Annotated in this window: 40 protein-coding genes and 1 pseudogene; 22 read left to right on the plus strand and 19 right to left on the minus strand. The window is 69.8% G+C overall.

Features of this window, described 5'->3' with window-relative positions:
* Window positions 1–789, minus strand: a pseudogene (locus tag QR77_RS48965) (hypothetical protein); the annotation flags it as partial.
* Window positions 790–1,055: 266 nt separating this feature from the next.
* Here QR77_RS48965 and QR77_RS22715 point away from each other — a divergent pair.
* A complete protein-coding gene (locus tag QR77_RS22715; RefSeq protein WP_078877028.1) occupies window positions 1,056–3,698 on the plus strand; it encodes a helicase C-terminal domain-containing protein in 2,643 nt (880 codons plus the stop codon).
* On the opposite strand, the gene QR77_RS22720 is transcribed toward QR77_RS22715, so the two are convergent.
* Both QR77_RS22720 and QR77_RS22725 read right to left on the minus strand, forming a co-directional pair.
* The gene (locus QR77_RS22720) at window positions 3,679–5,511 is read right to left on the minus strand and encodes a pectate lyase (protein WP_052488983.1); all 1,833 of its coding nucleotides are present in this window, start codon (window positions 5,509–5,511) and stop codon (window positions 3,679–3,681) included. The two genes, QR77_RS22715 and QR77_RS22720, sit on opposite strands and share 20 nt — an antisense overlap.
* 233 nt (window positions 5,512–5,744) lie before the next feature.
* Window positions 5,745–6,506, minus strand: coding sequence for a VanZ family protein (locus QR77_RS22725; protein WP_078877030.1), 762 nt, complete (start codon window positions 6,504–6,506; stop codon window positions 5,745–5,747).
* Between the two features lie 265 nt (window positions 6,507–6,771).
* Here QR77_RS22725 and QR77_RS22730 point away from each other — a divergent pair, with 265 nt between their 5' ends.
* Window positions 6,772–8,415: a DNA repair helicase XPB gene (locus QR77_RS22730; RefSeq protein WP_040023964.1), complete on the plus strand. Its 1,644-nt coding sequence runs from the start codon at window positions 6,772–6,774 to the stop codon at window positions 8,413–8,415.
* 55 nt (window positions 8,416–8,470) lie between these two features.
* Here the strand turns inward: QR77_RS22730 and QR77_RS22735 are convergent, their stop codons facing one another.
* On the minus strand, window positions 8,471–8,671 hold the full coding sequence (locus QR77_RS22735) for a hypothetical protein (RefSeq protein ID WP_040023965.1): 201 nt from the start codon (window positions 8,669–8,671) through the stop codon (window positions 8,471–8,473).
* A 547-nt stretch (window positions 8,672–9,218) separates the two neighbouring features.
* Between QR77_RS22735 and QR77_RS22740 the strand changes: the two genes are divergently transcribed.
* Both QR77_RS22740 and QR77_RS22745 read left to right on the plus strand, forming a co-directional pair.
* Window positions 9,219–11,291 carry an ATP-binding domain-containing protein gene (locus QR77_RS22740; RefSeq protein ID WP_107069111.1) on the plus strand — a complete coding sequence of 691 codons (2,073 nt, stop codon included), beginning with the start codon at window positions 9,219–9,221 and terminating at the stop codon, window positions 11,289–11,291.
* A 411-nt stretch (window positions 11,292–11,702) separates the two neighbouring features.
* Complete coding sequence (locus QR77_RS22745; protein ID WP_040023966.1) at window positions 11,703–12,914, plus strand: S8 family peptidase; 1,212 nt, start codon at window positions 11,703–11,705, stop codon at window positions 12,912–12,914.
* 142 nt (window positions 12,915–13,056) lie between these two features.
* On the opposite strand, the gene QR77_RS22750 is transcribed toward QR77_RS22745, so the two are convergent.
* From QR77_RS22750 to QR77_RS22760, 3 genes are all read right to left on the minus strand, one after another.
* Window positions 13,057–14,136 carry an NAD-dependent epimerase/dehydratase family protein gene (locus tag QR77_RS22750; protein ID WP_052488984.1) on the minus strand — a complete coding sequence of 360 codons (1,080 nt, stop codon included), beginning with the start codon at window positions 14,134–14,136 and terminating at the stop codon, window positions 13,057–13,059.
* Between the two features lie 13 nt (window positions 14,137–14,149).
* A complete protein-coding gene (locus QR77_RS22755; RefSeq protein ID WP_040023967.1) occupies window positions 14,150–14,605 on the minus strand; it encodes a MerR family transcriptional regulator in 456 nt (151 codons plus the stop codon).
* 106 nt (window positions 14,606–14,711) lie between these two features.
* Window positions 14,712–15,416: a copper homeostasis protein CutC gene (locus QR77_RS22760; RefSeq protein WP_040023968.1), complete on the minus strand. Its 705-nt coding sequence runs from the start codon at window positions 15,414–15,416 to the stop codon at window positions 14,712–14,714.
* Between the two features lie 282 nt (window positions 15,417–15,698).
* On the opposite strand from QR77_RS22760, the gene QR77_RS22765 reads away from it, so the two are divergent.
* Window positions 15,699–18,014, plus strand: coding sequence for a heavy metal translocating P-type ATPase (locus tag QR77_RS22765; protein WP_040023969.1), 2,316 nt, complete (start codon window positions 15,699–15,701; stop codon window positions 18,012–18,014).
* Here QR77_RS22765 and QR77_RS22770 read toward each other — a convergent pair.
* Entirely contained in the window at window positions 18,001–18,552 is a 552-nt protein-coding gene (locus QR77_RS22770) for a hypothetical protein (RefSeq protein ID WP_040023970.1), read from the minus strand. The two genes, QR77_RS22765 and QR77_RS22770, sit on opposite strands and share 14 nt — an antisense overlap.
* A gap of 222 nt (window positions 18,553–18,774) precedes the next feature.
* Between QR77_RS22770 and QR77_RS22775 the strand changes: the two genes are divergently transcribed.
* From QR77_RS22775 to QR77_RS22805, 7 genes are all read left to right on the plus strand, one after another.
* Window positions 18,775–19,128, plus strand: a complete 354-nt coding sequence (locus tag QR77_RS22775) for an antibiotic biosynthesis monooxygenase (protein WP_040028486.1) — start codon at window positions 18,775–18,777, stop codon at window positions 19,126–19,128.
* Between the two features lie 391 nt (window positions 19,129–19,519).
* The gene (locus QR77_RS22780; RefSeq protein WP_040023971.1) at window positions 19,520–20,197 is read left to right on the plus strand and encodes a DUF4232 domain-containing protein; all 678 of its coding nucleotides are present in this window, start codon (window positions 19,520–19,522) and stop codon (window positions 20,195–20,197) included.
* Between the two features lie 272 nt (window positions 20,198–20,469).
* The gene (locus QR77_RS22785; protein ID WP_063798066.1) at window positions 20,470–21,819 is read left to right on the plus strand and encodes a sensor histidine kinase; all 1,350 of its coding nucleotides are present in this window, start codon (window positions 20,470–20,472) and stop codon (window positions 21,817–21,819) included.
* Window positions 21,819–22,451, plus strand: a complete 633-nt coding sequence (locus QR77_RS22790; RefSeq protein ID WP_040023972.1) for a response regulator transcription factor — start codon at window positions 21,819–21,821, stop codon at window positions 22,449–22,451. Before QR77_RS22785 ends, QR77_RS22790 begins: the two co-directional genes overlap by 1 nt.
* Window positions 22,452–22,651: 200 nt before the next feature.
* The gene (locus QR77_RS22795) at window positions 22,652–23,326 is read left to right on the plus strand and encodes a hypothetical protein (RefSeq protein WP_040023973.1); all 675 of its coding nucleotides are present in this window, start codon (window positions 22,652–22,654) and stop codon (window positions 23,324–23,326) included.
* Between the two features lie 403 nt (window positions 23,327–23,729).
* A complete protein-coding gene (locus tag QR77_RS22800; protein WP_040023976.1) occupies window positions 23,730–24,077 on the plus strand; it encodes a hypothetical protein in 348 nt (115 codons plus the stop codon).
* A gap of 432 nt (window positions 24,078–24,509) precedes the next feature.
* The gene (locus tag QR77_RS22805) at window positions 24,510–25,742 is read left to right on the plus strand and encodes a Cmx/CmrA family chloramphenicol efflux MFS transporter (protein WP_040023977.1); all 1,233 of its coding nucleotides are present in this window, start codon (window positions 24,510–24,512) and stop codon (window positions 25,740–25,742) included.
* Between the two features lie 20 nt (window positions 25,743–25,762).
* On the opposite strand, the gene QR77_RS22810 is transcribed toward QR77_RS22805, so the two are convergent.
* Complete coding sequence (locus tag QR77_RS22810) at window positions 25,763–26,011, minus strand: hypothetical protein (RefSeq protein WP_107068969.1); 249 nt, start codon at window positions 26,009–26,011, stop codon at window positions 25,763–25,765.
* Window positions 26,008–26,193 carry a hypothetical protein gene (locus tag QR77_RS22815; RefSeq protein ID WP_040023981.1) on the minus strand — a complete coding sequence of 62 codons (186 nt, stop codon included), beginning with the start codon at window positions 26,191–26,193 and terminating at the stop codon, window positions 26,008–26,010. Before QR77_RS22815 ends, QR77_RS22810 begins: the two co-directional genes overlap by 4 nt.
* 498 nt (window positions 26,194–26,691) lie before the next feature.
* Here QR77_RS22815 and QR77_RS22820 point away from each other — a divergent pair, with 498 nt between their 5' ends.
* The 4 genes from QR77_RS22820 to QR77_RS22830 all read left to right on the plus strand — a co-directional run bounded on the left by QR77_RS22820 (window position 26,692) and on the right by QR77_RS22830 (window position 29,919).
* Window positions 26,692–27,531: a helix-turn-helix transcriptional regulator gene (locus QR77_RS22820; RefSeq protein ID WP_040023982.1), complete on the plus strand. Its 840-nt coding sequence runs from the start codon at window positions 26,692–26,694 to the stop codon at window positions 27,529–27,531.
* A complete protein-coding gene (locus QR77_RS43910; RefSeq protein WP_078877034.1) occupies window positions 27,528–27,746 on the plus strand; it encodes a DUF397 domain-containing protein in 219 nt (72 codons plus the stop codon). Before QR77_RS22820 ends, QR77_RS43910 begins: the two co-directional genes overlap by 4 nt.
* 295 nt (window positions 27,747–28,041) lie before the next feature.
* The gene (locus QR77_RS22825) at window positions 28,042–28,914 is read left to right on the plus strand and encodes a hypothetical protein (RefSeq protein ID WP_040023983.1); all 873 of its coding nucleotides are present in this window, start codon (window positions 28,042–28,044) and stop codon (window positions 28,912–28,914) included.
* A gap of 171 nt (window positions 28,915–29,085) precedes the next feature.
* Complete coding sequence (locus QR77_RS22830; RefSeq protein WP_040023985.1) at window positions 29,086–29,919, plus strand: undecaprenyl-diphosphate phosphatase; 834 nt, start codon at window positions 29,086–29,088, stop codon at window positions 29,917–29,919.
* A gap of 46 nt (window positions 29,920–29,965) precedes the next feature.
* Here the strand turns inward: QR77_RS22830 and ggt are convergent, their stop codons facing one another.
* Window positions 29,966–31,930, minus strand: coding sequence for a gamma-glutamyltransferase (gene ggt, locus QR77_RS22835; protein WP_078877036.1), 1,965 nt, complete (start codon window positions 31,928–31,930; stop codon window positions 29,966–29,968).
* A 212-nt stretch (window positions 31,931–32,142) separates the two neighbouring features.
* Window positions 32,143–33,081, minus strand: coding sequence for an alpha/beta hydrolase (locus QR77_RS22840; protein ID WP_040023986.1), 939 nt, complete (start codon window positions 33,079–33,081; stop codon window positions 32,143–32,145).
* A 155-nt stretch (window positions 33,082–33,236) separates the two neighbouring features.
* On the opposite strand from QR77_RS22840, the gene QR77_RS22845 reads away from it, so the two are divergent.
* On the plus strand, window positions 33,237–33,566 hold the full coding sequence (locus QR77_RS22845) for a helix-turn-helix domain-containing protein (protein WP_040023988.1): 330 nt from the start codon (window positions 33,237–33,239) through the stop codon (window positions 33,564–33,566).
* A 43-nt stretch (window positions 33,567–33,609) separates the two neighbouring features.
* Here QR77_RS22845 and QR77_RS22850 read toward each other — a convergent pair whose 3' ends face one another.
* Window positions 33,610–34,560, minus strand: coding sequence for an oxidoreductase (locus QR77_RS22850; RefSeq protein ID WP_052488985.1), 951 nt, complete (start codon window positions 34,558–34,560; stop codon window positions 33,610–33,612).
* A gap of 96 nt (window positions 34,561–34,656) precedes the next feature.
* Between QR77_RS22850 and QR77_RS22855 the strand changes: the two genes are divergently transcribed.
* Window positions 34,657–35,223: a TetR family transcriptional regulator gene (locus tag QR77_RS22855; RefSeq protein ID WP_040023989.1), complete on the plus strand. Its 567-nt coding sequence runs from the start codon at window positions 34,657–34,659 to the stop codon at window positions 35,221–35,223.
* A 179-nt stretch (window positions 35,224–35,402) separates the two neighbouring features.
* Here the strand turns inward: QR77_RS22855 and QR77_RS48970 are convergent, their stop codons facing one another.
* Window positions 35,403–35,615, minus strand: coding sequence for a hypothetical protein (locus tag QR77_RS48970; protein WP_236710777.1), 213 nt, complete (start codon window positions 35,613–35,615; stop codon window positions 35,403–35,405).
* A gap of 240 nt (window positions 35,616–35,855) precedes the next feature.
* Here QR77_RS48970 and QR77_RS48975 point away from each other — a divergent pair, with 240 nt between their 5' ends.
* Window positions 35,856–36,161, plus strand: a complete 306-nt coding sequence (locus tag QR77_RS48975; RefSeq protein ID WP_236710778.1) for a hypothetical protein — start codon at window positions 35,856–35,858, stop codon at window positions 36,159–36,161.
* 85 nt (window positions 36,162–36,246) lie between these two features.
* On the opposite strand, the gene QR77_RS22865 is transcribed toward QR77_RS48975, so the two are convergent.
* Complete coding sequence (locus QR77_RS22865; RefSeq protein WP_347359790.1) at window positions 36,247–36,723, minus strand: hypothetical protein; 477 nt, start codon at window positions 36,721–36,723, stop codon at window positions 36,247–36,249.
* 278 nt (window positions 36,724–37,001) lie between these two features.
* Here QR77_RS22865 and QR77_RS22870 point away from each other — a divergent pair, with 278 nt between their 5' ends.
* Genes QR77_RS22870 through QR77_RS46030 form a run of 3 tightly spaced genes read left to right on the plus strand, consistent with a single transcriptional unit; the run spans window position 37,002 to window position 38,749 of the window.
* Window positions 37,002–37,310 (plus strand): chaplin family protein, encoded by a 309-nt coding sequence (locus QR77_RS22870; protein WP_040023995.1) that lies wholly within the window; start codon window positions 37,002–37,004, stop codon window positions 37,308–37,310.
* A 39-nt stretch (window positions 37,311–37,349) separates the two neighbouring features.
* On the plus strand, window positions 37,350–38,597 hold the full coding sequence (locus tag QR77_RS22875; protein WP_236710779.1) for a hypothetical protein: 1,248 nt from the start codon (window positions 37,350–37,352) through the stop codon (window positions 38,595–38,597).
* 38 nt (window positions 38,598–38,635) lie between these two features.
* A complete protein-coding gene (locus QR77_RS46030; RefSeq protein WP_150130426.1) occupies window positions 38,636–38,749 on the plus strand; it encodes a DUF397 domain-containing protein in 114 nt (37 codons plus the stop codon).
* Between the two features lie 35 nt (window positions 38,750–38,784).
* Here QR77_RS46030 and QR77_RS22880 read toward each other — a convergent pair whose 3' ends face one another.
* From QR77_RS22880 to QR77_RS22895, 4 genes are all read right to left on the minus strand, one after another.
* Window positions 38,785–39,933, minus strand: a complete 1,149-nt coding sequence (locus tag QR77_RS22880; protein ID WP_052488986.1) for a methyltransferase domain-containing protein — start codon at window positions 39,931–39,933, stop codon at window positions 38,785–38,787.
* A gap of 229 nt (window positions 39,934–40,162) precedes the next feature.
* Window positions 40,163–41,251, minus strand: coding sequence for a mandelate racemase/muconate lactonizing enzyme family protein (locus tag QR77_RS22885; RefSeq protein WP_040028491.1), 1,089 nt, complete (start codon window positions 41,249–41,251; stop codon window positions 40,163–40,165).
* A gap of 8 nt (window positions 41,252–41,259) precedes the next feature.
* The gene (locus QR77_RS22890) at window positions 41,260–41,907 is read right to left on the minus strand and encodes an LUD domain-containing protein (protein ID WP_040023998.1); all 648 of its coding nucleotides are present in this window, start codon (window positions 41,905–41,907) and stop codon (window positions 41,260–41,262) included.
* Window positions 41,904–42,219: lactate utilisation protein LutB domain-containing protein (locus QR77_RS22895; RefSeq protein WP_040023999.1), on the minus strand; the 316-nt coding region annotated here is incomplete at its 5' end. The genes QR77_RS22890 and QR77_RS22895, both read right to left, overlap by 4 nt.

The following is a 42,219-nucleotide window of genomic DNA, read 5'->3' on the forward strand; positions in this document are numbered from 1 at the left end:
CCGCGTATCCGCGTCCGCCACCATCTCGGCCGTGTCCGGGGTCCCGGACACCGCCCACGGCGGTCGCTCGATCAGATCGGGGATCTCCAGACCCCCCACGAACCCGGGCACGTCCACCTCGCCGGCGAAGCCGCCGCCCGGGCCGCCGCTGAAGCCGCCGCCCGGCCTGCCGCCGCTCCTGCGGCCCTGCTTGGTGTCCGTACCCTCCGTGCCGTCCGCACCGTCCGCGCCCTCCGACCCGAGGCGCCACCAGTCCGGCTCCGTGTCGGGCCGGGCCTGGGACGGCCCTCCCAGGCCCGAAAAGCCCAGCAGCCCCGAGATCCCGCCCCCGGTGCCCAGCTTCCCCATCTTCGGCATGCCCTGCCCCCACGGCGGCGCCGGAGCTTCAGCGCCGGCCCCGGACCCCGCGCCCGCCTTACCCGCAGGCTCCCCCTTCGTGGCGCCCTTCGCCTCCCCGGGGTCCACCACCCGCCGCGCCGTCCGCTGCTCCGGTACGGCGGGCGCCGGCGGCTCGGGCTCGGGCTCCGACCAGGTGTCGTCCGTGTCGCCGGGGTAGCCGGGGTAGCCGGAGACCGACCGTACGAGTACCTCCGGGTCGCCCAGCCGCCCCAGGATGCGGCGTACCGTCGCCGGGCTGTCGCTGCCGAACTTCCCGCGCTGTTTGTCGATCTCGTTCCGCAGCGACGAGACCAGCCTCATGCGCGTCCCGGACGGCAACTGGCGCTGCTGCGCCACGTCCCCGACGCGGCTCAGATAGTCGTAGACGAGCTGATCGCTCTCGATCCCCATAGCCTGCACAGCCCTTCCCGACAGCCGTCAACCGCCCGATGATCAGCCTCACGACACCTTCTCGCGATGGTGTCGGAGTCATCCCGCCACGTCCAGTACGAAACCCCCACCACCCGTACCGGGCGCCCGCCCGACAACGGCCCGCCCAATGCCCTCACCCGCCCACCCGAAACACCCTCGGGAAACACCCCCGAGATTCGCCCCGACCACCCCTCAGCCGCGAGCGACGGCCTCCGCGGCCCCCCGCAGGGGCTACCTTGGGGCGGATGGGGACAAGCGAGCCCAGCGAGCCCGAGCAGGAGGCGCACGTGTCACAAGGAACCGGTGGTACGCCACCGCGCACGCTCGCGGAAGCCCTGCGCACCCAGGACGACGAGTCACTCGCCGCCCTGCTGCGCGCCCGCCCTGATCTGCTCTCACCCGTACCGAACGACCTGTCCCAGCTCGCCACCCGGGCCGGCACCCGCGCCTCCGTCGTACGGGCCATCGAGCGGCTCGACCGCTTCACCCTCCAGACCGCCGAGGCGCTCGCCGTCGCACCCGAGCCCGCGCCGTTCGAGACGCTGCGCGCGCTGCTCACCGGCGACGAGGGGGACCCGCGGGTCGAGGCCGCGCTCCCCGTCGCCGTCGCCGCCCTCCGCGACCAGGCGCTGATCTGGGGCGGGAACGACCGGCTGCGGCTCGTGCGTACCGCCCGCGAGCTGCTCGCGCCCTCCCCGAACCACCCCTCGCCCACCGGTCTCGGACCGACCGTCGCCGAGGCCACGACCGGCATGTCGCCGGGCCGTATCCAGGAGATCCTGACCGCCGCGTGGCTGGCGTCCACCCATGACTCGGTCTCCGCCGTCGCCGCGCTCACCGAGCTGTTCACCGACCGCACCCGGATGGCCGCGCTGCTCGACACCGCGCCCATGGAGGCACTGTCCGTCCTGGACCGGCTGGTGTGGGGGCCGCCGTACGGGGAAGTCACGTCCAGCCCCACCCCTCCCGTCCAGTGGCTGCGCGACCGCGGCCTGCTGCTGCCCGCCTCCACCCGTACCGTCGTCCTGCCGCGCGAGGTCGCGCTGCATCTGCGCGCCGGGCGCGCCCACCGGATCGTCGAGCCGGTCGCGCCCCCCGTCGCCTCCCGCGCCGAGTACGGCGCGCAGGTCGTGGACAGTACGGCGGCGGCCCAGGCCTTCACCGCCCTCGGCACCATCGAGGAGCTGGCCAAGGACTGGAACGAGGGCGGCCCGAACGTCCTGCGCGCCGGCGGTCTCTCCGTACGCGACCTCAAGCGCACCGCCACCGCCCTCGACGTCACCGAGACCGTGGCCGCCTTCTGGGTCGAACTCGCCTACGCGGCCGGTCTGATCGCGGCCGACGGCGAGCACGACGAGCGGTACGCGCCGACCCCCGCCTACGACGACTGGCAGGAGCTGCCCGACCCCCGCAAGTGGGCGCGTCTCGCCACCGCCTGGCTGACGGCGACCCGCACCTCGGGCCTCGTGGGCAGCCAGGACAGCAAGGGCCGCACGCTCGCCGTCCTCGGCCCCGACCTCGACCGGGGTCCAGCGCCCGAGGTGCGCCAGCGGGTTCTCGCGCTCCTCGCCACGCTCCCCGAAGGCGCCTCGCCCGAGCCCGACTCGCTGCTCGCCCGGCTGCGCTGGGAACGACCGCTGCGCACCGCCGCCACCGCAGGACGGCCGGAGGACCTGCGTACGCGGCTCGCCGCCTGGACGCTCACCGAGGCCGAGATGCTGGGGCTCACCGGCCGGGGCGCGCTCTCCTCCCAGGGGCGCGCGCTGCTCATGCCCGCGCCGTACGCCCCCGACGGGAACGTCACCACCGCCACCGATCTCGACGCCGCCGCCCAGCGCGCCGCGCAGGCCCTGGCGCCGCTGCTGCCCGAGCCGCTCGACCACGTACTGCTCCAGGCGGACCTGACGGCGGTCGCGCCGGGGCCGCTCCTGCGGCCGCTCGCCGACCTGCTGTCCGTCGCCGCCGAGGTCGAGTCGAAGGGCGGGGCGACGGTCTACCGCTTCACGCCAGGATCCGTACGCCGCGCGCTGGACGCCGGCCAGTCGGCCTCCGATCTGCACGAATTCCTCAAGACGCACAGCCGTACGCCCGTACCGCAGCCGCTCAGCTATCTCATCGACGACGTGGGCCGCAAGCACGGTCATCTGCGGGTGGGCAGCGCTTCCGCCTATGTGCGCTGCGACGACGAGGCACTGCTCGGCGAGATCCTCGCCGACAAGCGGTCCGCCGCGCTGCGGCTGCGCCGTATCGCGCCCAGCGTGCTCGCCGCCCAGGCCGATCCGGGCGCGCTGCTCGACGGGCTGCGCGCGATGGGGCTCGCGCCGGCGGCCGAGTCGGCGGAGGGCGATGTACTGCTCACCCGGGCGCACGCCCACCGCGCTCCGGCGCGCACGGCGCCCGTGCCCGTACCCGACGGGCCGCCCGCGCCCGACGCGACGCTGCTGAGCGCGGCCGTACGGGCGATCAGAGCCGGCGACCTGGCGTCGACGGTCGTCCACAGAACGCTGCCCGCGCCGTCCGGCCCCTCCTCCGCCGGGTCGGCCTCCGGCGGGTCCTCGGACCGATCGGCTTCGGGGGGCGGCGACCTGCCCCGTACCACCCCGGCGGAAACCCTGGCGACGGTGCAGGCCGCGGCCATGACCGGCTCGGCCCTGTGGATCGGTTACGTCAACGCCGACGGCGCCGCCAGCCAGCGGGTGATCGCGCCCGTCCGGGTGGAGGGCGGCTATGTGACGGCGTACGACCACACGGCCGACGAGGTCCGTACGTTCCCGCTGCACCGCATCACCGGAGTCGCCGAACTCGCCGACGAGGGCGACCAGGTCGGCGGCCCGGCGGGCGGCTCAGCGCGCGGTCAGGCCGGCGGGTCTAGCCCACGTACCCGATGAGCTTGGCCATGTTCGCGACGTACGCGGACGAGCTGATCCCCATCGGGTGGTCGGTGGGCTTGTAGGGCGGCTCCAGCGGAGGGTCCTGCGGGTTGTACGGCGAGGTGTCGCGCAGGTCCCCGACGTTCTTGCTCATGTACGCCATGCCGTCGTACGGCTTCGTCGAACCCGGCCCCTGGTAGGGGTTGGTGACCGCGTCGATCGGGGTCAGCCAGTAGTCCTTGTCCCCGAGACCGGTGGGGCCGCTCACCAGCGCCTCGGCCTGCGCGTCCGTCACCTCGGGCAGCGGCAGCGGTGCGTCGCGCAGCAGGTCGGACAGTTGGAGGTCGCGGATCGAGAAGTAGCGCGGCAGCGGGATCTGTTGGCCGTGGGCGGGCCGGGCGAGCGGTGAACGGGCGCGCAGGTCGGCGACTTGGGCGGGAGTCAGCGCGGTGAGTTCCTCGTACGTCTCGCGCAGACCGTCCAGGTCGACCGCGCGTCCCGAGGAGTAGTGGCTCAGGGTGTTCTTGTGGTCGTAGTCGTAGAAGTAGGCGCCGTTGCGGATGTTCGAGCCGAAGCGGTGGGTGAACATCGGGCGGTTCGTGCCCAGTTCGACGAAGGTCGGGTGGGTGCTGCTCGCCAGGAGCGGGTTCTCCGCTTTCTGACGATCCGTCAACTTGCAGCTCTCGAACCACGCGAGGGCTTCGGGGACGCGGGCGAGGTAGGCGTGGTCGCCGGTCAGCCTGAAGTAGTGGAAGAGCTGGAGCACGTTGGTCTGCGTGGTGTGGGTGGCGAGGGCGCGCGGCTCGTACGACCTGGCACCGGCCGGGGCGCCGGCGGGCCGGCCGCCCTTGGCGCGTGAGAGGTGCTGAAGTCCCCAGCCCGCCGCGGGTGCCGGCTGCTGCATACGGCGCAAGCAGCCCATCGCGCGCGTCACCGGGCCGATGAGATCGCGTCGGCCGAGCGCCGATACGCACATCAGCAGGAACTTGATGTTCTCGCCCAACACATCGTCGTTGAAGGTGACTTGCTGGGTGTAATCGCCGTCGGCCATGCCGTGCTGGACGTCCTTCGGCAGCCATGAGGGCCGGTCCTCGGGCCAGGGCATCCGGCTGACGGCGCCGGAGAACGCGGGGTAGCGCTGCGGCCAGCCGCCGTCGACGGTCCCGCCGCTGAACTGGGCGCCGAGAATGAAGGAGATGGCCCGGTCGAGCGGCTTCTTGAAGCGCGGGTCGCGGCGCTCCACGTACAGCCGCAGGATGAGCTGCGCGGCGGCCGAGGTGCCGGCGTCGTCGAAGGTCGCGTTGCCGTAGTAGTGCTGGAACTCCTCCAGCCGCCAGCCGTTGGCGCCGATCGTGTCGTACCAGTCCCGGAGGGATTCCTCTCCGGCGAAGTCATGGATGTAGTTCCAGCCCCCGACGGGGAGTTGGGCTTCGGCAAGGGCGAGACCGGTGCGGACGGCGGCCCGGTGGAAGACCTCGTCGCCGGTGGCGTGGTAGGCGTCGAGCATGCTGTGGCCGACGGACGGGGTTCCGGGCGGCTGGACCCAGCACATGGTGCGCTTGGCCTCCATCTCGCCCCAGGTGACGGAGAGATCGGGGAGGTAGTTCCAGACGTACGCGCCCCTGTACGAGACGGTCCCGTCCATGAACGCGGCGGCGCGGCGCATCGCGGCGACGGTCCGGGCGTGCGTACCCGTACGGGAGTCGGCACCGGTACGGGTGGAGGTCGCCGCGGCGGCGGTACCGGCTCCGAGTGCGGCGGGGGCGGCGGCCAACAGCGGTGCGGTGACGGCGAATTGCTGGAACGTGCGGCGGCTCAGGGGCTTCTTCATGCGACGAAGTGCCTTCCTCAGGTGGATGGCCGAAGCGGTTCAGCGGGCTGAACGCGGGGGCTTCGTTACATCAAGGGAAGGTAGTGACGCGGCCCACAGGGGACAAGTATGTGGACAGAGTTTTCTTATAAGAACGCGATTTTCTTATAAGACGGCGCAACGGGAAGGGGCGGCGGGACAGCTACCTGGCTGTCCCGCCGCCCCTTCCCGTAGGCGGTGTTATCGGCGTCCGGTTACCGGCGTCTGGCGAGCCTCCCGAGCCGATCCGACCACGAGGCGTCACCTTTTGCGGCGCCGGACTTGGTCATGCTCGGCCTGCGCGTACCGGAACCCGTACCCGTACGTGTCTTCGTACCGGCCTTCGTACCGGCCTTCGTACTGGCCTTGGGGGCGGCCTTCGGGCGCGACGGCGAACCGGCGCCCCTCTCATCCCTCTCCACCACCGGAGCCGGAGCCGGAGCCGAAGTCGAAGCCCTCGACGGCACCCGCGGCTCACCCAGCGCGTGATACTTGCGCCCGATCCGCCGCCCCAGCAGCAGATACCCGAGCAGCGCGCCCGTGGTGTTCATGATCACATCGTCCACATCGAACGCACGGCCCTCGATGACCGCGCCCTGCACCAGCTCAATCAGCACCATCACCACGGCCGCCAGCAGCACCACGCGGATCATGCGCAGCTTGCGCGACACCAGCACCGGGAGGATCAGCCCGAAGGGCACTCCCATGAGGATGTTGCCGCCGACCTGCTTGCAGGCGGCGAGGAACGTGTAGTCCTCCGCGTACTGTCGCAGCGAGTGACCGGGGCGCAGGTTCGACCCGGCGATGTCGGCGGAGGCGGGGGACGGTGTCAGTGTCAGCTCGGCGAGGGCGACGGCGAAGGCCGCCAGAGCGACAAACGCGACCACAAGGATGAGTATCCGTAATACGGTTCGGCCCCACGAAACTGTAGCCGGGGCGGTATTCCCGGTCTCGGACCCTTCCGTTTCTGCGGTCATAGCACCTTGGTGCCCCGGGACCGGCTCGACATGCACGCGAGGGCGCATGGCTGTGAACGGACCTCGCTGACCTGCGTGCCCTTATGGCGACATGGGCAGATTCGTGGGCCGGTGCGGGTGGCGATGCGGGCGGCCGTGCGGGCGGCGGTGCGGGTGGCGGTCCCGGCAGCGGCACAGCTCCGCCGCCGGGCTCACGGGAGCCCAGGCCCTGGTCACCCCTTTGTGAGGCACACTGGACGTTTGGCATACGGAAAGGGCGCAGGCTGTGAATGGACCTCTCATCGTCCAGAGCGACAAGACATTGCTGCTCGAAGTCGACCACGAGCAGGCTGACGCCTGCCGCCGCTCCATCGCGCCCTTCGCCGAACTCGAACGCGCTCCGGAACACATCCACACCTACCGGCTGACGCCGCTCGGCCTGTGGAACGCCCGCGCGGCCGGGCACGACGCCGAGCAGGTGGTCGACGCACTCGTCGAGTTCTCGCGTTATCCGGTGCCGCACGCCCTCCTCGTCGACGTCGCGGAGACGATGGCCAGGTACGGGCGGCTGACGCTCTCCAAGCACCCCGTCCACGGGCTGGTCCTGACCAGCACCGACCGGCCGGTGCTGGAGGAGATCCTGCGCTCCAAGAAGGTCGCGCCGCTGGTCGGCGCCCGGCTGGACCCGGACACCGTCGCCGTACACCCCTCAGAGCGCGGCCAGATCAAGCAGACCCTGCTCAAGCTGGGCTGGCCGGCCGAGGACCTCGCCGGTTACGTCGACGGCGAGGCGCACGCGATCGAGCTGGACGAGACGGGCTGGGCGCTGCGCCCGTACCAGAAGCAGGCCGTCGAGAACTTCTGGCACGGCGGGTCCGGGGTGGTCGTGCTGCCCTGCGGCGCGGGCAAGACGCTGGTCGGCGCCGGGGCGATGGCGCAGGCGAAGGCGACGACGCTGATCCTCGTCACCAACACCGTCTCGGCCAGGCAGTGGAAGCACGAGCTGGTGAAGCGCACCTCGCTGACGGAGGAGGAGATCGGCGAGTACAGCGGTACGAGGAAGGAGATCCGGCCGGTCACCATCGCCACGTACCAGGTGCTCACGACCCGGCGGAAGGGCGTCTACCAGCACCTGGAGCTGTTCGACTCCCGTGACTGGGGCCTGATCCTGTACGACGAGGTGCACCTGCTGCCCGCGCCCGTCTTCAAGTTCACCGCCGACCTCCAGGCCCGGCGGCGGCTCGGCCTGACCGCGACCCTCGTACGCGAGGACGGCCGCGAGTCGGACGTCTTCTCGCTCATCGGTCCCAAGCGGTTCGACGCGCCGTGGAAGGAGATCGAGGCGCAGGGCTACATCGCGCCCGCGGACTGTGTCGAGGTACGCGTCAATCTCACGGACAGCGAGCGGCTCGCCTACGCGACCGCCGAGACCGAGGAGAAGTACCGATTCTGCGCGACGACGGCGACGAAGCGGAAGGTGACGGAGGCGCTGGTCGCCAAGCACAAGGGCGAACAGACGCTGGTCATCGGGCAGTACATCGACCAGCTCGACGAGCTGGGTGAGCATCTGGACGCGCCGGTCATCAAGGGTGAGACGAGCAACGCGCAGCGCGAGAAGCTCTTCGACGCCTTCAGGCAGGGCGAGATCTCGGTGCTCGTCGTGTCGAAGGTCGCGAACTTCTCGATCGACCTGCCGGAGGCGACGGTCGCGATCCAGGTCTCGGGCACGTTCGGGTCACGGCAGGAGGAGGCGCAGCGCCTCGGGCGGGTGCTGCGTCCGAAGGCGGACGGCCATGAGGCCCGCTTCTACTCGGTCGTCGCACGCGACACGATCGACCAGGACTTCGCCGCGCACCGGCAGCGGTTCCTGGCCGAGCAGGGGTACGCGTACCGGATCGTGGACGCGGACGAGCTGCTCGCGGGGAACTGAGGCCGTAGTACGGGCCGGACGGTGCCGGGCGGTGCGGTGCCGGGCGGTGCGGTGCTCAGCGTTCCTTGGTGCCCGCCTCCTCCGTCTCCGTGAACTCCCCGAGAACGGCCACGCTGAACGCGGCGGTCAGGAAGACCTTGACCGCGCGCAGCGCGCCGCCGACGCGGTGCGTACGTACGTCGGTGGGGTGCTGGCCGGCGCCGGCGGGGGTGGTCGCAGCCGCGCCGTCGGTGGGGGTGAGAGTCGCTGTCGTCATACGTTCATTGTGGTTTTCGGGCAGGGCTGACACATCGCTCCCCGGACGGAACCCTAAGATCGACCATGTACTACTTGAGGCATACCCGACCCCCTACGGGATGGATGATCCGGTAGGTCTCGCATACGTCCCTGAGACGGTCCCCAGGGCCCCCGTCGCTTCTGCCGTCTCCCCCCGGTCGCGGAAAACCATTCGCCTCGCGGTCACCCGCTGGCTACAATCGCCCACCTTGCCCGCGCTCCTCGATGAGCGCCGCCGTCCGGACGGAAACCGGACGGCTGCCATGACGTGATTCCGCGCCGACCGACCGCCGCTGCCCCTTGTTCGCCGGGCCGGCGGCCCGTCGGTGTGCGTACAGCCACAGCCCGGAGGCAACACCGTGCCCGCGCACGCCCCTGAGACCGACCCTGAGTCCGACCCCGAAACCAACCCCGAGACCGCCCCTGAGTCAACCGGGACCATCCCCGGGTCCACTCCCGAGTGGACCGCCGACCCGCTCGCGCGCGAGCGCGCCCATCTCGGCTCCTCGCGCGCCGCCCTCACCGCCATGCGCGAGGACGCCCAGTCCCTCGACATCAAAGATGTCACCGCGAACTGGGTCAACGCCGCCGTCCTCGGATTCCAGATCGAGGAGCGCATCAAGGCCCTCGCCGACCTGTCCCACACCCCGCTCTTCTTCGGCCGCCTCGACTACCTGCACACCGTGGGCGGGGAGTACGCCGAAGGCGCCGAGGGAGACCGCTTCTACATCGGCCGACGCCATGTCCACGACGCCAACGGCGATCCGATGGTGATCGACTGGCGCGCGCCCGTCTCCCAGCCGTTCTACCGCGCGTCCAGGAAGGACCCGCTGGACGTCGCGCTCCGCCGGCGCTTCGGCTACACGGCCGGTGACCTCACCGCGTACGAGGACGAGCACCTCTCCGACCCGACCGAGGCGGCTCAGACCAGCCGGCTGCTCCAGACCGAGATCGAACGTCCCCGCGTCGGCCCCATGCGCGACATCGTCGCGACGATCCAGCCAGAACAGGACGAGATCGTACGGTCGGACCTCAGCGGCAGCGTCTGCGTGCAGGGAGGCCCCGGTACGGGTAAGACGGCCGTCGGACTGCACCGTGTCGCCTACCTGCTGTACGCGCACCGCGAGCGGCTCGCCCGTACCGGCACGCTGGTCATCGGGCCGAACGCGTCCTTCCTCCACTACATCGAGCAGGTGCTGCCCGCGCTGGGCGAGCTGGATGTCAGGCAGTCGACGGTCGACGCGCTGGTCGGCGGCGCCGTGGACGTACGGGGGACGGACGAGGCGGCCGCCGCCGTGATCAAGGGCGACGCGCGCATGGCGGAGGTGCTGCGGCGCGCGCTGCGTTCACACGTGTCGATGCCGACCGAGCCGGTGGTGGTCGTGCGCGGCTCGCGGCGGTGGCGGGTGCCGGCGTACGAAGTCGAGGAGCTGGTCACGCAGTTGCTGGCCAGGGACATGCGCTACGGCGCCGCGCACGACGCGTTGCCGCAGCGCATCGCGCACGCCGTACTCGTACGGATGGAGGAGGCGGGCGAGGCGCCGGACGACCGGGTGCAGGACGCCGTGGCGCGTAACCCCGCGGTGAAGGCGGCGGTCAAGGCGGTCTGGCCGCTGGTCGATCCGGCGAAGCTGGTGCTGCGGCTGCTGTCCGACCCGGAGTTCCTGGCGGCGCACGCCGAGGGGCTGCTGACGGAGGACGAGCAGCGGACGATTCTGTGGGCGAAGCCGGCGCGGAGTCTCCGGTCCGTGAAGTGGTCGCCCGCCGACGCCGTGCTGATCGACGAGGCGGGCGACCTGATCGCCCGTACCCACTCGCTCGGGCATGTGGTGCTCGACGAGGCGCAGGATCTGTCGCCGATGCAGTACAGGGCGGTGGGGCGGCGCTGCTCGACGGGCTCGGCCACGGTCCTGGGCGATCTGGCGCAGGGCACGACACCGTGGGCGACGGGGAGTTGGGCGGAGGCGCTGCGGCACCTCGGCAAGTCGGAGGCGGTGGTGGAGGAGTTGACGGCCGGCTTCCGTGTGCCGCGCGAGGTGATCGCGTACGCGTCGCTGCTGCTGCCCGCGATCTCGCCGGGGCTCGCTGAGGTGGAGTCGGTGCGGGAGTCGCCGGGATCGCTGTCGGTGCGGTCGGTGCGGTCGGTCGGGTCGGTCGGGTCGGTCGGGTCGGTACGGTCGGTAGGAGAGGCCGACGACGGCGGCGGTGCGGCCGGTTCCGGCGCGGGGGACCTGGCCGACCTCGACGCGGCGGTGGTCGTCGCGTGCGTGGAGTCGCTGGAGCACGAGGGCTCGACGGGCCTGATCGCGGCCGACGCGCGGATTCCGGCGCTGGCGGCGGCGCTGGACGCGGCGGGTCTGGCGTACCTCTCGCCCGGAGAGGAGACGACGGCGGAGTCACGGCTGACGCTGGTACCCGCCTCGCTGGCCAAGGGACTTGAGTACGACTACGTGGTGCTGGACGAACCCGCCGCCGTGGTGGCGGGCGAACCGGACGAACGAACGGGCCTGCGGCGGCTCTACGTCGCGCTGACGCGAGCGGTGTCGGGGCTGATCGTGCTGCACGCGGCGCCGGTACCTGAGGCGTTGAGGCCGGTGTAGTGGCCCGCGTGCGGGTGGTGTGCGGTGGCACGCGGTGGCGTGCGGTGGCGCGGTCATCCGGTGCGACCGAGGCAGGAGACCTCGTGGGACTCGCCCTGTGTGTGCCGTCTTCAGCAGGACGGCACACAACAGCGTTGGAAGCGCCCGGAGTTCGCGTGCGCGGGCGGCGGAGTTGACCGCTCACGCGGGTGCGCGTTGTGGTACCTGCCGACTTCGCGGACGTTACCTGCTGTGTCGGGAGTGCTGCACCCGATGTACACGCATGGCTTGTGCATGACATGCGGAAGGAATCCCTTTTCCGGCACTCGGTGTGGGCACGTGGTTGCTCTGTGGCACCGACCCGAGTGCCTCACCTGGTCCGGCACCGGCTCGCACCACGAGCCCGTGCGTGATCGAAAAGGATTCCCTCACATGGCAGTGGCACGCACCATGAAGCGGCGTATCGCCGCGGCGATGGCCACAACGGCCGCCGTGGCGACCGCGGTTGGCACCCTCTCCGCACTCCCCGCCCAGGCCGCACCGGCCCAGGGCACCGTGCTGGGAGCGAACTCCGCGGAAGCCGTTCCCGGCAGCTACATCGTCACCCTCAAGAAGGACGTCGGCTTCAAGGCGACCGCCTCGCGCGGCAAGAGCCTGATCTCCGAGTACGGCGGCACCGTCAAGCGGACCTTCACCTCCGCCCTCAACGGCTATACGGCGAAGCTCACCAGCGCCGAGGCCAGGAGACTCGCGGCTGACCCGGACGTCGCCTCGGTCGAACAGGACCAGAAGGTCCACGCCCTCGGCACCCAGACCAACGCCCCCTGGGGCCTGGACCGGATCGACCAGGCCAACCTTCCGCTGAGCGGCACGTACACCTACCCCGACAGCGGGGGCAGCGGCTCGACCGTGTACGTCCTGGACACCGGTGTGCGCATCACGCACCAGGACATCGCGGGCCGGGCCTCGTACGGGTGGGACTTCGTCGACAACGACGCCACCGCACAAGACGGTTACGGCCACGGCACTTTCGTCGCCACTGTCACGGCGGGCACCACCTACGGCGTGGCCAAGAAGGCGAAGATCGTCGCCGTCCGGGTCCTCGGCAACGACGGTTCCGGCACGACCGCCGGGGTCATCGCGGGCGTGGACTGGATCACCGCCAACCACGTGGCGAACTCCGTCGCCAACGTCTCCCTCGGCGGCGGTGCCAGCACCACATTGGACACAGCGGTGCAGAACTCCATCGCCTCCGGCGTGACGTACTCGATAGCCGCGGGCAACTCGGGCGCCCTGGCGTCTGCTTACTCCCCGGCACGGGTCACGCAGGCGATCACCGTCGGCGCGACCACGAAGACCGACGCGCGGGCCGGCTACTCCAACTACGGCTCCACGGTGGACCTCTTCGCGCCCGGTTCCGGCATCACGGCGGGCTGGAACAGCTCCGACTCCGCCACCTACACCGGCGACGGAACGTCCTTCGCCGCCCCGCACGCCTCCGGCGCGGCAGCCCTCTACCTGACGGCACACCCGGGCGCGTCCCCGGCGACCGTCGGTGCCGCTCTGGTGAACGGCGCGACCAACGGCGTCCTCAGCGGCGTGGGCTCCGGCTCGCCCAACAAGCTGCTGAAGCTCGTTCCGTAAGACCGCACCTCGGCGCCGAACGGCTCAGGTGACAGGCAGGCCCCGCGCGTTCGACCCGCGCGGGGCCTGCCCCTGGACATCATTCCCGCTTCCGGCGCTCGGGAGGCCGACGTCTTGATGCCGGTCATGCTCTTTGTGCCGGTTACGACGGGACGCTGTCACCCTCCGGCAAGGTCAGGCCCTGCCGGAGCTGGCTCTCGGCGGTGGCCACGATCGTCTCGCTGACGTCCCGGGGCTCCCAGCCCAGCGTCGAACGGGCCTTTTCGTTGCTGATGACGGGGATCCGGCCCCGTAGAGCCGCGGCATCGCGCAATGCCGGCTCGGTCTTCGCCGCCTCGCGGACCTGCTCGACGGTCAGTTCGGCGGAGGGCAGCAGACCGGCCGCTGCGGGGAAGTGCTCCCGCAGGATCTGTGCCATGCCGAAGAAGCTGATCGAGGATCCGCTGACGGCGATGAAGCGTTCGCCCGCGGCCTTCGGGTGCACCATGGCCCGCAGATGCAGGTCCACCACGTCGCGCACGTCGACGACACCGAAGTACATGACGGGCACCACCGGCATCTGCCCGGTCAGCATGCCCCTGACCAGGCCGACCGAGCCGGAGGGCCGGTTGCCCAGTTGGGGGCCGAAGATACCGGTGGGGTTGACGACCGTCAGCTCGATGTCCCCGTGGGTGCGGGCGTAGTCCCAGGCGGCACGCTCGGCGAGGACCTTCGACTTGTGGTAGGCGGGCAGGCCCTCGGTGTCCGGGTCGGTCCAGTCCGCCTCCGAGTAGTGGTTGTCGGGTTTCAGGGTGTACCCGACGGCGGCGTACGAGGACGTCATCACGACCCGCCGGACCCCGGCCTCCCGGGCCGCGGAGATGACGCGCAGCGCGCCGTCACGGGCGGGGAGGATGACCTCGTCCTCCGTCACGGGCGGGGCGGACGGGAAGGGCGACGCGTGGTGCAGTACGTGGCTGACGCCGTCCATGGCCTCCGCCCAGCCGCCATCGGCGTCGAGGTGGGCGACGGCGAACTCCAGCCGGTCCGCCGGATCGACCTCGGCCCCACGGAGCGCCGCCAGCACCCCGGCCTCCTGCCCGGGCTCCCGGACCGTCACGCGGGTCCGATACCCCTCGCGCAACAGCCGGGCGACCGAGTGGCCGCCGACGAAGCCGGTACCACCTGTGACCAGTACCGTTCCGCTCTCGGAGGGAGCGGCGGTGCGATCTTCTGTGCTCATCTGGCTCAGTCCCTCAGTGTGTGAATCGCTCCACCACGCGCATGACGTCCTCGACCGCGCGGTTCTCGGAGTCCGCGTCCCCACGGACACGGGCGTCCCACAGATCCGCCTTCCGCCGCAGATACGTCAGGCGCAGTTGAAGCTGCTCGATGTCGGCGGCCAGCTTCTCCGCCTGGGAGGAGAACAGATCCCGCTGCTCGGCAGCCGCGGAGTCCCCTTGGGCGAGCAGGTCCAGATAGCGGCGCATACCGCTGACCGTCATCCCCGCCGAACGCAGGCAGGACAGCGCCTCGACACGGGCCACGGTCGCCGGCTCGTACCGCCGATGACCGCTGGACTCGTCCCGGGCGACCGTTCCCAGCAGGCCGATCTTCTCGTAGTAGCGCAGCGTCGGTTCACTGAAACCCGACCGTCGCGCCATCTCCTGGACGGTCAGACCCGCTGTTCGCTCTCCGGTCGCTGCTGCCATGCGTGAAGCCTCCGATACTTCAAGCGCTTGAAGTCAACTCACACAGGTAGATCTTTCCGGGGAGGGCTCCACACCCCCACCCACGCCCCCCCTCACGCCTCCTGCGCTACGAGTCGATCGCCGCGCGCCAGTCGCGTACCGCCTGTGCCGACACCGGCTGTCCCCAGCCGTGCGGCCGTGCGGCGCCCCCGATGTGGAACGCGTCGATCCCGCCGGCCCGCAGCGTCGGCAGATGCTCCAGGCGCAGGCCGCCGCCGACCAGGATCCGGGGGCCGTACCCCGCGTCGCCGCGCGCCGCTGCTGCCGCCTCCGCCAGGAGTGTCGGCATGCCCTCGTCGACGCCCGCCGGTGATCCGGCGGTGAGGTACGTGTCGAGGCCGGGCATGTCGGCGAGCCGTACCCGCAGCGCCTCGCGGTCGGCGGCCCGGTCGATCGCCCTGTGGAATGTCCACCGGCAGCCGTCCAGCTCGGCGACCAGTCGCTCCACGGTCACCAGGTCGGGCGTCCCGTCCGCGTCGAGGAAACCGAAGACGAACTGGTCGGCCCCCTCCGAACGCAGCCCATGTGCCGCCTCCGTCAACGCGTCCGCCTCGGCAGGCGACCCCGCCGCGAAGCCGTCGGAGAGCCGCAGCATCACGCGCAGCGGGATGTCGACGGCCGCGCGGATCTTCGCGAAGGTCTCGCGGGGCGGGGTCAGGCCGTCCGCCGCCATGTCGGTGACCAGCTCCAGGCGGTCGGCACCGCCGCTCCGGGCCGCGATCGCGTCGTCCGCGTCGAGAGCGATCACCTCCAGGACTGCACGCTCGCTCATGGGACCCCATTCGTAGGTGTGGAGGGTGGCCGGACTCGTCCGACTGACCGGCTGGCCGGCTGATCGGCCGACCAGCCGGACGACCAGCCGGCCGACCGGCCAGTTATAGGTCTAGTCCAATGGGCCAGCCTACGGGGCGCTGCTCGGCCGGGCTTCACCGCACCCGCGCGCCTCCGCCCGTAAGTCCTTGCGATTAATACCCCATAGGGGTATAGGTAGAGGGAGAGCCATACCCCATGGGGGTAGCATGAACCCATCGGTTGATCTCAAGGAGCCTTCCCCATGAGCCTCACCAGGACCACCGGCCCCGACGTCGGTCCCGGCGCCGCCGCCGAAGTCGAATTGGCCATCGGCGGCATGACCTGCGCTTCCTGTGCCGCCCGGATCGAGAAGAAGCTCAACCGGATGGAAGGCGTCGAGGCGACCGTCAACTACGCCACCGAGAAGGCCAAGGTCAGCTACCAGGGCGCCGACCTTTCCGTGCAGGACCTGATCGCCACGGTCGAGGCCACGGGCTACACCGCCGAGGAGCCGGCCCCCATACGAACCGCCGGCGGCGGCCGGGACGCGGACGACGACGCCCGCGCCGATGCCGACGCCGAGGCGCTCAGACCGCTGCGGGAACGTCTGATCACCGCTGTCGTGCTCGCCGTACCGGTGATCGCGATGGCGATGGTGCCGGCCTTGCAGTTCGACAACTGGCAGTGGCTGTCGCTGACCCTCGCCGCCCCGGTTGTCACCTACGCCGCCTGGCCCTTCCACCGGGCCGCCTGGACCAACGCCCGGCACGGCGCGGCCACGATGGACACCCTGATCTCGGTCGGTACGTCGGCCGCGTTCCTCTGGTCGGTCTGGGCGCTGTTCTTCGGTACGGCGGGCATGACCGGGATGACGCACCCCTTCGAGTTGACCATCTCCCGCAGTGACGGCGCGGGGAACATCTACTTCGAGGCCGCCGCCGGCGTCACCGCGTTCATCCTGGCGGGCAGGTACTTCGAAGCCCGCGCCAAGCGCAAGGCGGGGGCCGCGCTGCGTGCGCTGATGGAGCTGGGCGCCCGAGAAGTCACCGTGCTGCGCGAGGGTGGCCGGGAAGTCACCGTACCCACGGGTGAGTTGAAGATCGGCGACCGGTTCGTCGTACGGCCCGGGGAGAAGATCGCCACCGACGGCGTGGTTGTCGAGGGCTCGTCCGCCGTGGACGCCTCCATGCTCACGGGTGAGTCCATGCCGGTCGAGGTCGCGGCGAGCGACTCCGTCACCGGCGCCACCCTCAATGTCGGCGGCCGGCTGGTCGTCGAGGCGACCCGGATCGGCTCCGACACCCAACTCGCCCGTATGGCACGGATGGTGGAGGACGCCCAGAACGGCAAGGCCCAGGCGCAGCGGCTCGCCGACAAGATCTCGGCCGTGTTCGTCCCGGTCGTGATCGGCCTCGCCCTCGCCACTCTCGCCTTCTGGCTCATCAGCGGCGCGGGCATGACCGCCGCGTTCACGGCGGGCGTCGCCGTGCTGATCATCGCCTGCCCCTGCGCCCTGGGGCTCGCCACTCCCACCGCTCTCATGGTCGGCACCGGACGCGGAGCCCAGCTCGGCGTCCTCATCAAGGGCCCCGAAGTCCTGGAGTCCACGCGGCGGGTCGACACGATCGTCCTGGACAAGACCGGCACCGTCACCACCGGCCGTATGACCCTGCTGGGAGTGCACACCGCCGAAGGAACCGACGAGAAGGAACTGCTGCGCCTCGCCGGCGCCCTGGAGCACGCCTCCGAACACCCCATCGCCCGCGCCATCGCCGACGGCGCCGCCGCCCGTGTCGGCACCCTCCCCGTACCGGAGGACTTCGCGAACCTGCCTGGTCTCGGCGTGCAGGGCATGGTCGAGGGCCGCGCCGTCCTCGTAGGGCGGCCGAAGCTTCTCGCCGAGTGGGAGATCCACCTGCCCGGGGAACTGGAAGCGGCCAGGCGCGCGGCGGAGGCCGCCGGCCGTACGGCGATCGCCGTGGCGTGGGACGGCGAGGCACGCGCCGTCCTCGAAGTCGCCGACGCGGTCAAGGACACCAGCCCGGAGGCGATCGCGAGACTGCGCGCCCTGGGACTCACCCCGATCCTCCTCACCGGCGACAACCAGGCAGTCGCCGCCTCGGTGGCCGCCGCTGTGGGCATCACGGGCGTCGGCGTCGGCGTCGGCCAGGTCATCGCGGACGTCATGCCGGAGGACAAGGTCGAGGTGATCAAACGCCTCCAGGCCGAAGGCCGTACGGTCGCCATGGTCGGCGACGGTGTCAATGACGCCGCGGCCCTGGCCCAGGCCGACCTCGGGCTCGCCATGGGCACCGGCACCGACGCCGCCATCGAGGCCGCCGACCTGACCCTCGTCACCGGGGACCTCAACACCACGGCCACCGCGATCCGGCTCGCCCGCCGCACGCTGCGGACGATCCGCGGGAACCTCTTCTGGGCCTTCGCGTACAACGTGGCGGCCATCCCCCTCGCGGCCGCCGGTCTCCTCAGCCCCATGATCGCGGGCGCGGCCATGGCGTTCTCCTCGGTGTTCGTCGTCGGTAACTCACTTCGCCTCCGCGGCTTCAAGGCCGTGTGAGCGGAACCTCCAACAGCCCGTCCCGCACGCCCGCTTGGTCGGTGCGCAGCCTTTGCCTCCTGCTCACCAGGACCGTGGTCCTGGTGAGCACCATGGCGAGCGACATGAAGAGAAGCGCGTTCGCGTAGACGTCCTGGCCGCTGAGCTTGTTGTCGATGCTGAAGCGGATGATGCCTTCGCCGAACCAGTGCTCGGAGCCGTACGCGAAGAGAACGCGGGCGGCGGAGAGGATGATCCAGACGAGCGCGTATCCGACGCCGCCGACCGTACGTATCTCACCGTCCCCGTCCCGACGGGCGGGCAGCAGCGCAGCAGCCACGAGCCCCGCAATGACACCCGCCCCGACTCCGGCGAGCTGAAGTGACACATCATTTCCCGTCGTCGGAAAGGAGTGCACAAAAAGCGGCACGACAATGACGACCACCAGCACGGAACGCAGCATCCGCGCGGTGGTGAGGCGGCGGCGGCCGAGGTCGGTCGCGAGAATGACGGCGAGGATGCTCACACTGGCGATCAGCGCGGTCAGGAATTGGCTCATGAACGTCCCCCGGTCCTAGGTGAATTCGATTCGCGGCACGTCCCGCCGCTGCCACCAACGCTATGGACGCCGCCTTCGACTCGGTACGACCGTTCGTCGGGCCGGCTGTCAACCGATCGGTGGACACCGGTCGGACAGCTTTGGTCAAGAGCTTGATCCGTTATGTATCCCGTTCAGGAAAGACGCTGGATCATGGGCGCGTCGCGCCCTACGGTGGCGGCCATGAGCAGTCACTCGGAAGCGCCTGTCGTGCCCGTCGAGGCCCCTGAACCCCCCTACTACGTAGCTGTCTTCACCACAGTGCGGACCCAGGAGCAGAGCGGCTACAGCGAGACCAACGCACGCATGGAAGAGCTGGTGAAGGACGTCCCCGGGTTCCTGGGGATGGACCACGCGCAGACTCCTGGCGGGCTGTCCATCACGGTCGGGTACTTCCGCGACGCCGACGCCCTCACGGAGTGGCGGACCAACGCCGAGCACCGCGCGGCGCAAAAGCGCGGGCGGGCCGAGTGGTACCAGAACTACACGCCGCATGTGGCGAAAGTGGAGCGGAGCCACGGGTTCACGCGAGGGTAGGCCCCGCGGAGCCCGACAGCGGGCTGACCAAGCGAAGTCACCTCCGGTGCGGCAAGCGTCGTCCCGCCAGGCCCTGTCCGGGTGGCAGAACGAGTACGCGCGCCATCAGCCGGTTTCAAGGACGCCCGAGCTGTGACGGACCGTTACAACCTCTTACGGCAGGCGCGGTTGGGTCTCCTCGGCACCGCCACCGCGGCGACCCTCGGGCGATCCGTCAAGGAGGTCCTGTGTCAGATGCGGGCACCGGGTTCCGGATGTCGCGATCAAGCTACCCGAATGTCACGGGAGTGTCCGGGGTACGGCCCGTCCGCAACCCCTCCAGTCCCGCTTGCCTCCTTCAACCCAGAAGGGCCCGCACCGGGTGGGCCGGCATCGGATCTACGGAGTAGCAATGCGCAGCAACAGGAAGCTTTCGGGTCTCGCCCTCCTCGCCGTGGCCGCCGGGCTGTCCCTGACGGCCTGCAACGCCACCGGCTCCATAGCCGCCGGCCCCGCGTCGTCGAGCGCCACGGCCGGCCAGGACGGCTCCTCCGACAGCGGTGCCGACACGGCGTCGCCGTCCAGCGCGACCTCCGGCCAGAGCGGCTCCTCCGGCAGCGGCAAGAGCGGCGGCTCCGGCTCCTCGGATTCCGGTTCCGGTTCTGGTTCGTCGTCCGGCAGCATGTGCAAGACCTCGAACCTCAGCATGTCCACGCAGCACGGTATTTCGGGAGAGGGGCAGGAGATTGTCCACCTCACGAACACCGGCTCCGGCACCTGCACGATGCATGGCTTCCCGGGCGTCGACCTCAAGAGCGACAGCGGTTCGGACACCGTCAGCGCCGCCCGCAGCAACTCCGACGTACCCACCGTCACGCTGGCCCCCGGTGAGAAGACCGACTTCGTCCTGAACTACGAGTTCAACAACAGCGGCGGCTCCGGCTTCACGTTCACCACCATGATCGTCACGCCGCCCAACGAGACCCACTCCAAGACCCTCGGCACGTCCGTCAACATCCCTGTCGACAACCCTGACCAGGCCTCCGACTCCGCCGGTATCCAGGTCAACGCGGTCGGCGCGGGCAAGTAGCCGGGCCTCACCCGCACGGATCTCCCAGCCACAAGACGGCCACATCGCCGCGCGCCCCGGTCAGAACGGGCCCGCGCGGCGGGTCGCCTCCCCGGCCTCAAGCCTTCGAACTCCCCCTGCCGGTGTGCAGGGTTCACGCCCTGGTCCTGGTCCCGGCCCTGCGGCCGGCGCGTGGTTGTTTGTCCGCGGGCACCTATGGTCAACGGTGACAGCGCCCGTTGACACCGGACACCCGGCGCTCCCCGCACGGCGTTGGTGCTAGGACTTGTGCCGTGCGTACTCAGACCCAAGGCGGCCCGCTGCCTGCCCCGGCGAACTACGGCCCGGAGACCGGCGGCCGGTGGTTCGGCCTCTGGGACACCTACTTCACGATCTCTTACCTGGTCACCGTCGCCTTCCTGTTGGGCTTCGACGGAGGGCTCGACGCCGGCGGTGGCGCGGTCGCCGTCGCGATCGGTGCGATGACCCTGATGGTCATCTGGTACGCGGCGCTGGGCCGGGCGCTGATGATCGACGCGGGGGAGCGGCGCTCAAGCCGCGGGGCCGTTGTTTTTGTCGGCGGGCTGCTCGTGCTGTTCGTCGTGGCCGACGCCTTCGACCTCAGGTCCTCCTTCTCGCTGTTCGCCGTGGTGCCGATGCTGATCATGAGCCTGCCCATCCGGCCGGCCCTCGCGCTCTCCATGGTGGCCAACCTCTGGCCGGTGGCCGCGGTCCTGTTCCAGGGCGGCGACCTCGACTCCGCCGTCCGCGGTGTGCTTCCGATGTCCTTGCTGGGCCTCGCGCTGTCGGTCCTCCTCGGGTTGTGGATCACTCGTGTGGTGGGGCAGAGCAAGGACCGCGGCGAGCTGATCGCCGAACTCCGCCGCACCCGGGAGAGCGTGGCCAGGCTGTCGCACGAGGCCGGGATCTCCGCCGAACGCGAGCGGCTGGCCCGCGAGATCCACGACACCCTGGCGCAGAGCCTGACCAGCGTCATCGGCCTCGTCCAGGCCGCGGAGTCGGAGGTCGAGCCCAGCCCCGACCTCGCACTCCGACATCTGGGCCTCGCCGGCCGGGTGGCCAGGGAAAGCCTGGCGGAGACGCGCGACTTCGTCGCGGCTCTCACCCCTCCGAGCCTGCGGGAGAGTTCGCTGGCTCAGGCCCTGCGCCGACAAGCCGAGACCCTGACCGCCGAGACGGGCCTCGACGTACGGTGCTCGGTCGAGGGCGTGGAGGAGCCGCTGCCGGTGGCGGTCAGCGTCGTACTGCTGCGGTCGGCGCAGGAAGCGATCGCCAACGTACGCAAGCACGCGACCCGGGCCCGGGTGGTGGAGGTGGTCGTGGCATTCGAAGGGAAGACGGATCGGGATGAGGACGTCGTCCGCCTTACGATCCGTGACGACGGCGAGGGCTTCACTCCTTTCGATGAGCAGGATGCGGTGAGCGGGCAGCAGGGTGGGTTCGGACTGCCGGGCATGCGGGCCAGGGCGGAAGAGATTAACGGAACGGCGGTCGTCAGAAGCGTTCCCGGAGAAGGCACCACCGTCGAGGTGACAGTGCCCCTGGGTGCGGGTGCGGGTGCGGGTGTTGTAGGTGTGGGTGCGGAGCCAGTGGACAGCGTGGACAGCCGGGGAGGCCGTTGATGGGTGAGGGACGGACGATCGGGGTCCTGCTGGTCGACGATCACCCGGTGGTGCGGGAAGGCTTGTGCGCGATGCTTGAGTCGGCCGACGGCATCACCGTTGTCGGGCAGGCCGGTTCCGGCGAGGAAGCGGTGACGCAGGCCGCGGCGCTGAGCCCGGACCTCGTCCTTCTCGACCTCCGGATGGGCGATATGGACGGCGTCACAGCGACCGCGCACATCCGCCGCCGTTCACCGCGGACCAAGGTCGTCATCGTCACCACCTACGAGGACGAGGCCGACATCCTCCGCGCTGTGGAGGCGGGCGCCGCGGGTTATCTCCTCAAGGGCAGCTCCCGGATCGAGCTGATCAACGCCGTCCAGGCCGCGGCCCGTGGCGAGACCGTACTCACGCCGTCCCTCGCCACCAAGCTGTTCCGGGCCAGAGGCGCCGGCCCCTCTCCGCTGTCCGAGCGCGAGTGTGAGGTGCTGCGCCTGGTCGGCCGGGGTCTGACCAACGCCGACATAGGCAAACAGCTCTTCATCGGCGAGGCCACGGTGAAGACGCACCTGCTGCGCACCTTCAAGAAGCTCGACGTGTCGGACCGGACGGCCGCCGTGCTGACGGCCATGGAGCGCGGGCTGCTGCCCTGAGGCCGTAGCCGCTGTCGCCGCACGCGGTGGCCTCGCTGGACTCGCTGGGCTCGGTGAAATCGGTGGGCGGGGGAGGACAGGGGCGAGCGGGGCGAGTTCTTTCGCTTCACGTTCATCTGCTGCGTCATGGAGGCAAAATTAGTCGACCTCGCCCATAGATGTACGAAGTTGTCCACAGCCTCGGACCTATTGTCATACCCATGCCCGACCTCGACTTGCGCAGCCGCTTCGCGACCGCCCTCCGCGCCGTCCGCCCTCTCCGCGACGCCCCCGACGCCGCCGCCGACAACGCCGCGCTCCCCGACCCGTACATCTACGCCGACGCGCTGCTCGCCCGCTGGGCCGAGCCGCAACGGCGCTACCACACCACCGATCACCTGCTCGCCGTCCTGGACCACATCGACACCCTCGCCGACCACGCGGACGACCCCGACCTCGTCCGCCTCGGCGCCTGGTTTCACGACGCCGTCTACCGCCCGGACCGTTCCGAGAACGAGGACCGTTCCGCCCGTCTCGCCGAACGCGCCCTGCCCGAAGCCGGGTTGGACCAGGACCAGACGTACGAAGTCGCCCGCCTCGTCCGTCTCACCACCACCCACGCCGCCGAGCCCGGCGACCGGAACGGCGCCGTCCTCTGCGACGCCGACCTCGCGATCCTGGCCGCCGCACCGGCCGCGTACGCCGCGTACACGGCCGCCGTACGGGAGGAGTACGCCTTCGTCCCCGAGGAGGCCTTCCGTGCCGGCCGCGCCGCTGTACTGGAGCAACTGCTCGCGCTGCCAAGGCTGTTCAGCACCCCGTACGGCGAACAGGAGTGGGAGGCACGAGCCCGCCAGAACCTGGCGGCCGAACTGCGCCAGCTCACAGCTCCCTGACCGCGCAGCGCCCTGACGGCCAGCTCACAGCTCCCTGACCGGCGGGTGGACCGGAGTTGGGTGTGGTCGGTGATCACGAGCCACGTCCAGCGGTCCGCCGCCTCGGGAGTGCGGATCTTCGAGCGGGTCCAGCCCATGGTCTGTTTGATCGTTCTGCAGCGCTGCAACGCTGCAACGAACTCGGAACCGGGAACGTCAACTTCACGTCCACGACGGGAGTGGCGCGTCCCGGCCAATCCGCCCACTCGTGTCATCCCCGATGACGCGTCCTACTCGTCAGTCGCGCCAACACCACCGGACGCGACCTGTATCGGCGCTCTGGTATGCCCCCGCCAATCGAGCTACTTTCAGATCCAAGCCGCACTTACGAGCACTACGAGCACATCGCCGCACAGGAGGAAAATTGCGCAACTTCGCTGCATCGGTCACAGGCATGACCCTCGCCCTGGGAGCCCTCTCACTCACCGTGGCTCCAACCGCCACTGCGGCAACGTCCTGTCCGTCCGGCACGGTCTGCATCCGCGAGACGAACGGCACCATCCTGGACAAGAATATCTTCCGCAGCTACGGCCCCCACAACCTGTCGAACGTCACCGGCGTGCGTGTGGTGGTCAACAACCAGACCGGCGGCGCGGCCTTCCAGCTCTGCTTGGGGTACAACGGCACGAATTGCGGCGACGAGAACAGGGATACAGGCGAATATCCGCCACACGACATGACGCCGATCAACTCGTTGTACCTCGTGAGGTGAACAACACCGAGGACAGGTGCCGGCCGGGGGGTGCCCGGTAGCGAGGCGTCCTGGTGCTTGCCGATCGTAAGGCCGCCGGAAAAGCCTCGTAGCGCGGCGTCGAGTCCGAGCGGACCGCCCAGGGACAGGGACCGCTACCCAGAAGGCCGGTCCTGATTCTCATTGCGGCACCGCCCAGGACGGCCAGGGGTCCAGCCAGATGATCGCCCCGGGAGGCCACCGCGGGAGTGGAGGAAGAGTTCGCAGCGGGCCGTGCGAATGTCCGGCCAGTGCCCAGGCATCGGCAGATCCCAGTCCTCGGGAATCTCGTCTGTCGCACTGGTCTCGGGCAGAAGGCGCATGATGCAAACGTCCCAGCTCACGCCGGGAATGTAATGACCGATACGGGCGTTCATCACTGTCATGCCAGACTCCGCCGATCGACGCGCCCGCATGCCGCTCGCCGTCTACATCCTTGGTCTCTCGGTCTTCGCCCTCGGTACAAGCGAGTTCATGCTCTCGGGGCTGCTCCCGCCCCTCGCCGAGGACATGGACGTGTCCATACCCACCGCCGGTCTCCTGATATCCGCCTTCGCGATCGGCATGGTGGTCGGCGCCCCGCTGCTCGCTGTCGTCACACTGCGGCTCCCGCGCCGCGCCACCCTCATCGCCCTGATCTCGGCCTTCGGCCTCGGCCAGGTGGTCGGCGCCCTCGCTCCGACGTACGAGGTGCTCTTCGCGTCCCGTGTCATCAGCGCCCTCGCCTGCGCGGGGTTCTGGGCGGTCGGCGCGGGAGTCGCGATCGCGATGGTGCCGCTCAACGCGCGTGCCCGCGCGATGGCCGTGATGATCGGCGGACTCTCCATCGCGAACGTACTCGGCGTGCCCGCCGGCGCGTTCCTCGGCGAAAGCCTGGGCTGGCGCTCGGCGTTCTGGGCGGTCGGCGGCGCCTCGGCGGTCGCTCTGATCGGCGTCGTCACACTCATTCCGCACATCCCCGCACCCGCTGAAAGGGCCAACCTCAAGCGGGAGTTGACCATTTACAAGGACGGTCAGGTCTGGCTCGCCGTCGCGGTGACCGCGCTCGCGGGCGGCGCCGTCTTCTGCGCCTTCTCCTACATGGCGCCGCTGCTGACCGATGTGTCGGGGCTGTCGGAGAGTTGGGTACCGACGGTGCTCGCGCTCTTCGGCGCGGGTGCGCTCGTGGGTACGGCGATCGGCGGCCGGTACGCGGACGCGCACCTCTTCGGCGTACAGATCAGCGGTATCACCACGTCGGCGATCCTGCTGGGCGTACTGGCGCTCACCGCCTCGAACGCCGTCGCTGCCATCATTCTCACCTTCCTCCTCGGCGTCTCGTCCTTCTATACGGCCCCGGCGCTCAACGCCCGTATGTTCAACATCGCCGCGGCGGCCCCCACCCTCGCCGGCGCCACGGTGACGGCGGCCTTCAACGCGGGCAATACGGCTGGCCCTTGGCTCGGCGGCGTGGTGATCGACGCGGACTTCGGATACGCGGCGACAGCGTGGGCGGGCGCGGCGATGGCGGTGGTCGGCATAGGACTGGCGGTGCTGGCGCTGCGTGGCCACCGCAGGGGCCCCGGCGGTCGAGGCCGAGTGGTGGCCGGTTCGGCGGCCGGTGTTGCGTCGCTGGATGCGGCGGACACATCGGCCGCAGCGCGTTGAGGACGGTGGCCTGACCCTGCTCACCCGACAGGCAGGCCTTTGTGGCGCAGACGGTGGAGGGCGGCGAGGGCGCGGAGTTGGCGTTGTTCGTACGCCGTGCCGGGGCGTACGGATACCCAACGGCTCTGCCACTCAAGGCCGGTGGGGCGCGCGAGGTGGACGAGGGGGCCGGTGAAGCCGCGTATGACGGCGACCATCTCGTACGTACGGTCGTAGACCACCATCCCGATGCGCAGTCCCCCGGGCGGCGTCGCCGACCGAGTCCTCACCGCCCTTCCGGTACGTAGTCGGGGCAGCGCTGGGGGTTCCCGCACTGGCAGGGCGGCCAGCGCAGGGCGGCGCCGGGCATGAGATCCGCGCCTTCCGCGTCCCCCGCGCCGGGGGTGGACGCGCTTGCGGCGCGGGGCGGCAGTCGGCGCTCGTTGTCCTTGTTGTTGTCGTCGTCCGTCATTCCGTCAGTCCTCTCAATCCCTGAAGCACGCGCTCCATCAACTCCTCGGTCACTGGCGCGTATTCGCCGGACGGCCGGGCGGGAGGCAAGCGGAGGTAGCCCCAGCCGTGAACGGTGGCCGCGAGCCCGATCGGGCGGTTCGGTGACGCCGGATCGAGGACTCGTTCGCACATCGGAGGGGTATGCCTTCCGTCATCGCTTCATCACTGTCTGTGTGACAAGCATCGGCACTCGGGCATGCGCTGACCAGGCCTGGAACGTTTCATGCGTGACTGGCAACCTGCTTGTGAGGCTGACCGGGATGTTTCCGGGGGCGCACCCCACGGACTCCTGGGATGAGCCGTGCGCAGGTGCGGAGTCGGCCGAGTGGGTGGGGCGCAGGGCGGCCATCCTGTCACCAAGTGATTACTTTCTGTGTGACAAGGGTGGTCTTTCGGGCATACGCTCGCCGGAGTTGGCGCGTTTCCAGCCGGGCCTGAAAACCTAGGAGTTGAACGTATGAGCGAGCCAGTGCCTGATGACTCCCTGACGGATGAGCCGCGCGACGGTCTGGCCTTCTATGGGTCCGAGGTCCGGCACGCACGACTGCACAAAGGCGCGACGCAGTTGGAACTCGCGGTCGCGACGACGTACAAGACGCCCTATGTGTCGAAAGTCGAGAACGGACAGCAGCTCGGCTCGGAGCTGTTCGCTGAGCGCTGCGATCAGTTCTTCGGCACGTCTGGGTACTTCGCCCGGCTGCGTAAACGTGTCAGCCAGCGCGACTATCCGGATTGGTTCGAGCCGTACGTCAGGCTGGAGGAGCGGGCTGCGGCGATCCTCAGTTACAGCTCGAACCTGGTCATGGGCTTTTTGCAGACCGAGGCGTACGCCCACGCGGTATTCCGGCGTGGGCATCCACGTGAAGACTTGGAAGTGACTGCCGAGAGGGTTGCGGGCCGTTTGCACCGTCGGCGTGTTCTGGAGGGTGGGAAGCCACCTCTGCTGTGGGTTGTGCTGGATGAGTCGTGCTTGCGGCGCATGGTCGGGAGTCGAGCCGTCATGGCTGAGCAGATGGCGTACCTGATCAAGGCCGGAGAGTCTCCCCATGTCACCCTTCAGGTACTACCGTTCCTATCAGGCGCTCCTGCGTCGCAGTTCGCATTCATCCTGTTGAAGTTCGATGAGGGCGAGCCCGACATCCTCTACTTGGAAGATCCATTTTCCGGCCAGGTCATTGACTCGCCGGGAGCTGTGGAGGACGCGAGTGTGACCTACGATCGACTACGTGCTGATGCGCTCTCCCCTGAAGCGTCACTAGAGCTGTTTCGTAAGGTGATGGAGGAATGGACCCTATGAGCATGGCCGACCTCTCCCGTGTGGAGTGGGTCAAGTCGACCTATAGCGGATCAAACGGAGGAGAGTGCGTCGAGTTCAGCCATACTCTGCTCTCGTCTTCTGGTGTTGTGCCGGTGCGGGACAGCAAGGTTCCCGCAGGTCCCGTGCTGATGCTGGCTCCCGGTGCCTGGACGGGTTTTGTGGCCTTCGCCGCAGCCCAGGGTGCCCGTCGATAACTTCGCAACAGGCCCCGGACGTTCGCCTTCTCCAGGCGGCCGGCCGGGGCTTTTGTGGTTCACCGGGGCCCGGTTGGCCGGGGGGCGGTTGGCCGCGAGGTTCCTTAGAGAACTGGGGGAGAGAACTACTACCCTCCCTCCCCTCCCGGGGCCGTCACCCGCAAGGGTGACTTGGTTGCGGGGGTGGGGAATCTGCGGTTACGTTCGCCGCAACAACCGAAAACGAAGACGGCCCCCGGCCGGGACTGGCATCCCGATCGAGGGCCTGACCGACAAGGAAGAATCGAGCTTCCCGATGGCTGAGCTGAATTCTAGCGCGCGCCTGCGCGCCGACGCCGGACTTCCGACCTCCGGCGTGATCCACGTCCGTACCCGACTGACCGCCCATTTCACCGTGCTCGCCAACGCCCTTGTGCAGCGGCGGGGGAGCGCGGTCACGGTCGGCGTCGCCGCGTACATCCTCTCCCTGCCCGACGGCGCACCCGTCAGCATCGCCGCGCTGTGCGCCCACTTCACCGAGGGCGAGATCCTGATCTCCCGCGCGCTCGCGGAACTGGAAGCCACCGGCTATCTGGAGCGGCGGCGGTGGCGTGCGCCCGGTGGGCAGATCCGTACGCGGACCCTTGTGTTCGACGTGCCCGGGGGTGCAGTCCAACCTGCGGCTCCAGTAGAGCCTGCTCCTGCTGCGGCTCCTGCGCCTGTCGCGCCTGTCGAGCCGATCGCGCCGATCGCGCCGCCAACTCCGGCTTCTCCCGGTCCCCCGGAGCCGCCCGCGCCCTTACCCGTACCCGACTCCGACGCCGCCGTCCTCCTCGCCTCGCTCCGCATCGTCGACCGGCGGCTGATCCTCTCCCAGCGCGAGGTGGCCGAGCTGGCGCCCGCCGTGGCGCGGTGGCTCGCGCAGGGTGTCGCGGCTGAGCAGGTGACCGAGCTGCTTACGGTTCGGCTTCCTGACCGGCTTCGCACTCGGGCGGCTCGTATCCTCGCCTATCGGCTCAGCGAACCGCTCATGCCCGTGCCCGCGCTGCCCGCCGTACCCGAGCGGCCCGGCACACTGCCCTGGCAGACCTGCGACGGAGGGTGTGAGCGCGCCTTTCGTGCCGCTGAGCCCGGTTGCTGCCGTGATTGCCCGCCCGACGGGGAGCGCGCCCTGCTTGCCGCTTGTTGAACCGGGGGCTGGGGTGCCCGCGCCTGACCTGAGGTTTTGCGTGCTCCGTTGCGTATCCGGGCACCCGCCCGACGGCTCTATCAGGGGCTCAGACATGATTCCCTTGCCCCCGCCGGGATCGTCTACAGTGCAGTGGACCGTCTACATGGCTGTAGTCGTAGAGAGGGATTCATGAGCGTCATCAGCATCGGCCAAGCCGTCATCCTCGGAGCAGTGGAAGGAGTGACCGAGTTTCTCCCGGTTTCTTCCACCGGCCATCTGAAGATCGTCGAGGGCCTCATGAAGATCCCCGTCGACGACGACGCGGTGGTGGGCTTCTCCGCCGTGATCCAGGTGGGCGCGATCTTCGCCGTCCTTGTGTACTTCTTCAAGGACATCGTGCGCATAGTCGGCGCTTGGTTCCGAGGTCTGGCGCATCGCGAGGACCGGGTCGATCACGACTACAAGTTCGCCTGGTGGGTGATCTACGCGACGATCCCGATCGTGATCGTCGGGCTCGCCGCCAAGCCCCTCATCGAGGGTCCGCTCGCGTCGCTGTGGGTGGTGGCCGGGTCGTTGATCGTCGGCAGTGGTGTGATGTGGGCCGCCGACCAGATGGGCCGCCACAAGCGCAGCGAGGAGGACACCACCTTCAAGGACGCGATGCTGGTGGGCTGTTCGCAGATTCTCGCGCTGCTCTTCCCCGGTTTCTCCCGCTCCGGCGCCACCATGTCGACCGCGCTCGTCCTCGACCTCGACCGGGTGGCGGCCACCCGGCTGTCGTTCTTCCTCGGCATCCCCGCGCTCACCGGCGCCGGCATCTACGAGTTGAAGGACGCACTCGGTACGGGTGTGGGCGCCGCGCCGCTGGCCGTGGGCACGATCGTGTCCTTCGTAGTCGCGTACGGCTCGATCGCCTGGCTGCTGAAGTTCGTCGCCAAGCACTCGTTCAACGCGTTCGTGATCTACCGGATCGTGATCGGCGTACTGCTCTTCGGCCTGCTCGGCGCGGGCACCCTCAGCTAAGTCCCGCCGGCCACCGCGTGAGTCGCGCGGTCACCAGCCCGTTGCCTCACCAGCCCACCGCCGCGCCGTCCTTCCTGGAGTCGGAAGCGGCGCGGTAGACACCGTTCACCGGGCCGTTCTCGCTGACCGCCGCGGGGTAGCGGCCCGGCTGTTCCGGTGTGAAGTGGATGGCCTGGTAGCCACCCATCGTTGATATGTCGGCCTCCTTGACGACATGGCCGAGCTTCTTCAACTCGGCGCCGACCAGGGCCTCCAGCTCGGGTTCCAGGTGCAGCCCGTTGTTGTGCTGGTTGTGGTAGAAACGCGCCGCGTCCACCGCCGCCTGCGGGTTCATGCCCAGGTCGATCATGTTGACCAACTCGGTTGCCTGGGCCTGTGGTTGCTCGCTCCCGCCCATGTTGCCGAACGACAGCACCGGCCTGCCGTCCTTCGTCACGAAGGCCGGGATGAGCGTGTGGTACGGGCGTTTGCGCGGCGCGACGATGTTCGGCGAGGCCGGGTCCAGGTTGAAGAGCGAGCCCCGGTTCTGGAGGGGGAAGCCGTATCCGGGCACGGTGACGCCGGAGCCGAACTCGTCGAAGACGCTGTAGATGAACGACGTCATGTTGCCCCACCGGTCGGCGGTCGTGAGGTAGACCGTGCCGGAGACGACGGTGCCCGGCACCTTGGGTGTGCCCGCGTGCTCCGGGTCGATCCGGCCGCAGAGCCGCTTCGCGTAATCCTTGGACAGCAGCCGGTCCAGGGGGATGTGGACGAAACGCGGATCGCCCTGGTAGCGGTTGAGATCGTCGTACGCGAGCTTCTTGGCCTCGACCAGCAGGTGCCAGAACAGCGGGGAACGCGGGCCGAGTTCGGCCAGGTCGTAGCCGAGGACCGGGCCGACCTGCTCCAGGATGTTGAGCATGATCAGCGTCGCGAACCCCTGTGTGTTGGGCGGGAGTTCGTGGACGTCGTAGCCGTGGTAATTGACGGAGATGGGCTCCACCCACTCCGCGCGGAAGTCCGCGAGGTCCGCCGCGCTCATCTCGCCGCCGAGCTTGCCGATCTTCGCCACGATGGCATCGGCGATCGGCCCGGTGTAGAAGGCGTCCCGGCCGGACTTCTGCAACGTCCGGTAGGCGTGGGCCAGTTCGGGGTTGCGGAATACGGAGTAGAGCGCCGGGGCCTTGCCGCCGCGCAGGAACACCTTGGCCGAGTCGGGGTCCTTGGCCAACTCCTCGACGCCGTCGAGCCAGTCGTGGTGGATACGTTCGGAGAGGCCGAAGCCGTCCGTGGCCAGCTCGATCGCGGGGTCGAGTACGTCGCCGAGCTCCTTCGTACCGAACCGTGAGATGAGCTGGTGCCAGCCCTCGACCGCGCCGGGCACGGTGATGGAGTGCACGCCGAATTCGGGTACGCCGCCGTTGTCGGCGGTGTAGCCGCGCGAGCTGAAGTACTCGGGCGTCCATGACTTCGGCGACCAGCCACTGGAGTTGAGCCCGTACAGCTTGCGGTCCGCCGCGTTGTAGTGAAGCGCGAACGTGTCGCCGCCGATGCCGGCGCTGCCGGGCTCGACGAGGCCGAGCACGGCGGCGGTCGCGATGGCGGCGTCGACCGAATTGCCGCCCTCCTGGAGGATCCGCAGGCCGGCCTGCGCGGCGATCGGCTGGCTGGTCGCCACCGCGCCGTGCCGGGCGACCACCTCGGAACGGGTCTGCCCGCTCCAGCCGCCGTACCGGCCACCGCGTGCGGCTTCGATGGTCGACGCGGGCTCGATGGCCGAGGCGGTGGGCTCACCGAAGGGGGTGGGGCTTGCCTTGGCCTTCGTACGGGAGGACGGAGTCGTCGCGGCCGGTGGCGGCACGGCTGCGGTGTTGGCGCCTGCCGCCAACGCCTCGGGGGAAGTGGAGAGTTGTACGGCGCCGGTGGCCACGGCCACTGCGGCGACGGCCCCCGTTCTGAGCACCGTACGGCGGTCCGTGCCGCCCGCTCCGGTGGAGTTTTTCGCGGACTGGTTCGCATCGCTAGCCATGGGGGTGACCTTCCTTGGCGGCCGGCTCAGGTCCCGGCGAAACAGGATGGTCCTATCACGCATCTGCCCAGCTAACAAGGAAATCAGTCGCAGTGGACGTTGTATACGGTGGTTTACAGAGGGCGAGGCGTCGTCAGCAACGGATTTCGTTGTGTGGCTCCTTCGGCGGCCCTTCGACGGTCCCTTCGGCGGCTCCTTCGCCGGGCCTTTGGTCAGTTGCTGAGGAAGGAGATCAGCTCGTCGATCACGGTCCCCGGCTGCTCCTCGGGGATGTAGTGGCCGCATGCCCGCACGCTGACGACCTTCACGTCCGTGCCCTTGGTGGGCATCAGCTCCCGCAGGTACGCGTAGGTGCTCTCGTCCCCGCCCAGGGCGAGCATCGGCGCGGCGATCGGCGCGTAGTCGCGCTGGTCGGTGATGTCGCGGTTGAAGGCCTGGTACCACCCGTTGCTCGCGCGGATCGCGTCCGGCGAGGAGTACGCGCGGGTGTACACGTCGCGCGCGTGGTCATCGATGGTCGCGGGATCCTTGGCCTGCCGGTCGAGGAGCCAGTCGATGAGCAGCCGCGTACGTCCGTCGAGCAACTGCCCCGGCAGATCCCGTACTTGGTTGAAGGCGAACCACCACAGGTAGGGGCGGGCCCCCTTCTCGACCACCGAGTCGATGTGCTGGTCGGGCTCGGGCAGCAACGAGAAGGAGCGCCAGCTCTCGTCGGGGTGCGGCACGTCCAACAGGCAGAGTTTCCGGGTCGCTTCGGGATGATTGGCGGCGAAGGAGTACGCGACCATCGCGCCGATGTCGTGCCCGGCGATGTGGACGGACTCCAGGCCCAGGTGGCGGACCAGTTCGCGGATGTCGAGCGCCATGGACTTCTTGTCGTATCCGCCGGCGGGCCGTGACGAGCCGCCCATGCCGCGCAGGTCGACGGCGATCACGCGGTAGTGGCGGGCCAGTTGGGGCATCACCTTGTTCCACTCCCACCAGGTCTGCGGCCAGCCGCCCAGCAGGATCAGGGGATCGCCGCTGCCGCCGGAGACGTAGTGCAGGCGGACGCCGTTGACGTCGGCGTGGTGGCTGGAGAAGTCGCCGTCGAGTGATCGGGCGAGGGCTTCGTCGGAGAGTGCGGAGTCGGGCAGGTGGTTGTCGGGCATGGGTGTTCCCTACGTGGGGCGGTTCGGGGCGACGTAAGACCGTACGAACATCTCGTACTGTTGATTGTACGAGACTCTCGTACATGGCCGCACCTCCGTCAACCTCCCCCGCCGTATTCGTACGAGAAGTCCGTACGGTTCCGTACGATGGAGGCATGGTCGACCTCCACCACCCCGACGCGGACCGGATCGAACTGGTCGACGTACTGGCCGCCCTCGGACACCCGGTCCGGCTGGCGATCGTGCGCGCACTGGCGTCCGGCGAAGAGACCTTCTGCGGCGCGGTCCTGCCCGACGTACCCGCGTCGAGCCTGACCCACCACTGGCGGGCGCTGCGCGAGAGCGGCGTGATCCACCAGCGCCCCTCGGGCCGCAAGCTCTACCTGACCCTGCGCCGTGAAGACCTGGACGGGCGCTTCCCGGGGCTGCTGGATCTGGTCATTCCGTCCGCGGGCGGTGCGGAGTCCGTCCACCGAGGCGTGTAGTCCGCGTCGATCACGCCCGTGCTTTCGGCCCACGCCGGGCCCGTCAGGCCCCTGTTCGCGGTACGACGCCCGTCAGTTGCTCCGAGGCGGTCCACAGCGCCCGGCCGGTTTCCGGGGACCTGATGGTGTCCGGTACGGAGAGAACGCCGGGGCTGCCGTGCATTCCCTGGCGGCCGGTGGGGCCCACGAAGTCGCCGGAGGCGATACCGGCCGCCTCGGTGGCCGCGTACAAGGTGGACCAGGCCGCCTGGTCGGCGGGTTGGAACATCCCGGGCAGGAAGCGGCTGACGAGTTGAAGCCCTCGGGACGTGTGCTGTTGCAGGCCCGTCAGGCTCGCGCCCGGGTGGACCGCCACCGCCGTCAGGTTGAAGTCCCTTGTGCGGCGGGCGAGTTCCTGGGTGAAGACGACGTTGGCGCGCTTTGACTTGGCGTACGCGCCCATCGGGCGGTAGTGCTCCTCGCTGTTGAGGTCGGTGAGTTCGCCGGTCTTCCAGCGGTACGCGATGGCGCTGACCGTCACCACGCGCGGCGCTTCGGCGGCCAGCAGTGTGGGCAAGAGGTGGCCGGTCAGGGCGAAGTGGCCGAGGTGGTTCGTGCCGAAGGTCAGCTCGAAACCATCCTTGGTGGTGCGCCTTTCGGGTACGGCCATCACGCCCGCGTTGTTGATCAGCAGGTCGAGGGCGGGGTGCGCGGCGCGCACCGTGGCCGCCGCCTCGGCGACCGAGGCGAGGTCGGCCAGGTCCAGGGCCAGTGGCTCCAGGTCGGCGCCGGGTACCTGCGCGCGCAGGGCGTCGGCGACTGTGTTCACCTTCGCGGCGTCGCGCCCCGCCATGATCACCCGGGCGCCTGCCCGGGCGAGGGCGAGCGTGGTCTCCCTGCCGATCCCGCTGTTCGCGCCGGTGACCAGGGCCAGCTTGCCGCGCTGGGAGGGCATGTCGGCGGGGGTCCAGGTGGACGTGGGCGTGGTGGTCCGTGGGGTCGTGCGCGCTGCCATGGTTCCTCCCAAATGAGCGTTCATTCAATAGCTGTTTCCAGTGGAGCGCTCCGGCGGAAGTTTGTCAAATGAACACTCATTCATTACGGTGAACGCATGACCTCACGGGACCCCGCTGCCAAGCGGCGGCAGCTTCTGGAAGCAGCCCTCGCCGAGTTCGCCCAGTACGGCATCGCCGGTGCGCGCATGGACCGCATCGCCAAGCTCGCGGGGTGCAGCGCCGGGCTCGTCTACACGTACTTCGGCAGTAAGGACGACCTGTTCGAGGCCGTCTACGACGAGGTGATCGTCCGCACGGTCAGCGAGATCCCCATCACCGTGGACGACCTGCCCGGCTACGCGGCCCGGCTGTACGACGCGCAGCGCGCGCACCCCGACGTCATGCGCCTCGCCGCCTGGTACCAGCTCGAACGCGCGGGCAAGGGGCGGGACATACCCGCCGTCGCGCAGGCCAACCAGGAGAAGGCGGAGGCGATCCGGACGGCTCAGGAGGCGGGGCGACTGGCCACGCGCTTCACCGCCGAGCAGCTCCTCACCCTGGTGCTGAACACGGCCTCGATGTGGTCGGAACAGGGAGCGGCGCACGCCGCGGCCCCCGGTGTGGAGCCGGATGAGCAGCGCCGGACGGTGATCGAAGCCGTCGGGCGACTTGTCGCGCCGTGATGTCCGCCGGGGGCGGAGACCTGTCCGGGCGGACCCGGATTCGAACCGTCGGACTCCGAGGACGATCCCGTGTCCGACGCGATCAACACACCACGACGGCTTCTCGAACCGATCGTGATACCGCGCATACCTCGGCCGACGGACGGCCTCGGCGCCACAGACACCGCGTAGCTTGTTCTCTATTCAGCTTGAGCTTGCGCTTGAGTTTTGACATCTGTTGCTGTTGCAGCGGCGAAGGCCAGGATGCCGGAGAGAATCGGCGTATGACCCACCCTCCTTCTCTCGCCACCGCCGATGAGATACGCACCTACTTCATCGGGCAGTTGAACCTTGCCTTGCGACGCCCCGGCATGTTCGGGAACGAAGGAGGCCTGCGCATGCTGATTACCCACCTGTTGTTCGTGGAGCGGCAACCCGAAGCCTGGTCGGAGCAGCAGAGGGCGTGGGAGGAGGGTGGGGCCTGGTCCAGCATGGGTGTGACAGGAGCTCTTCGTGACCTCGTCCCGGACCGTTCTTACGATGGCACGGCGTCGATCTACGCGGAGTTCGCGCGGCGCCGCGGGTGGTTGAGGCCCGATCGTCTCCTGGGCCGGCCGGAGTACCGCGCGCTTCGGGAGCGGGTGCGCTCGTGGGTGAGCGAGGACCGTGTGTGGGCGGATGTCGTCGACGAGTTCGGGGCGCCCTCGTTGCTGTTCGGGGGGACGAATCCGTTGTACGGGAAGACGCTGGCGTACCTCGGTGAGGAACCGGAACAGCCGATGGTGGCCTTCCACCTCTGGAACGGAAGCACGCCGGGTACGGGGTCTTCGTGGCCACCGGAGCATGAAGAACCCCTCCTTCTCGCTGTCCGTTCCGAAGGCGGAGACTTCCGGCAGTCGTTCGCCTTCACTCCTGAGGGGGAGCGGCGGCGCGGCGAACTCGCTCGGACGGCCGGGTAGCGGCCGGTGGGTTAGGGAACACCGGCTTGTCATCCATGGTCCAGCGTCGACGGTCGACCGACGACCGGCGCCTTCTGCGTGGGTGTCAGTCCCACGCGTTGAAGAGGACTCCGCCCAATGTGGTGATGCCGTAGAAGCGGACCTCACGCCACTCGCCCTGCGTGAGCACTGAGGTGTCCACGTCGGAGAGCGGTGTGCCGAGCCGTTCGCTGCTCAGGACCGTGAAGCCCGCGTCGGTGAAGGCGTGAGCCCACGGCGGCGGCGCGAGGAAGTCCTCTCCGTACCAGTCCCGCCGTGTTTCGGCGAAGGCGACCCAGGGGTGGTGAGCGTGACACAGGACAGTGTTCTCGCCTTCGCGTCCGACGACCGTCGCGGTGTGGAAGGTCCGGGGGTACACCCGTTCCTCCACCTCACCTACTTCGCCTCCGGCGACGCGGGCAGCGGCATACAGAGCGGCGCGGAACGCCGACAGTTCAGTCTCGGGGAGCGGGCCGTCCTTCGGCCGGAAGAAACCTGTCGCCCCGCGCGGCAGAGTGAAACCGTTGTTCCCCTCGTTGACCATGCCGCTCATTTTGCCTGGTTTGAGGGACATCAGTGTTCAGAGGTCTTGAGCTGCCAACCCATGCCGCACGTCGCTGGGTAGCGGGGGCCCGTGACCACGCCGGTGTTCAGGCGCGAGCGCGAGATCAACCAGCTTCCGCACCGGCCCGTCCGTTTCGAGCCGCGTTCGATGTGACGGGAGGTGCGTTCCCTCGTTGAGGGGGTGCGGCCCGGGTTTCGTCCTGACGGGCGCGGACTGTACGGGCACCGGGGCGCGGTCCCGGGTGAAGGAGTAGCGCGATGGGCGTGGAGACGTGGGTTACGGGTGGCGGCGCGGGCCGTACGGGTGTGCGGGTCGCGGTGCTGGGCGCGGTGGCCGGGGCGGCGCTGCTGCCGGCCGGGGCCGCTCAGGCGAGCGTCATCGGGGTCGGGAACGCGGTGTTCGGCAACACCTGTGTCAGTGGGGGCGACGCGCGGGCCGTGGGTTCCACGGTGGCGGGGAGCGGGCTGGGAAGCGGTAACCAGGCCGGCTTGCCGTTGAGTCTGCCGCGTAACCACTGCGGTAACAGCGGCATCATCTGCACCGCCGTCTTCATGTCCTCGGTGTGACGGGGTGAGCAGGCGGGTGAATACCGGGCGGAGGTGACCGTGACCACGAGTGTGCCGGTGCGAGACGCGGCGTTGGCTGAGCTGCTGGCCCAGAGCGGGCGGGCGCTGCCTCTGCTGCGGGAGTGGGTGGGCGACGATCCGGACTGCGGTGTGGCGCGGGCGCTTCTGGTCCTGGCGACCGCCGACAGCCTGGACGACGCCACGCTGAAGCAGCAGTTGGTGATCGCGCACCGGGACGCGGGGACCGTGGGTGAGCGGCAGGCGAGCCTGGTGTACGGGGTGTACCTCTACACGCACCGGCAGTACCGGCTGACGGCCGACCACCTGGTGGGTTACCTGGCCCGGTGGCCCGCCGACGAGATGGCCGGGTTCATGCTCGGCGCGTTCTCCTCCTGCGGGGACGCGGTCTACCGTGCGCACGGCGACGCTCTGATGGAGCAGCACGCGGCGCTGGCCGGTCCGGACAACTGGCCGTGGACAAGCTGGCTGGCCTCGACCAGGGCGGAGCAGGGCCGGGTACGGGAGGCACACGACCTCGCCGAGCGGGCGCTCGCCCTGTATCCCCGCTCGGGTGTGGCCGCGCACGCCCTCGCCCACGCCGAGCACGAGTTGGGAAGCGGTCCCGCTTCCATCGCCTTCCTGGACCAGTGGCTCGACGCCGACCCGCGAGCGGTGCAGACGCGCCATCTGAACTGGCACGCGGCGCTCCAGTCCATCGCCTGCGGCGACTTCCCTGACGCGCGCCGACGGGCGGACACGGCGTTGGCTCGTACCGATGTCGGCATGCGGTCAGCGACGAACTGGCGCCTGCTGCTCGCCGGGCAGACACCGGCCGGCCGAAGCGACCCGGAGCAGGTACGGGAGTTGCTCGCCGCACCGGGCGGGATGGCGGAGGTCTTCCACACCTTCAACCTGGCCCTGGCCCTGGCTGTGGAGGCCGCGACCGAAGACCTGCGCGCCCTCGCCCGCCGGGCCGCCGCCGACGAACGCCCCGACTACCACGAGGTGTTGGCCCCGGTGGTCGAGGCGCTGGCGGAGATCACGGCGGGGCGCCCGCGCGCGGCGGTGGACCTGCTGAGTGCCCTGGGCGAGAGAGCGGAGCGGATCGGCGGGGTGCGGGTGGAGCGCGAGATCATCGAGGACACCCTCGCCCGCGCCCTCGTGGACGCGGGCGAACCGGCCCGCGCGGCAGCCCTGTTGCACCACCGCACGACCACCCGCCACCACCACACGTACGAGGACCTGCTCCTCGCCGCGGCGCCTGGGCCGGGCTCACGCCACGCGTAGGTCCGCGATCTTGTCCTCGTCCCCATGGTGGTGCGGCCGTGGATGACTCGAAGAGTCGGCAGCGTCCTCCGCTGCGTTACACCGACGCCGAGACGCGCGCGTTCATTCTGGTGGCCAAGGACGGCGAGTTCGACTTCCTGCTCGACACCTGACCGCCCCCGCTCCGCCCCCGCCCCGCCCCGGCTCCTCAGGCCTGCCACAGCACCCGGGCGGGCTTGCCGAGCCATGGGTGCTGGGCGCCGTCCGCCGTCACGGTGAGGCCGTACTCGTACAGCTCGGGGCTGCCCTCCCGCGTCCAGTGGCCGTGCGCCCGCTCCAGGTCCGCCAGTAGGTCGCGGGGGCCCCATCGGCGTACCCGCCCCTCCGCCACCCGCGCCCACGAGTTCGCTGTGGACAGCCACCAGGCGGGGGCGGCGCCGGGGGACCGTTCTTCTTCGGCATACATCCCCGGGAGCATCAGGCCGGCCGCGAAGCGCGCGTGGAAGTCGTCGGTGAGCCAGTCGAGTTCGGCGTCGGTTGTGCGCTCCGCGCTGTCCTGCCAGGTCTCCGGGGAGTAGAGAGCGCCGAGGGGGGAGTGGTCGCTCCGCCGCTGTCCGCGTACGTCCATGAACGCCATCGGGTAGCCGAAGTGCCCCTCGGCCCTGCCTTCTTCGGTCATCCGGAGCGTGGCCAGGCCGTTGGGTTGCAGGGTGCTGCGCCACGGTGTGACCTCCAGCCCGGCCTGGCGCGCCTGGGCGATCCACGCTCCCGGGACCCGGTGCACGGAAGCGGTCGAGATGATCCTGTCGTACGGTGCCCGGGGCGGGTGTCCGCTCTCGCCGTCCGCCGTCACGACCAGGGGATGGTACCCCTCGGCGTTGAGGGCTCGCTGTGCGCCGGCCGCGACCGCGGGGTCGATCTCCACGGTGGTCACGTGCTGCTCGCCGACCCGTTCGCACAGCAGGGCGGCGTTGTAGCCGGTGCCCGTGCCGACTTCCAGCACCCGCTGTCCGGGCTCCAGTTGGGCGGCGGCGAGCATGGTGAAGACGGCGTTCGGGGCGCTGATGGAGCTGGTGGGCAGCACCCCGCCGGTCGGTCCGGGATGCCCGTCGTCAACCTGGGTCACCACGGATCCCGCCGGATCGTAGACGAGCCCGCCCCACTCGCCGGGGGCCTCCGCCCGGAGCAGTGGGCGGTACGCGTCCGCCGACCAGACCCATACGCGATCGGGCACAAAGACATGACGGGCGACCTTCCCGAACAGCGCCCGCATCCAGGGCTGTTCGAAACCGTCGGCGGCGTCGAGTGCGGCGGACGCGTCAGCGCGCAGTCGGTCGAGGTCGGGAGGGACAGTCACTTCCCGCGCTTCCCACTGCCGGGCTTGGACACATCGGGGTGTTGGTTGTCCGAATCACGCGGCGATGGTTTCGGAGGTGGTGGATTCGGAGCTGGGGGAGACGTTCCGTGATCTCCCATGCGAAATCCCTTCGCGGCCGAAGTGCCGACAGCAGTCTTCCGACTCTCCCCCGGGCGGCAAGCGCGGGACAAGGGCGCGCAGAGGCGGAAAAGGGCGCGCGGGGGCTTGCTCAGGCGACCTGTAGGTCCGCGATCTTGTCCTCGTCCCATTCGATGCCCAGGCCCGGCGTCTCCGGCGGTACGACCGAGCCGTCCTTGATGACCAGGGCGCTGCGGGTGATCGCGCCGAGCTGGGGGATGTGTTCCACGTACATACCCGCCGGGACCGCGCAGGCCAGGCTCGCGTGCAACTCCATCAGGAAGTGCGGGGCGACCTTGATGTTGAACGCCTCCGCCGCGTGCGCGACCTTCAGCCACGGGGTGATGCCGCCGACCCGTGCCACGTCCACCTGCACGATGCTCGCCGCGCCCGCCGACAGGTATTCGGCGAAGTGCCCGACGCTGTAGATCGATTCACCGACAGCGATGGGTACGGACGTCGAGCGCGCCAGGCGCGTGTGGCCGGCCACGTCCTCGGCCGGGAGCGGCTCCTCGAACCACGCGATGTCGAGCGGTTCGAACGTACGCGCCCGGCGGATCGCCTCCGCGCCCGTCAGCGACTGGTTGGCGTCCACCATCAGTTCGAAGGTGGGGCCCACCGCCTCGCGTACGGCCGCCAGCCGCTCCGCGTCCTCGACCGCCGTCGGCTTGCCGACCTTCAGCTTCGCGCCGCGCAGCCCCGAGGCCTGCGCCGCCGATACGTTCGCCACCAGGTCCTCGGTCGACAGGTGCAGCCAGCCGCCCTCGGTGTCGTACACCGGCAGCCGGTCGTGCGCGCCGCCCGCGAGACGCCAGAGCGGCTCACCCGCGCGCAGGCAGCGCAGGTCCCACAGCGCCGTGTCGACGGCGGCGAGTGCGAGGGAGGTCAGCACACCGAACGCCGTCGCACGGGTGGAGGCGAGCATGCGGGCCCAAATGGCCTCCACATTACGGGCGTCGGCGCCCACCAGCGTGGCGACGAGGTGGTCGCGCAGCAGCGCGAGCACCGAGCTGCCGCCCGAGCCGATCGTGTACGAGTAGCCGGTGCCGCGCAGGCCGTCGTCCGTCTCGACCGTGACGAGGATGGTCTCCTGGCGTACGAACGTCTGGCTGGCGTCCGTACGCAACGTCTCCGGCTCGATGTTCACGAGCCGGCAGTCGACACTCTTGATCTTGCTCATGTGGGTGGTCACTCGCTTTCGTCGAGGAGGATGACTTCGAGGGTGCGGGGGCCGTGAACGCCTTCGACGCGGTCGAGTTCGATGTCACTGGTGGCTGAGGGGCCCGAGATCCAGGTCAGCGGGCGGGTGGGGTCGAGGCGGGGGATGGCCTGCGGTACCGAGCCGACGACCTGATCGCCGGTTCTGATGACGCAGATGTGGTGGTCGGGTACGAGGGTGATGCGGCGGCGGCCCTGGTCGGGGCCCGCGTCGAGGACGATGGTGCCGGTCTCGGCGATCGCCAGCGCGCAGCCCGTGACCACGCTGTCCACCGCGTCCAACTCCCTTGCGGTGAGCTGTGGTTGGTCCTGTACGCGGGTGATGCCGGGGTCGGTCGCCGACAGCCAGGGGGTGGGGAGGTTCGGGGGTACGGCGACGCGCCGCGCGCCCTTTTGCGTCAGCAGGCGTGCTACGAGCGCGGGGAGGCCGCCGGTGTTCGTACGATGGACGATCGCGCGGTAGTCGGCGAGGTTCTCCGCGAGGAGGTCGATGACGCGGTCGTCGGGGGTGTGGGTGACGCGGTAGTCGCGGGTCGCTTCCGGCGCGGCGGGGGCGTCGGCGACGGCGGCGCGTACCCGGGCGAGGATCCGCTCGCGCGAACCCGAGGCGATGCTCATGACGGGCTGCCGCCCTTCTGTGTCGTGCCGCCTTTCCGCGTCTTCTTCTGTGCTTCCTTCTGTGTCTTCTTCCACCAGTCGCGGAACGACTGCTGTGGCAGCTCGGGGATGTCACGGCTGTCGGTCCACGCGCTGCCGGGCCCCGGCAGCCGCCGTGGCATCAGGTGTCGGCCCCGCGACGCGGTCTGTTGTGCGGCGCGCAGGGCGCGGGGGTGGTTGAGAACCCAACTCGCGCCCTTGACGGCCGCTTTCTCCAGTCGGTGTCCCTTGCCGCCCTGGTCGGCGACGCGTTCGCGCAGATGGACCAGGACC

Source organism: Streptomyces sp. 150FB (genome assembly GCF_000818195.1).
Lineage (GTDB): Bacteria > Actinomycetota > Actinomycetes > Streptomycetales > Streptomycetaceae > Streptomyces.

Excerpts from the sequence above, each read along its gene's own strand:
- QR77_RS22715 (WP_078877028.1), top strand. The coding sequence starts at position 1,056 with ATGGGGACAAGCGAGCCCAGCGAGCCCGAGCAGGAGGCGCACGTGTCA.
- QR77_RS22720 (WP_052488983.1), bottom strand. The coding sequence starts at position 5,511 with ATGAAGAAGCCCCTGAGCCGCCGCACGTTCCAGCAATTCGCCGTCACC.
- QR77_RS22725 (WP_078877030.1), bottom strand. The coding sequence starts at position 6,506 with ATGACCGCAGAAACGGAAGGGTCCGAGACCGGGAATACCGCCCCGGCT.
- QR77_RS22735 (WP_040023965.1), bottom strand. The coding sequence starts at position 8,671 with ATGACGACAGCGACTCTCACCCCCACCGACGGCGCGGCTGCGACCACC.
- QR77_RS22740 (WP_107069111.1), top strand. The coding sequence starts at position 9,219 with ATGCGCGAGGACGCCCAGTCCCTCGACATCAAAGATGTCACCGCGAAC.
- QR77_RS22745 (WP_040023966.1), top strand. The coding sequence starts at position 11,703 with ATGGCAGTGGCACGCACCATGAAGCGGCGTATCGCCGCGGCGATGGCC.
- QR77_RS22750 (WP_052488984.1), bottom strand. The coding sequence starts at position 14,136 with ATGAGCACAGAAGATCGCACCGCCGCTCCCTCCGAGAGCGGAACGGTA.
- QR77_RS22755 (WP_040023967.1), bottom strand. The coding sequence starts at position 14,605 with ATGGCAGCAGCGACCGGAGAGCGAACAGCGGGTCTGACCGTCCAGGAG.
- QR77_RS22760 (WP_040023968.1), bottom strand. The coding sequence starts at position 15,416 with ATGAGCGAGCGTGCAGTCCTGGAGGTGATCGCTCTCGACGCGGACGAC.
- QR77_RS22765 (WP_040023969.1), top strand. The coding sequence starts at position 15,699 with ATGAGCCTCACCAGGACCACCGGCCCCGACGTCGGTCCCGGCGCCGCC.
- QR77_RS22770 (WP_040023970.1), bottom strand. The coding sequence starts at position 18,552 with ATGAGCCAATTCCTGACCGCGCTGATCGCCAGTGTGAGCATCCTCGCC.
- QR77_RS22775 (WP_040028486.1), top strand. The coding sequence starts at position 18,775 with ATGAGCAGTCACTCGGAAGCGCCTGTCGTGCCCGTCGAGGCCCCTGAA.
- QR77_RS22780 (WP_040023971.1), top strand. The coding sequence starts at position 19,520 with ATGCGCAGCAACAGGAAGCTTTCGGGTCTCGCCCTCCTCGCCGTGGCC.
- QR77_RS22790 (WP_040023972.1), top strand. The coding sequence starts at position 21,819 with ATGGGTGAGGGACGGACGATCGGGGTCCTGCTGGTCGACGATCACCCG.
- QR77_RS22795 (WP_040023973.1), top strand. The coding sequence starts at position 22,652 with ATGCCCGACCTCGACTTGCGCAGCCGCTTCGCGACCGCCCTCCGCGCC.
- QR77_RS22805 (WP_040023977.1), top strand. The coding sequence starts at position 24,510 with ATGCCGCTCGCCGTCTACATCCTTGGTCTCTCGGTCTTCGCCCTCGGT.
- QR77_RS22815 (WP_040023981.1), bottom strand. The coding sequence starts at position 26,193 with ATGACGGACGACGACAACAACAAGGACAACGAGCGCCGACTGCCGCCC.
- QR77_RS22820 (WP_040023982.1), top strand. The coding sequence starts at position 26,692 with ATGAGCGAGCCAGTGCCTGATGACTCCCTGACGGATGAGCCGCGCGAC.
- QR77_RS43910 (WP_078877034.1), top strand. The coding sequence starts at position 27,528 with ATGAGCATGGCCGACCTCTCCCGTGTGGAGTGGGTCAAGTCGACCTAT.
- QR77_RS22825 (WP_040023983.1), top strand. The coding sequence starts at position 28,042 with ATGGCTGAGCTGAATTCTAGCGCGCGCCTGCGCGCCGACGCCGGACTT.
- QR77_RS22830 (WP_040023985.1), top strand. The coding sequence starts at position 29,086 with ATGAGCGTCATCAGCATCGGCCAAGCCGTCATCCTCGGAGCAGTGGAA.
- ggt (WP_078877036.1), bottom strand. The coding sequence starts at position 31,930 with ATGGCTAGCGATGCGAACCAGTCCGCGAAAAACTCCACCGGAGCGGGC.
- QR77_RS22840 (WP_040023986.1), bottom strand. The coding sequence starts at position 33,081 with ATGCCCGACAACCACCTGCCCGACTCCGCACTCTCCGACGAAGCCCTC.
- QR77_RS22845 (WP_040023988.1), top strand. The coding sequence starts at position 33,237 with ATGGTCGACCTCCACCACCCCGACGCGGACCGGATCGAACTGGTCGAC.
- QR77_RS22850 (WP_052488985.1), bottom strand. The coding sequence starts at position 34,560 with ATGGCAGCGCGCACGACCCCACGGACCACCACGCCCACGTCCACCTGG.
- QR77_RS22855 (WP_040023989.1), top strand. The coding sequence starts at position 34,657 with ATGACCTCACGGGACCCCGCTGCCAAGCGGCGGCAGCTTCTGGAAGCA.
- QR77_RS22865 (WP_347359790.1), bottom strand. The coding sequence starts at position 36,723 with ATGGTCAACGAGGGGAACAACGGTTTCACTCTGCCGCGCGGGGCGACA.
- QR77_RS22870 (WP_040023995.1), top strand. The coding sequence starts at position 37,002 with ATGGGCGTGGAGACGTGGGTTACGGGTGGCGGCGCGGGCCGTACGGGT.
- QR77_RS22885 (WP_040028491.1), bottom strand. The coding sequence starts at position 41,251 with ATGAGCAAGATCAAGAGTGTCGACTGCCGGCTCGTGAACATCGAGCCG.
- QR77_RS22890 (WP_040023998.1), bottom strand. The coding sequence starts at position 41,907 with ATGAGCATCGCCTCGGGTTCGCGCGAGCGGATCCTCGCCCGGGTACGC.